We start from the raw sequence: 57,001 nt of genomic DNA on the forward strand, positions 1-57,001 counted from the left end.
CCGAGCGATCTGCCGGCGCTGCCGCGCTTCCGCAAGGCCAACACGGCGGGTGCCCCGGTCTACGTGCTGGCGCTGACCTCGAAAACCCTCACCACCAGTGCGATCTATGACGTCGCCGATACCGTGCTGGCGCAACGCATCTCGCAGGTGCCGGGCGTGGGCAACGTGACGATCAGCGGTGCGGACCAGCCGGCGGTGCGCATCCAGCTCAATCCGGTCGCGCTGTCGAATGCCGGCATCGCAACCGACGACGTGCGGACCGCGATCATCAACGCCAATCCGCTCGGCCCGGTCGGCATCTTCAACGGCGAGCGCCAGAGCGAGACGCTGGCGCTGAACCGGCAGATGCGCACGGCGAAGGAATTTCGCGACGTCATGATCAAGAGCGCGAACGGCAACTACGTCCGGCTCTCCGACGTCGCCGAGATCGAGGATTCCGTGCGGAACGCCCGCTCGATCGCCTGGTTCAACAAGCAACCGGCGGTGATCATTCAGATCACCAAGCAGGGCGATGCCAACGTCATCGACACCGTCGACCGCGTCAAGGCGCTGATCCCTGAGCTGAAACAATGGATTCCGGCAGGGGTCGAGATTTCGACCCTGGTCGATCGCACCGGCACGATCCGCGCCAGCGTCGAGGACATGCAGTGGACGCTGCTGGCGACCGCCGTCCTGGTGATGGTGGTGGTGTTCGTGTTCCTGCGGCGGATCACACCGACGATCGCGGCGGGCATCTCGGTGCCGCTGGCGCTCGCGGGCACCTGCGCCGGGATGTGGCTTGCGGGGTTCTCGATCGACAACCTCTCGCTGATGGCGCTCGCGATCTCCGTCGGCTTCGTGGTCGACGACGCCATCGTGATGATCGAAAACATGTTCCGCAATCTCGAGCATGGCATGCGGCCCTTCCAGGCAGCGCAGGAGGGGGCGAAGCAGATCGGCTTCACCGTGCTGTCGATCAGCCTGTCGCTGATCGCGGCGTTCACGCCGCTGATCTTCATGGACGGCATCGTCGGCCGGCTGCTCCGCGAATTCTCGCTGACACTGACCTTTGCGATCGTGGTCTCGACGCTGGTCTCGCTCACGGTCACGCCGATGATCTGCGCCCATTACATCCGTCAGACCACCTCGGGCACGGCGACGCTGTTCGACCGCGTCATCGAAGGCTCGCTGTCGCGCATCGTCGCCTTCTATGCCCGAACCTTGCGCACGGGGCTCGAATTTCCGCTGCTGACCTTGCTCGTCTTCTTCGCCACTATCGGGCTGACGGTGACGCTCTACATCAAGATCCCCAAGGGTTATTTTCCGACCGACGACTCCGGCTTCGTCATCGGCGCAACGCGGGCGTCTGCCGATATCTCGTTCCAATCGATGCTGGGTCTGCAGCAGCAGCTCGCCGACATTGTGATGGCCGACCCGGCCGTCGCCGGCATCGGCTCGGTGCTGGGCGGCGGCGGGCCCGGCCCGGCCACCTCGAACCGCGGCACCATGTTCATCAGCCTGAAGCCGCCGGCCGAGCGGAACTATGTCTCGACCGAGATCGTCATCGATCGCCTGCGCCGCAATCTCTATCGCGTCGCCGGCATCCGCCTGTTCATGTTCGCGGCACAAGACGTCCGCACCGGCGGACGGCAGAGCGACTCGAACTACCAATATACGCTGTCGAGCACCGATCTCGACCTGTTGCAGCAGTGGGCGCCGATCGTCGCCAAGCGAATGGAGACGGTCGAAGGCATCACCGACGTTTCCGCCGATCGCGATCCGGGCGGATTGCAGCTCACCCTCTCCATCGACCGCCAGAACGCCTCGCGGCTCGGCGTCCGCGTGCAGGACATCGACAATGCGCTGAACAACGCGTTTGCGCAGCGGCAGATCTCGATCATCTACACCCAACGCAACCAGTACATGATCGTGCTCGAGACCGACCCGAAATTCCAGGTCGACCCGACCAATCTCGACCGCATCTATGTTGCGGGCGCCAATGACGTGCAGGTGCCGTTGTCAGCCGTGGTCCGCGCCCAGCGCGGGCTCGCCTCGCTCGCCGTATTTCACTCGCAAGGATTCCCTTCGACGACCGTCTCGTTCAACACCTTGCCGGACGTGCCGTTGCAGGTCGCGACCCAGAACATCCAGCGCGCGGTCGAGGAGCTGCACATGCCCGAAGGCATTCGCGGCAGCTTTGACGGCAACGCCGGCGATTTCGCCCGGACCAGCGGCCGGCAACCGCTGCTGATCCTTGGCGCGCTGGTGGCGATGTATATCGTGCTCGGCGTGCTCTACGAGAGCCTTGCCCATCCACTCACGATCATCTCGACCCTGCCATCAGCCGGGCTCGGGGCGCTGCTCGCGCTCCAGCTCACCAACACGCCGCTGACGGTGATTGCCTTCGTCGGCATCATCCTCCTGATCGGCATCGTCAAGAAGAACGGCATCATGATGGTCGACTTCGCTCTCGATGCCGAGCGGCAGCGCGGCCTGTCCTCGGCGGATGCGATCTTCGAGGCCTGCCAGGCGCGCTTCCGCCCGATCCTGATGACGACCATGGCGGCGCTGTTCGCCGGCATTCCGCTGGTCATTGCGACCGGACCCGGCACGGAACTGCGGCGTCCGCTCGGCATCACCATCATCGGCGGACTGTTCGTATCGCAGATCCTGACGCTCTACACGACGCCGGTGATCTATCTCTTGATCGATCGCCTGCGCCGCCGCTCCGAGCCGGGCGCAGCGCATGTGCCGGCGGAATAACGGTTGTTGAAGGCAATAACGGTTGTTGAAGGCTTGGGCCAAGCGTATAGCGGCTGGATGTCGAACCCGTCTGACGTCGCCACCATAGCGCCCGAACCCGTCGCCGATTGTCCGCACTGCCAGAAGCCGATGCCGCTGTGCATCTGCGACAGCGTCACGCCGCTCGACAGCCGCATCGCGCTGCTGATCCTTCAGCATCCGCAGGAGCAGGACAGGGCACTCGGCACCGCGCGGCTGACGGCGCGGCATTTTGCCGATGCGACGGTGCGGGTCGGGCTGTCATGGCCGAGCCTTGCCAAGGCGCTTGGGCAACCCGTGGCGGATCCCGCGCGCTGGGCGGTGCTCTATCTCGGATCGGCGCGCGCCACTGATCTCGATAGCGACGCCGAGATCATCGCGCTTACGCGCAAGGGAGATATCGCCGACAACCAACGCGCCATCCTGAACAGGATCGAGGGCGTGGTGCTGCTCGACGGCACCTGGAGCCAGGCCAAGGCGCTGTGGTGGCGCAATCCCTGGATGCTGAAGTGCCAGCGCGTGATCCTCAATCCCGCAGCCCCCTCACGCTATGGGCGCTTGCGACGCGAGCCGCGCCGCGACGGGCTTGCCACCATCGAGGCTGCGGCCATGATGCTCGCGAGCCTCCAGCAGCGTCCGGATATTGCCGAGACGCTGCATGCGAGTTTTGAACGGATGTTAACACGCTATCGCAAAGTGCTGGCGGAGATGCCGGAACTTGCGCCAAAACCGGCAGGCCGAGGCCGCCGGCGCGATTTTCGCCGCAGCCGCCGCGGCTGACCGCCTGCGCCAAGGGCTTGCCCGCTGCGGAGCGGGAAGATAGAGACTCGGGGGCAGATATTGCCATCCCGTGATCGGGCCTAGCGTTGGAAAGCCAGGAGCGGGATGGGAAGTCGCATTCAGGCTGCGGCCAGAGAAATCGTCCGGCAAGGCGCGCAATTCGATCGCTGGGGCACGCTTGCCCTGATGGACATCTCCTTGCGGTATCGCCGCACGGTGATCGGCCCGCTCTGGATCACGCTGACGCTCGCTGCAACCATCGCCAGCGTCGGCACGGTCTATGCGACGCTGTTCAAGCAGGACGTCGCGGTCTTCCTGCCGTCCTTCGCCGTCGGCCTGATCGTCTGGATCCTGATCGCCGCAACGCTCCAGGAAGGCTCCAACGTCTTCGTGGCGTCCGGCCATCTGATCAAGGCCGTGCCGGCGCCGCTGATCGTGCACGTGCTGCAGATGACGGCGCGCAACGTCGTCATCTTCCTGCACCATCTGCTGCTGGTCGGTCTGCTCTATGTCGTGATGCCCTGGCCGCTGCACTGGACCTTGGTGCTCGCCGTTCCCGGCTTTGCTATCCTGCTGGTCACGCTGGTCGGCGGCGCGACTGCGCTCGGGCTGCTCTGCGCGCGCTTTCGCGACATCGGATCGGCGATCGTCAGCGGTCTGCAATTCATCTTCTTCCTCACGCCGATCATCTGGACCGAGGACGCAGTGCGCGGCACCGCCTTCCACTGGCTGACGCGGGTCAATCCGTTCGCAACGTTGCTCGATCTCGTGCGCAAGCCGCTCTTGTCGCAGCCGGCCGATCCGGAGCAATGGCTGCTCGGATCGCTCTACGCGATCGGCATGGCGCTGATCGGCCTTGGCTGCTACGCGAGATACCGCCATCGCGTGGCGTACTGGCTCTAGGTGCGCGCCATGAGCTCCGCTGCCTACATCGTGCTGCGCAATGTCTCGGTCGCGTTTCCCGTGCTGTCGTTTCGCGACCGCTCGCTGCGCAGCCGGTTCGTGCGCGCGGTGACGTTGCGCAATGCCGGCAATGCGCCGCGCCCGCACCTTGTCTCCGCGCTGAACGGGGTCGATCTCGATATCCACGCCGGCGACCGGCTCGGCATCATCGGCGCCAATGGCGCCGGCAAGACCACGCTGCTCAGGGTGCTGGCCGGCATCTACCATCCGACCGCAGGCACGGTCGATGTCTGCGGCCGCTGCCTGTCGCTGTTCGATCTCGCCGCCGGTTTCGACGAAGAGGCGACCGGCTACGAGAACATCCTGCGGCGCGGGCTGGTGATCGGAGCGCGGCGTACCGAGATCGAGGCGCGGCGTGCGGAGATCGCTGAGTTCACCGAGCTCGGCGACCGGCTCGACCTGCCGCTGCGTACCTATTCCAGCGGCATGATGCTGCGCCTGATCTTCGCGGTCGCAACTGCGATCGAAGGCGAGATCGTGCTGCTCGATGAGTGGATCGGCGTCGGCGACCAGCAGTTCCGCAGGAAAGCGCGCCAGCGGCTCGACGCGATCGTGGCGCGCGCCGGTATCCTCGTGCTCGCCTCGCACGACATCGATCTCATCAAGAACACTTGCAACCGCGCGATCCTGTTGCGCGAGGGACGTATCGTTGCCGCAGGTTCGACCGAAGAGATCCTCGGCCAATACCTGGCTGGCGCCGGCGAGGGCAGGGGCTGACTCCCGGCTGTTGGCCCTCTGAGTCGGATGCCTCGGCTGGTTCGCGTTTGTGACCTGACCAAGGCGGGCGCGGCAAAAAAAAACGAAATTATGTGCTGGAGCCCATCGCAACGCTGAGCGATCGTAGAAATCGAGCACCACGGGCTAAAGTGGTGCCACAGGGAAAAGCGCTCATGCTCGCCGCGCTCGAGATTAATTTTGCGCTGTGGGGGATGATCATCTGTGCAAGCATCAAGCTCGCTCAGATGTTTGGGTAGCGGCCGCCCCGCCGCAATTTGGACGACCTTCCACAACTGATCGGAAGTCGGACGAAGGCGGTTGCCTAAGTCCTTGATCCCCTATATCAGTCCGGCCTTACGGGGCCACGTGGCGGAGTGGTTACGCAGCGGTCTGCAAAACCGTTTACACCAGTTCAATTCTGGTCGTGGCCTCCATCACAAACTCCTGATTTCCCAGCACAATTACGCCGGCGCGCGGGGGCTTTTTTCCGCCGGATGCTGGGACGCGCCCGGAACTCACCCGGATTTGTCCGGGGTTGGCGGTTGAGCGCGATTCAGGTGCCTTGGCATGAAGATCGCATCACCTAGATCTGGATGATGAATCCTCGAACCGAGAATCCTGGAGCGCACGTGGGCGAGATCGTCCGATTTATTCCGAAGTCCGAGATCGAGCGGGCCCGTCTGATACGGGAAGCCCGCGCGATCTATGAGAGCATCTTTCCGTCCACTGGTCCCGTCAGGGATCCGCGTGAGTCGGACGACCAGTCGGGCGCCCAAAGCTGATTGGTTGACGCGGAGCTAACGGAGAAAGGAGCGCGGGACGTCGCGATCAGCCGGCGGCGTACCAGCCATCCGGAAACGGCAGCAGCGGCCAGGCGCCCTCGTTATCGTTGGCGGCTTTGAGCGGCGCGTCAAAATTCCACGAGCGGGGCACGAATTCCTCCTCCGGCACGGGCTCGATGGCGGCCCGCACGGCATCCAGCAGCAAGTTGAACTCGGCTTCGCTCATCGCATCCTCCGGACTCAGTCCCGACGGCGCAAATTCGCAAAACCGGCTTTTTTCCCAATTGAGCGGATCGATCGAATTTTATCGATCCGGCGATCGGCGCTCGATTGGTTAGCGTTTCCCTAAGAAACCCGCGCGGAAGCTAGGCGGTTCCACCGCCCGGACAGTGTGAAAGAGATCACATTCCCAGAAGTTTCTTTCCCGTAAGTCTTACGTGACGCCGGCCGAGGTGGGCCGGGGGCTAAGCCGACGGGAGACGTCAGTCATGAAGGCGAGGTTCCTGAAGTTCGCAGGCGTGAAGAGCCGGGCCCGCCGGGCCTCGACTCTCGGATTGTTCCTGACGCTGTTTGCTTCCGCCGCTCATGCGCAAGGCACGCCCGAGCAGCGCCGGGCCTGCACCCCCGACGTCTATCGCCTCTGCGCCGGAGAGATCCCCAACGTCCGCGCCATCACCGCGTGCCTGCGGCGCAACAAGACGAGCCTGAGCGAGGCCTGCCGCGCCGTGTTCGAGCAGGCGGGCGGCTGAGCCGGCCACCTGTGGGTTCGTGCGCAGCAAGTTGGCGCATGTACAGTCGAAATCGACGCCGTTGCCCTGTGGATATGCTGCGGACAAGCTGTGCGTGGCCGCTGCCGGCCGTTCCCATTTCGATGAAAATTGCAACCACCGCGTGCAAGAAGTCTTGATCGGCGGTGATCTATCAGTGACCGGCCGCCTTGAACGCCGCCGGTATCAGCGGCGACTAACCAATACAGTGCATAAGGATCAGTGGAACGTGATCGTCGATCCCCCTTGTAAAGCACCAAAATGGTGCTTTAGTGCTTTCCGTGAGCCCATCGCCCCGACAAGCGCCATCCGCGCTGCGTTACAGGCTCGCCCCTGAGCCGGCCGTCAAAGCCGCGCTGGAGGCGACCTTCGAGGCCTATGACCGCATGATGGAGATCCTGGAGGAGGTTGCCCGCACGCATAATGTGGGCTCCAACGTCGTGCTGCTGCATGCCCACGCCTACGACGCGATCCGAAAACAGACCGGGCTGCCGTCACGCCTGGTAACGCTGGGCCTGCGCGACCGCGCCGACTATCGCGCGGCAAGCGGCCGGCGGCTGCCGCTCGACGACAAGCTCGCCAAGCTCAAGGGCCCGACCACGATCTCCATCGCCACCGTGCAGGGGCGCTTCAGCGTGCCGTTCGATTACGTCGGCTACGCCGAGGGCTGGGGACAAAGCGTGCCCGCCCATCTGATCCGGACCGACGACGGTTTCGAAATTCACTACGGCGTCACGCCGAACAATCTGCCAGAGGAGGAGAACGCCATGGATACCATCGCTGCCGCCCCCGAGAACTTCCTGTCCCGGGTCGGGCGCCTGATCGCGGGCATCGCCTATGACGCGATCGAGCAGGCCGAAGGCAAGAACAAGCTGAAGGTCGTGGGCCAGGCCATCCGCGAGATCGAGAACGCGGAGAACGAAGCGCGCGAGGCGCTCGCGGCCGCGCGCGCCGAGGAATATCGGCTGAACGCCCGGCGCAGCGAGATCGAGCGCGCGATGACCGATCTTGCCGAGAAGATCCAGGGCGCGATCGACGACAGCCGTGACGACCTCGCCCGCGCCGGCATCGCGCGGCAGATGGACCTCGAAGCGCAGTTCGAGGTGCTGTCGCGCGCGATCGACGAGAACAACGAGAAGATCGAGCAATGCGTCACCTCGCTGCGCGCGGTGCTCTCGGCACTCCAGGATGCCGAGCAGCGGCGCGCCGACCTCGAAAAAAGCGAGGCGGCCGCCGGCACGCATTCGACCGAAACGTCGAAGAAACAGACCGGCAACTCGGCCGCAGCAAAGGCGCTGCGTGCGGGCAAGGCGGTGGCGCGGGCCACCGGCGTGCCGGCGGGCATTCCGTTTTCGAGCGACATCGACGAGCTCAGCGCGTTGCATCGCGACAAGGAGATCGCGGCGAGGCTTGCGCGGTTGAAGACGCGCTCCTGAGTTCGCTCCGATGAGCACATTGCTCGAACATGTAATGGCGCCGGAGGTCAGGCCGTTCGCAATCGCGGCGGCCATGATCGTCATCGTCGGATCGGTCGAGGTGGTCTCGATGATGGTCGGGGCTTCCCTGAGCGAGATCCTAGGCACCAACATCGATTTCGGCCACCACAGCGACAATGGTGTGATCAACGCCATCTCCTGGATCAATCTCGGTGGCGTGCCACTGTTGATCTTCCTCCTGCTGTTCCTCGGCGCCTTTTCGATCACCGGCTTCCTGATCCAGGACATTGCGCGGATGGTCGCCGGCCCGTTACCGGCGAGCGTCGCCGCGCTCGGCGCGGGGGCTGCGTCAATTCCGCTGGTGCGCATCTCCAGCGGCTTCATCGCCAGGATCATTCCAAAGGACGAAAGCTATGCCGTCGGCCTCGGAGATCTCGTCGGTCGTATCGGCGAGGTCGTCATCGGTCCCCTGGACCAGGGGCCGCCCGGGCGCGTCAGTGTCGCCGACGTCCATGGCAACCGGCATTTCGTCTGGGCGGTCGCGGCGCCTTCGTCCGAGCCGCTGGCGCAGGGAAGCCTCGTCCTGCTGGTCGATCGCGTCGGCACCCGCTTTTTGGCGGTGAAAGCCGACGATGAACTCAAACCATCCAAATCCACTCTAAGCAATCAGCAAAGTAATTAGCGGAGAAATCTATGTTTGACATCGCAGTCCCGGCCATGATCGGCGTTGCGCTGATCCTCGTCCTGGGCATCGTCTTCACCACCCTCTACAAGCGCGCCACGCGCGACGAAGCGTTCGTCCGCACCGGCCTCGGTGGCAAGAAGGTCGTGCTCGACGGTGGCGCCATGATCCTGCCGATCTTCCACTCCTATGCTAGCGTCAACCTGAAGACGCTGCGGCTCACGGTCGAGCGCAAGGAGCGGGAATCCCTGATCACCAAGGATCGCCTGCGCGTCGACATCGTCGCCGAGTTCTATGTCCGCGTCCGCCCCGACGATGAGAGCATTGCGCTGGCGAGCCAGACGCTGGGCGCGCTGACCAATGACGCCGAAGCGCTGCGCAACCAGGTCGAAGCCAAATTCGTCGACGGCCTGCGTTCGGTGGCAGCCACCATGACCATCCTGGAACTGCAGGAGAAGCGCAGCGATTTCGTCAAGCACGTGCAGGCGACCGTGGAATCCGACGTCAAGTCCAACGGTCTTGAGCTGGAGTCGGTGTCGTTGACAAAGCTCGACCAGACCGACGTCAAGTTCTTCAACCCAGAAAACTTCTTCGACGCGGAGGGTCTCACCCAGCTCAAGACCATCACCGAGACCCGCCGGCGCGACCGCAACGCCATCGTCCGCGACAACGAGGTGGCGATCGCACAAAAGGACCTCGAGGCGCGGCAGCAGACCCTTGGGATCGAGCGCACCAAGAAGGAGGCCGAGCTCTCACAGGAGCGCGACATCGCCAACAAGACCGCGAGCACCCGCGCGGAAGTCGCCACCGCGACACAGACCGCGCGCCTCACGGAAGAGAACGCCCGCATCGACACCGACCGCGCGGTCGCCGAGAAGGAGGCCGGCGCCAAGCAGATCAAGGAAACGGCGGTGATCGAATCCGATCTCGCGATCAACAAGCGCAAGACCGACGCGCAGCGCGAAATCCAGATCGCGACGCAGGAGAACGAGATCCAGATCGCCGCCAAGAGCAAGCAGACCTCCGAAGCCGTCGCCGAAGCCAAGACTGCGGAAGCCGTGGCCGTGTCCGCGGAGGAAAAGGTCGTGACCGCACGCGCGGTCGAGGTTGCCGACCGCGCCCGCCTGACCCAGGTGCTCGCCGCACGCACCGAGGCCGAACGCAAATCGACCGAGCTGATCGTTGCGGCCGAAGCCGAGAAGAAGGCGGCGCTCGACCGCGCCGAGGCCACCAAGACGCTCGCGAGCGCGGAAGCCGAGGCCAACAAGATCAAGGCAGTCGGCGTCAAGAACATCGGTGAAGCCGAGGCGGCCGTCATCACCATGAAGAACGAGGCGCAGAACAAGCTCGGCAGCAACGTGATCGATTTCGAGATTGCCAAGAAGCGGATCGAGATGATGCCCTCGGCGCTCGCCGAGATGGTGAAGCCGATCGCCAACATCAAGGACGTTCGCATCCTGCACACTGGTGGCGCGTTCGGCGGCAGTGGTGCGAACGGCAGCAATGCCGGCTTCGGCGAAGGTCTCGCCGGCGAGCTGTTGAAGGTGCATGCGCTGCGGCCGATGATCGACGAGATCCTGCGCCAGAGCGGATTTGCGCCGGGTGAGGATCCCGTGAAGGCGCTGGTCGGCGCGGTCACCGGCAAGAGCAATGGTGCTGCGGTCGAGGTTGCGGCAAGCGTGCCCGCGCCTCAGACAACCGACGCAGCAGAGTAGGCTGTGATGCGTCGGCTATGAATGCCCATTCATTGCTGGCGTGAGCCCTAGTCGATAAGAACAGGCCGTGCGCTTCTCGCGTGGCGTACCGTTCCGGAGTGCAGGTCGATCGTGTGTTGAACCTTTCGATCGCTCTCCGGACGAGTTTTGCAAGGCAACGCCATTTGTTGCCCCGGCGCCTGCGCCCAGGATGGGCAGGCGGCGGATGTTCTTTTTCATTGGGGCTCTCATGAAATATTTTCTGTCTGCACTCATTGCACTCGGTCTCTCGGTCGCAGCCGCGCCGTCGCAGGCCGCGGATTCCCGCAACGTCTCCGTCGTCAACGAGACCGGCTACGCCATCAAGTTTCTCGGCTTCAATTCGCCGGACGATGGTCTGGACGAATGGGACAACGAGCTCGACAAGACCTTGCAGAACCAGGCGAGCACTTATGTCGAGTTCGACGACGACGATGAAGGATGCGTCTGGAACATCCGCGTCGACTGGCAGAACTACAACGAATCCGTGCTGTGGAAGAACGTCAACCTCTGCAAGTTCAACGTCCTGAGGCTGCGCTACGACCCCGGTACCAAGACGACCTCCTTCATTGCGGAGTGAGCGTCGGATCACGGCGCGTTCGCGCCCACAGCAGGACCGGCGGGGAGGGGACGCGCGCCCTCCCTCGTGATGGCGAGGATATGACGAATTCGTCCTTTGCAAGCGCCGGAGGCTTTGTTATACGCAGCCGCGCGCGAACGTCGGTTCGCCCTTTTCCTCGGTAGCTCAGCGGTAGAGCATCCGACTGTTAATCGGATGGTCGCTGGTTCGAATCCAGCCCGGGGAGCCAAATTTCTCATCAACTTCAATATCTTGCCGCGCACTGATGTGCCGGAGCGCGAGGCTGTTCACGCGGACGTGCACGTCGTCTGCCGCGCCTACATCGCTACGACGCCAATTCGACTCAATTCAAATCGAGGTTCCCTGACGCTGGGCTTACGCGGAGCTGATTCCGATGCCGAACGTTCAGGTCGACCATTCCCACTTGTCCCCCTCGATTCTGCCCACCGACATCCCCGATCTCAGCGACGACGAATGCCTCGCGCTGCTCGCTCGCGCGGTCGAGACGCGCGATTCGGCCCGGCTGGATGAAGTCGCGGCCTTGATTGGCCGGCTCGCCGTCGCGATCGAATAGGGCCCAAGGCCCCAAGTCCATGCTGACGAGCCCGAGGCTTCCGCCTCGAGGCAATCGCCGTGTTGCGTTTTGGCGGGGCATGTTCCAAAGATGCCGCCACGTTTTTCCGCGGCGCCGTCCGCATTCCAGGGTTCCCTAAATGTCCGGTTTTGCGACCGCGCGCCAAAAGATGGTCGATGGCCAGGTGCGCACCAGTGACGTCACCGATCGCCGCATCCTCGATGCCATGCTCACCATCCCCCGCGAGGCTTTCGTGCCCGCAAGCCGGCAGGCGCTGGCCTACCTCGACCTCGATCTCGACGTCGCCGAGGCCGGATCGGCCAAGCGGTACCTGATCAAGCCGGCGCTCACCGCCAAGCTGCTGCAGGCGGCCGAGATCGGCGAGGCTGATCGTGTCCTGGTGGTCGGCTGCGCCAGCGGTTACGTCGCGGCACTTGCCGCCAGGCTCGCTGCGCAAGTCACGGCTACGGAAAGCGATTCGGCGCTTGCCGCAAAAGCGAATAGCAATCTGGCTGCCCTCGGATTTGCGAATGTGACGTGCGCAGCCGCGCCCAGCGCGGATGGGGACCCGGCGGCTGCCCCCTACGATGTGATCATCCTGAACGGAGCGACCGAAGTGACACCCCACGTGCTCTTCGAGCAGCTCAAGGAAGGCGGGCGGCTGGTCGGCGTGTCGGCCGAGACGACGCCCCCGCGGGCCATGATCGTGACCCGCGCCCATGGCGAATTCGGCCACCGCGCGCTGTTCGACGCAGCAGCCCCGGTTCTTCCCGGCCTGGTGCGGGCGCCCGCCTTCGTCTTCTGACGGGGTGGAACTCGTTAAAAATACCGTTCTGAATCAGAAGTGTGGCAGGGATGCTGCACGTGAAGACTTTCCGCTGCGAACAACCGCCGGGTAGTTCCGTCCGGCTTGACCACGTCCTATGGTGCGCCAGGGGCAACGACTCTCTGTCACCCGGCTCGCGGGCACGAGCCGGCGATAAGAATGAAACGGAACTTCTGGGATGCATGGGGTGAAGCTCTTCACCGGAGCTGCGGCTTCGGTCCTCCTGATGGCGCTCGCGGGGCATTCGTCGGCCTTGGCGGAGACGATCGAAGGCGCGCTGGTGCGCGCCTATCAGGATAATCCGCAGCTCAACGCGCAGCGCGCATTCGTCCGTTCGACGGACGAAAACGTGCCGCAGGCATTGTCCGGATATCGCCCCAAAGTCTCGCTGAACGCGAGCGTCGGCGCTCAAGTTCTGCACAGCGACTCGACGGCAGCCAGTACCGGTGGCCTCGTGATACACACGGTCAACAGTGGCAATAATGCACCGCGTGCAGCCGGTCTCACCGTGTCCCAGACGCTGTTCAACGGCAACCAGACCGGTAACCGGACCCGGGCCGCGGAGAATCAGGTTTCCGGCGCTCGCGAGGGATTGCGCAATCTCGAGCAGCAGGTGCTGTTCTCGGCGGCGCAGGCCTACATGGACTATCTGCGCGATTCGGCGACGGTCGAGGTCAACAAGAGCAACGTCCGCGTGCTCGAGCAGACGTTGAAGCAGACGCGAGACCGCTTCAACGTCGGCGAAGTCACCCGCACCGACGTGGCCCAGTCCGAAGCACAACTGGCTGCGGGGCGAACCCTCGAGCAGCAGTCCGAAGCAACGCTGACGGCGACGCGTGCGAACTATCGTCGCATCATCGGCATCGAGCCCGTCAATCTCGCGCCCGGCTCGCCGGTGGATCGCCTGCTGCCGCAGTCGCTGCCAAAGGCGGTCGAGCTAACGCTCATCCAAAACCCGACCGTAACGGCGGCGATGTTCGGGATCGATGTCGCCTTCATGAACCTGAAGGTGAACGAAGGCGCGTTGCTGCCGACGCTCACGTTCCAGGCCACGGTCAATCAAGCCTATGAGCAAACTCTGATCACTCCAAGCACGTTCAGCGCTGCCGCCATCGCACAGGCCTCGATGCCACTGTATCAGGGCGGCGGCGAATATTCGCTGATCCGGCAGTCCAAGGAGTCGCTGGCGCAGCAGCGGCTCGCGCTCGACCAAACGCGCGACCAGGCTCGGTCCGACACCGTATCTGCCTGGGGCCAGCTCGACGCGTCCAAGGCGCAGGTGCAATCGACGCAGGCCCAGGTGACGGCGTCCGAGATCGCACTGAACGGCGTGCGCGAGGAGGCAAAGGCCGGCCAGCGCACCACGCTCGACGTCCTCAACGCGCAGCAGGCGCTGGTCAACGCCCGCATCAACCTTGTGCAAGCGCAGCACGACCGCGTCGTGAATTCCTATCGCGTTCTCAGCTCGGTCGGCCGCCTGTCTCCGCAGGTGCTCGGCCTGAAGACCAACGTCTACGATCCCAGCGTGCACTACCACCAGGTGCGCGATAGCTGGGCCGGCGTGCGCACGCCCGACGGACGCTGATCTCCGCGACCAGAAGCATGATCCGGAAAAGTGTGAAGCGGTTTTCCGAAAGATCATGCTCAGACAACAACCTAAAGCGCGATGACGATTCTTCGAATCTCGTCGCGCTTTAGGTCGGCGTCGCATCATGGCGATGCCGACTTGCGGTTTGCTTGCAATCATCAAACGCCCTGACATAGCCTTTCACTGAGATGAGGGCGCGATTCGCGCCGCACCTCATTGTTGTTTGCGTAAGGCTTCGGTGACGTGGGCAGGGGGCGCACCGCCGCGCAATGAGTCGCAATCGCCTTGATCTGGGGACAAGTCAGGCGGTCGCGGCGAAAATGCCGAGCCACCCGTTTCGGAACCGGCCAATCCTGTCGTGCTTGGTGTAAAACAACGCATGCGAGGGCGTTGATGATGTGGAGTCGGAGATGACGCAGCCTGCAAAGGTGCAAGAACCCTCGATGGAGGAGATTCTGGCCTCGATCCGGCGCATCATTGCCGACGATGAGGCCAAGCCTCCGCTGGCCGAGAAGGCCGCCGAACCTGCCAAGCCCGCTGCCGCGCCGGCGCCCAAGCCGGCCGCGATGAATGACATTCCGCCGTCCAAGATCGCGCCGGCCAAGCCTGCCGCCGAAAAACCGGCTGCGCCACCACCGGCTGCAAAGCCTGCGGCTCCGGCGCCGGCCGCAAGCAACAACCAGGACGATATCGACGCACTGCTGGCGGGGCTGGACGAGGCGACCCCCGCGCCCGAGATGCGGGCGCCGGAACCCGAGCCCGAGCCCGACGTGCTCGAGCTGACCGACGAGATGGCGGTGGAGACGCCAGCGCCTCCACCACCGAGCTTTCGCAAGGTTGAGCCGGGCGACGATGTCGAATTCGCCGAAGCCGCGGCGACGCCGTTCCGGCCGGCTCCTCCGCCACCGTCCTACCAACCGGTGAATTTCGACGCGCCGCCGCTGCCGCCGCAGCAGCCATTCCTGGCACAGACCACGGTCTCCGCCGTCGAATCCGCCTTCAATTCCCTGGCCCATACCGTCCTGAGCTCGAATGCGCGCACGCTGGAGGATCTGGTCAAGGAGATGCTGCGGCCGATGCTGAAATCCTGGCTCGACGACAACCTGCCGGGCCTCGTTGAACGCATCGTGAAGGCGGAAATCGAGCGGGTCTCGCGCGGCGGCCGGTAAGGCCGGGCCGCGTGGTCCCGATAAAGCCCTGCTTTTATGACCCATTGGGCCTGGCGACCGGGCCGGAAAGCCGTTTCGCCGCCGGGCTTTCCGTTGACACTTTCCGTTGACTTGGCCGCCGCGCACGGCTTTTTAGCAGCCCCATGATCGAGAAAAACTACCAGCCCGCCGATATCGAAGCCCGCATGTCCGTCGTCTGGGAGGACAGCCTTGCCTTCAAGGCAGGCCGTCCCGACCGGCGCAACGCCACCCCCTTCACCATCGTGATCCCGCCGCCGAACGTGACGGGCTCGCTGCACATGGGCCACGCGCTCAACAATACGCTTCAGGACGTGCTGTGCCGCTTCGAGCGCATGCGCGGCCGCGACGTGCTGTGGCAGCCTGGTACCGACCATGCCGGCATCGCGACCCAGATGGTGGTCGAGCGGCAGCTGATGGAGCGTCAGCAGCCCGGCCGCCGCGAGATGGGCCGCGAGAAATTCCTGGAGCGGGTCTGGGAGTGGAAGGCCGAGAGCGGCGACACCATCATCAACCAGCTCAAGCGGCTCGGCGCCTCCTGCGACTGGTCGCGTGAGCGCTTCACCATGGACGAGGGCCTGTCGAAGGCCGTCATCAAGGTGTTCGTCGAGCTCCACCGCGATGGCCTGATCTACAAGGACAAGCGGCTGGTCAACTGGGACCCGAAGCTGCTCACCGCGATCTCCGATCTCGAGGTGCAGCAGGTCGAGGTCAAGGGCAGCCTCTGGTATCTGCGCTATCCGGTCGAGGGCAAGAGCTTCAGCCCCGACGATCCCGCGAGCTTCATCGTCGTCGCCACCACGCGCCCGGAGACCATGCTCGGCGATACCGGCGTTGCCGTGCATCCCGAGGACGAGCGCTATCAGAAGCTCGTCGGCAAGCACGTCATCCTGCCGCTCGTCGGCCGCAAGGTCAAAATCGTCGCCGACGATTACTCCGACCCCGAGAAGGGCTCGGGTGCGGTGAAGGTGACGCCGGCGCACGACTTCAACGATTTCGAGGTCGGCAAACGCCATGCCCTGCGCCAGATCAGCGTGCTCGACAAGGAGGGCTGCCTCGATCTCGTCGACAACGAGGATTACCTGCGCGACCTGCCGGAGGGCGCCTCGCAATTCGCCGCGGAATTCCACAATGTCGAGCGCTTCGCCGCGCGCAAGCGCATCGTCGAGCGGCTGGAGGCGTTCGGTTTCATCGAGCGCATCGAGCCGCACACCCACATGGTGCCGCATGGCGACCGCTCCGGCGTCGTGATCGAGCCCTTCCTCACCGACCAGTGGTACGTCGACGCCAAGACGCTCGCAAAGCCCGCCATCGCGGCGGTGCGGAACGGCGAGACGACCTTCGTGCCGAAGAACTGGGAGAAGACCTATTACGAGTGGATGGAGAACATCCAACCCTGGTGTATCTCGCGTCAGCTCTGGTGGGGCCATCAGATTCCGGCCTGGTACGGGCCGGACGGCAAGGTGTTCGTCGCCGAGACCGAGGAGGAGGCAGTCAGCCACGCGCTCGGCTACTACGCCGAGCAGGAGGTCATCACGCCGGAGCAGGGGCGCGAGATGGCGCTCGACCGCAACAAGCGCGAGGGCTTCATCACCCGCGACGAGGACGTGCTCGACACCTGGTTCTCCTCCGCGCTGTGGCCGTTCTCCACTCTCGGCTGGCCCGACGATACGCCGGAAGTGAAGCGCTACTACCCGACCGACGTGCTGGTCACCGGCTTCGACATCATCTTCTTCTGGGTCGCCCGGATGATGATGATGGGCCTGCACTTCATGAAGGAGGTGCCGTTCTCGACCGTCTACATCCACGCCCTCGTCCGTGACGAGAAGGGCGCCAAGATGTCGAAGTCGAAGGGCAACGTCATCGATCCCCTGCACCTGATCGACGAGTACGGCGCCGACGCGCTGCGCTTTACGCTCGCCGCGATGGCAGCCCAGGGGCGCGACATCAAGCTCGCGACCAGCCGCGTCGAAGGCTATCGCAATTTCGCGACCAAACTCTGGAATGCCTGCCGCTTCGCGGAGATGAACCAGTGCCTGGTGCCCGAGGGTTTTGAGCCCGCGAAAGCGACGCAGACCCTGAGCCGCTGGATCGCGCACGAGACCGCGCACACCACGCGCGAGGTGACGGAAGCGATCGAGGCCTATCGCTTCAACGATGCGGCGGGCGCGATCTACCGCTTCGTCTGGAACGTCTATTGCGACTGGTATGTCGAGCTCGCAAAGCCCGTGTTGCTCGGCCCGGATGGTCCGGCGAAGGCCGAGACCCGCGCGATGGTCGCCTGGGCGCGCGACGAGATTCTGAAGCTGCTGCACCCCTTCATGCCCTTCATCACCGAAGAGCTGTGGGAAGTGAGCGCCAAGCGCGAGGAATTGCTCACTCTGGCGCCGTGGCCGCTGAAGTCCGCCGGGCCGACGGCGGAAGAGCTCGCGATGGTCGCGGCATCGATGCCGAATGACGGGGCTTTCATGTCCCCGATGGTACTGCCGATCTTCGACCACGCCGACTTCACCGATCCTGCGGCGGAAGCCGAGATCGGCTGGGTGATCGACCTGGTGACGCAGATCCGTTCGGTGCGCGCCGAGATGAACATCCCGCCGGCGACGCTGACGGCGCTGGTGCTGGCCGGCGCCTCCGCGGAGACGAAGGAGCGCGCGCCGCGCTGGACCGATGTCATCAAGCGCATGGCGCGGCTCTCGGACATCTCCTTCGCCGATCGCGCGCCTGACGGTGCCGTGCAGATCCTGGTGCGCGGCGAGGTCGCAGCGCTGCCGCTGAAGGGGGTGGTGGATCTCGCCGCCGAGCGCGTGCGTCTCGACAAGGAGATCGCCAAGGCCGATGCCGACATCAAGCGCGCCGAGTCCAAGCTGGCGAACGAGAAATTCGTCGCCAATGCGGCCGAAGAGGTCGTCGAGGAGGAGCGCGAAAAGCGCGAGGCCGCGCTGGCGCGCAAGGCGAAGCTGTTCGAGGCGCAGGAGCGGCTGAAGCAGGTGTCGTGATCTTTCGGTCATTCCGGGGCGATGCGCAGCATCGAACCCGGAATCTCGAGATTCCCCGAAGCGCAATTGCGCTCGGAGGTCTGGTCCTTCGGACCATCCCGGAATGACAGCTACCTCGGAAACGGCTTGCTCAAAAACTTCGAGCCCTTGACGCCGTAGCGCCAGGGCAGCTCGACCGCCTTGGTGAGGCCGATCCGGATGCCGATCGCGATCTCCTTGTCGCCGGTGCGCGCGTGCAATGCGATCGGCGGGCGGTCGAGGGGCAGGGCGTTGTGCGCAATCGTGATGCCAAGCGCTTCCGTCAGCTTGCCCGGTCCCGAGCATAATGCATGCACATCGACGAGATGGCGCCGGCGGCGCATCGCGGCAATCCCATGCGTCGGCTCCAGCGCGCGGATCAGGACGGCGCTGGCCGAGCCTTCCTCCTCGCAGACGAAGTTCACGCACCAATGGATGCCGTAGGAACGGTAGACATAGGCAAAGCCGGGCGGGCCGAACATCACCTGGTTCCGTGGCGTCGGCCCGCGGTAGGAGTGCGCCGCCGGGTCGGTATGATGATAGGCCTCGACCTCGACGACAATCCCGCCGACGCCGTTCACCAGCAGCGTCGCGCCGATCAGGTCGGGCGCGACCTCGTGGACGCTGCGCGCGAAGAAGCCACGCTTCAACGGCTTGCCCAGGGTGGGTGTGGAGGGCTTCGATTTTGGAGCCATTCGAGGTGAGAATCGCTAGACGACAGAGCAGGATATTGCCCATATCTGCCATGTTCCCTGAAGCGGCGCGAGCGGGTTGCGATGCCCTGCGATACCGACTAGGTAGGACCTGAACAGACCGGATACCCCATGGTCGTTATTGTCGACACCATCACCAACCCGCCGCGCCCGCGTCACCCGGAGAAAGTGAACCGGCCCGATGCCGCTTCGCCGCCGAAGCCGGACTGGATCCGCGTGCGCGCGCCGAACACCCGCGGCTATGCCGACACCCGCAACATCGTGCGGGCCAACGGCCTGCATACCGTGTGCGAGGAGGCGGGCTGCCCGAACATCGGCGAGTGCTGGGACAAGAAGCACGCCACCTTCATGATCATGGGCGACACCTGCACCCGCGCGTGCGCCTTCTGTAACGTCAAGACGGGCCTGCCCAACGCGCTCGACGCCGCCGAGCCGGAGCATGTAGCCGAGGCCACCGCCAAGCTGGGGCTCGCCCATGTCGTGATCACCTCGGTCGACCGCGACGATCTCGCCGATGGCGGTGCCGAGCATTTTGCCAAGACGATCCGCGCGATCCGCGCCGCCTGTCCCTCGACCACGATCGAGATCCTGACGCCCGACTTCCTGCGCAAGGAGGGGGCGCTCGAGGTGGTGGCAGCGGCCAAGCCCGACGTCTTCAACCACAATCTCGAAACCGTGCCGTCGCGTTACCTGACGGTGAGGCCCGGCGCGCGTTATTTCCATTCGATCCGGCTGTTGCAGCGGGTGAAGGAGATCGACCCCACCATCTTCACCAAGTCCGGCATCATGGTCGGCCTGGGCGAGGAGCGCCACGAGGTGCTCCAGGTGATGGACGATCTGCGCTCCGCCGAGGTCGACTTCCTGACCATCGGCCAGTATCTCCAGCCGACCCGCAAGCACCACGCCGTGATGCGCTACGTGCCGCCGGATGAGTTCGGCTCATATGAAAAGGTCGCCTACACCAAGGGGTTCCTGATGGTGTCGGCGAGCCCGTTGACCCGTTCGTCGCATCACGCAGGTGACGATTTCGCGAGACTGAAGGCAGCGCGGGCGGCTCACGCCCGCTGACGTCATATGCACCGAGTTTCGAGCAAGCACCGCGTCAACCATAGCGCGCCAGAGATGTTCGATCTGGTCGCCGATGTCGAGCGCTACCCGGAATTCGTGCCGCTGTGCAGCGCGCTGAAGGTGCGCCAGCGGGTTGCAAAACCCGATGGCACCGAGGTGCTGGTTGCCGACATGACGGTGTCGTTCAAGCTGGTCAAGGAATCCTTCACCAGCCGTGTGACGCTTGATCGCGCCAATCTGAAGATCATGGTCGAGTACCTGCAGGGGCCCTTCAGCAAGCTCGAAAACCGCTGGACCTTCGAGCCGAAGGGCGAGGGGGTCTGCGACGTCGGCTTCTTTCTGTCCTACGAGTTCAGGAGCCGCATGCTCGCGATGCTGATGGGCTCGATGTTCGACGCCGCCTTTGCACGCTTCTCCGCCGCGTTCGAGAAGCGGGCAGACGCGATCTACGGCCGGCGGAAGATCGCGTCGTCCTGATCAATCTACCGCCTTGACGATGTCAGGCGGTTGCGACGCGTAGTAGGCGGCAGCCTCGTCGATCTCCTGCGGCGTCATCGCGCGCGCGATGTTGCGCATCTGCTGGCTGATGTCGTTGCGCCGATCGCCACCGGCGAACGCCCGTAGCTGGGCCTTCATATAGGCCTCCGATTGGCCTTCGAGCCAAGGGCTGCCGACCTTGTTGTCGAGGCTGCCATGGCAGGAGCCGCAGGGTGCGATCCCCCGCATGGGCGCGCCGTAGATCACGATGTTGGGCTTCGGCAGTTGCGGTGTCGGATGATAGGCCGGCAGCCGCGGCAGAAAGGCGTAGTAAAGGGCGAGGTCGCCCATTTCCTGATCGGTCAGGCCGGTCGCAAACGGCGACATCACCGCGTTGGTGCGCGCGCCGGAACGGAAGTCGTGCAGCTCCTTGTAGATGACGGCGGCATATTGGCCGGCAAGATTGGGCGAATCCGCTCGGCTGATGCCGGTCGGACCGTGGCAGATCGCGCAGCGCTGTGCGAGCGTGGCGCCGCGTCCGATCGCTTCCTGGTTCGGACGTGACAGCGTGTGCGAGGTCAGCACGACCTCCGACAGGCGTTTGTCCTGCGCCTGCGCAGCAGCCGCCGCGGAGCGTTGCGGCACGCCGGCTGCGCTGCAGATCGCATCCCAGACATTGGCGAACTGAACCCAGGGCTGCGCGAACGGCAGCACGATGAAGCCGACAATCGCCGTTACAACGAAGATTGCAGCGGTGATACCGACGCTCGTCTTGAAATGGCGGTTGGTGAGGGTGAAAAGGTCGCGCGCACTCATCACTGCGCTCCCACATACACGGCCGGCACCGACGTGCCTTCGGTCAGTGCCAGCGTCAGGATCGGGTAGCCATAGTTGGTGATGGTGAGCCCGATCATCAGCGCCACCCACAGCGCGTGCGTGTTGAGCGCTAGCGGAACGGTCGCTGGCTGATGCACCGCGAGGCTGAAGCGATACGCGCCGGCCTCGACCGCAGGCGAGCGCATGCCGCGCGCCAGAATGACCAGGAAGAGAATGCCTGATGTCAGCAGGGTGAAGCCGCCGATGGCAGAGAACGTAACCGAGAGCGCCTGGGGCGCGATCGCGGGATCGGCGAAATCGAAATAGGCCATGCGGCGCGGCATGCCCAGGATGCCGACCCAGTGCCACGGGAAGGTGGTGATGATCATGCCGATGAACCACAGCCAGAGCTGGGTACGGATGAGGCGGAGATCGACGAACTCACGGCCCGTGAGATGCGGCCACAAATCATAGGCGATCGCGAAATACATGATCACGATGGCGCCGCCGAAGATCAGGTGGAAGTGGCCGGTGATCCATTGCGTGTTGTGGATCGAGCTGTCGAGCTGATAGCTCATGTTGATCAGGCCACCGGCGCCGCCGAAACCGAGCATCACGAAGGAGAAGGCGAGCGCCAGCATCATCGGATTGTCCCACGGCAGCGCCCGCATCCAGCCGAACAGGCCGTGACCACCGCGCAGGCGCGCTGCAATCTCGACGGAGGCGCAGATCGTGAAGACGGTCAGAAGCGTCGGCAGCGCGACCAGCGCGGTGAACGCGGAATGGACGAACTTGAAGCCGGCGCCGACCTGCGGATCGCCGAATGTATGGTGCATGCCGATCGGCATTGCCACCACCAGGAACAGAATGAAGGCGATCCGCGCCATGGTGTCGGAGTAGACGCGGCCGCCGATCGCGCGGGGCACGATGGCGTAATAGGCGATGTAGGTCGGCACCAGCCAGAAATAGACGATGGCGTGCAGCGTCCAGGAGAAGAACACGCGGGCAAGACCGGCGTCGATCGTGGCCTTCAGGCCGACCGCGACGGGGATGATCTGGAGCAATAGCTCGAGCGCGGCGCCAACCGCGGTCCAGGCCCAGAGATAGGAGCCCGCGACATTGGCGAACATCGCCAGCGGCACCGGCTTGCCGGGATTGGCCCCTTTCCAGACACGCAGATTGATCGACATCAGCGCGACCCAGATCCAGGACCCGACGACGACCAGCACGACGCCGACGTAGTAGAAGGGGCTGCCGATCAGCGGCGGATAGAAGGTGTAGAGCACGGAGGCGCGGCCGAGCGCGACCGGGATCATCGCCATGATGCTGCCGCCGACGATCAGCCAGAATCCGGCCCAGGCCCAGCGTACGCCGACCAGGCGCTGCTCCAGCGCGGACTCGCTGATCGCATAGCCAAATCCCATCGCGACCAGGGTCGGGAAGACGTAGCCCATGACTGTGCCGTGCGCAGTCAGCGAGCGGTAGTAGAGCTCGGGATTGGAAAGCCAGGTCCCGAGCGGGCTGCGGATGAACATCTGCCAGGCGCCGAGCGTGAGCGCCACGCCGAACACGGCGAAAGCCAGCCAGAAATGGGCGAGGACCAGCTTCCTATTGGCCAACACAGCTCAGCCTCCCGCTGCTCTTTGCAAGCTCCGCGAACTTCGCCTTGTCGATCACCCTGACCTTGCCCCACATGCCTTCATGACCGAAGCTGCAAAACTCCTGGCAGGGCATCAGATAGTCGCCGGTCCGCTCAAAGCGCATGAGTTGCTCGGAGACGTAGCCCGGCACCAGCATGGTGTTGATGTTGGTACCCTGGATCAGGATACCGTGGACCACGTCGGCGCTGGTGGCGCGCAACGTGATCGGCGTCTCGGCCGGCACCAGCAGGCAGGCGGGCGTGAAGGAATATTGCTGGCCGATCGCGCGCACCGTCACCGCGCCATTGGACTCCAGCACGCTGCCGAGATTGCTTTCGACGAATTCTCCTGAAAGATGCAGCCGCGACGGATCAGTGGTCTCGACGCGCGCCTGCGGCATGGTGGCGCGATGGATGCCGGCAATCGCCGCGATCACCGCCATCGCGACGATAATGATGACAGAGAGGGTCGCCCATCGCCGCTCGGTGCGCCGCGCAATCTCGGCGCCCTGATGTCCCGTGTCCTGTGCGCTCATTGCAGCGCCCCGCGCGGCAGGAAGACGAAGAGATAGAAAGCGAACCACATCATGACCACGCAGGCGGTTGCAATGCCGGCGAGCGCGATTGCGCCGGACGGCCCTCGCGCGACGACCTCGTCGACAGCCTGGTCGGCGGCGGCAGAGCTGGTCGGTGGATCAGAGTTGATCATGGCGCGTCTCAATTGAGGGGAGCGGAGCGCAGCTCGTTGGCCTCGCGCGCCGACACCGGCGTGCCGCGATTGCCCCAGGCCGTGCGGATATAAGAGACGACGGCGGCGATCTCGTTGTCCGAGAGCAAGCCGGCAAAGGGCGGCATGCCATAGGGCATTGGATTGCCCTCAGTGCCGGGCGGATAGCCGCCGTTGAGCACCATGCGGATCGGATTGACTGCCGATTGCATTTCGATCGACTGATTGTTGGCGAGCGGCGGCCAGTGTGGCGGCTTGCCTTCGCCCTGCGCGCCGTGACAGCTCGCACAGTTCTTGTCATAGACGGTCTTGCCGAGGCTGATGAGCAAGCTGCTTTCGGTCGTCGGCAGCGCCGAGCTCGCCGGCGGCGGAGGTGAGGGCTCCGAGATGCCCTTCAGGTAGACCGCCATCGCCCTGGTGTCCTCGTCGCTGAGATATTGCAGGCTGTTGTGCACGACCTCGGCCATGGGACCATAGACCACGCCGCGGGCCGAGACGCCGGTCTGGAGCAGGTCGGTGATGTCCTTGATGCTCCAGTCGCCGAGCCCGGCCTCGCGGTTGGACGTGAGCGAGGGCGCGTACCAGTTCTGCATCGGAATCAGCCCGCCCTTGAAGGCGTCCGACTGCGAGGTGCCGCCGAGCGCGTTGATCGGCGAATGGCACATGCCGCAATGGCCGAGACCCTCGACCAGATAGGCACCGCGATTCCACTCGGCGGACTTGGTCGGATCGGGCTTGAATTCGCCCTCGTTGAAGAACAGCGTGCGCCAGCCGAGAATGAGCTGGCGATTGGAATAGGGGAAGCGAAGGTCGTGTTCCCGGTTCCTCTGGTTCACGGGCGGGATCGACTTCAAATACGCGAAGATCGCCTCGCTATCGGCCCGCGTGACTTTTGTGTACGAGGCGAACGGCATCGCCGGATACATCAACCCGCCATCCGGAAAGCGGCCGGTGTGCATTGCTTTGTAAAAGTCCTCCGCGGTCCATTTGCCGATACCGGTCTCCCGATCCGGCGTGATGTTCGACGAGTACAACGTGCCGAAAGGCGTCGGCATGGCGCGCCCGCCGGCGAAAGTGCGGCCCTCGGGTGCCGTGTGGCAGGCGATGCAGTCGCCGGCGCGCGCCAGATACTCGCCGCGTGCCACGATGTTGTCGCTGGGCGGGCTGGCCTTCTGCTGCGCCTGGGCAGATCCGACGAAGACCGACAACAGCAGAGCGGCCAGGATTCGTGAACGCGATGGCATCCTCGTCTCCTCAATCCGGTTCGCTACCGCAGGCGAAGGGCAGCACGTAGGTGCCCTTCGGCGCCGGAGCGGCATTCACTGGCGCCGGGTGGTTCGCCAGCCATGCCGCGACGGCCGTGACGTCCTCCTCTGTGAGGCGGGCGGCCACCTGCTGCATGCAGTCCGGCGCCTTCGCAGTGCGGGTGCCATACCGCCATGCTCCGAGTTGAGCGCTGATGTAGTTCGGACGCAACCCGAGCAGGCCCGGAATTCCCGGCTCCATGCCGGTCAAGGCTGGGCCATGGCAGCTGCCGCACGCCGGTATCTGGCGCTGGGGATCGCCGCGCGTCACCAGTGACTGACCGCGCTGGAGAACCTCCTGGCTGGCATCGGTGGCTGCGACGGGCGGCAGCGCTGGATGCTGATCGGCGAAGTAGTCCGCCATCTGCTGGAGGTAGGGATCGGTGAGGAATTCCAGCAGATAGTTCATCGGCGGGTACTTCCGCCGGCCACTCTTGAACGCAAGAAGCTGGTTGTAGAGATAGCCGGCCGGCTTGCCCGCAAGCCGCGGGAAATAGACGTCGCTGGTGCCTTCGCCCTTGTTACCGTGGCAGGGCGTACAGGCCTCGACGCGCGCCGCCATCGTGTCGGGCGGCTGATTAGCCGCTTGAGCGGTCGCAAAATCGCAAGCGGCCAAGTACAGGACGATTGAGACCGCGCAGCGAGAGAACACGTTGCCGCCCTCCCGAATGTGGCGTCGGGTTGATTCCCGACGCGCAACTTTAGAGCGCCATTATTATTGCGGTTATGTGGGCAGGCGCAAGCTGGACCGTGACAGCGATGTTGCGGCGCGCGTCTAGCGTACGAGGCGCGAGCGCTTTTGACAAAAGTCGATCGAGATTTGATCGGAAGATCGCCATCAACCCCGTGGCGGCCTGCGCCGCTTGACCGCGCCACGGCGCGGCGAGCGCGCCACCCGCGGACGCAGGCGGCTGGCGGCTTCGCGGCGCGGCTTTGCGGCGGCTTGCGGGCCGCGGGCGAGGTCCATCAGCATGCGCAGAGCCTCGACGACCGAGCGTAGCCGTACGGCGGTGCGGCCGATCGCGCCAAATCGGTGCTCGCGATGGATGATGCGGCCATCGCGCGCGGCGGCGGCGAAGTGGACGAGCCCGACCGGCTTGCCAGGCGTCGCGCCGCCCGGGCCGGCGATGCCGGTGATGGCGACCGCAAGATCGACGCCCGCGCGCTCCAGCGCACCGACCGCCATCGCGGTCGCGGTCTCCTTGCTGACGGCGCCGAAATTCAACAGCGTGCTCGCCTCGACGCCGAGCATCGCGCGCTTGGCGTCATTGGAATAGGTGACGAAGCCGCGGTCGATGACGTCGGAGGAGCCTGGAATGTCCGTCAGCGCGCCGGCGACGAGGCCGCCGGTGCAGGACTCGGCGGTCGCGATCGTCAGCTTGCGCATCCGGCACAGATCGAGCAGCGAGCGGGAGAGGGCGCGTGCGTCGCTGCCGCCCATGGCCTAGACGCTCCAGGGAAGGCGGATGGTGGCGCTCGCGGTCGCCGCGATGCCTTCCTCGCGGCCGGTGAAACCGAGCCGCTCGCTGGTCGTGGCCTTCACCGCGACGCGCGAGATGTCGACGCCGGAGATTTCTGCGATCCGCGCGCGCATGGTGTCGCGCAAGGGACCGATCTTCGGCCGCTCGCAGATCAGCGTCACCTCGAGATTGGCGACGCGGCCCCCGCGCTGCGTAACGCGCTCGATGGCGTATTTCAGGAACTGGTCGGAGGAGGCGCCCTTCCACTTGGGATCGCTCGGCGGGAAGTGCGAACCGATGTCGCCGTCGGCGAGCGCGCCGAGGATGGCATCGACCAGCGCATGCAGGCCGACATCGCCGTCGGAGTGGGCCAGGAAGCCCTTGCTGTGCGGCACGCGGACGCCGCAGATCATGACGTGGTCGCCTTCACCGAAGGCATGCACGTCGTAGCCGGTCCCGGTCCTGATGTCGCCGAGCTGGCTGGCGAGGCGCGCTTCCTCGCGGACGAAGTCTTCGGGGGTAGTGAGCTTCATGTTTGCAACATCGCCTTCAAAGGTTGCGACCGTCAATCCCGCCCATTCGGCGATCGCCGCGTCATCTGTGAAATCAGTGCGTCCGTCCTTCGCCGCGCGACGATGCGCGTCGAGGATGACATCGAAACGAAAGGATTGCGGCGTCTGCGCGATCCGCAAGCGCGCGCGGTCCGGCGTTGCCTCGATCTGCCCGGCCGCGCCGACCAGCTTGACGGTGTCGTTGACAGCGATCGCGGGGATCGCGGCACTGTGGCGGCTGGCGGCTTCGATCGCGCGGGAGATCAGGGCCTGCGAGACGAAGGGGCGCGCTGCATCGTGGATCAGGACGAGATCCGGCTTGTGCGGGGCGAGCGCCTCAAGGCCGGCGAGCACGGAGGCCTGGCGCGTCGCGCCACCGCTGGTCGGGGGCTCGTGGCGCAGGCCTTGGACCGCAGCCGTGAACATGGCGCTGTCATCTGGGTTCAAGACCGGCTGCACCAGCGCGACGTCGGGGTGATTGCTAAAGGACTCCATGGCGCGAAAGATCACCGGCACGCCGCCGATCGCGCGGTATTGCTTCGGTCCGCCAGCACCTGCGCGAAGCCCGCGCCCGGCCGCCACGAGAACAACTGCGGTCCGCTCTGATTTCGCCATAGCGCTTAAATACTCAATTGGTAGTGATGATCGGGAAGAGGGCTGATTTTGGCATGCCTCTAGCACGGTCACCGCGGAAGAACACCGGTGATTGCCGGATTGTCGGTAACAGCTTTTTGCTGCACTGCACTTGAAAGATTGCAAGAACTGTCTAAACTGTAGGCATGACGCTTGACTGCACAAGAATTGTGCGCAAGATAGGTCATGGCAGGCGCGATGAGGCGCCGCCTTTGAGACGAGACGTCCGTGACCGGCCCGGTAGGATTAGGCGCTAAGCCATTGAAAATAGGCGATATTGATGTCGCCAACCCGGTCTTCCTGGCGCCCATGTCGGGGGTGACCGATTCCCCCTTCCGGCGTCTGGCTGCGGAGCTTGGGGCAGGTCTCGTTGTGTCCGAAATGACCGCCAGCGACGAGCTCGCCAATGGCCACAGAATGTCCCGGTTGCGTTGCGAGGCGACTGGCCTCGGCCCGCATGTGGTGCAGCTTGCCGGCTGCGAGGCCCACTGGATGGCGGAGGGCGCCCGGATCGCGGAAGCGGAAGGCGCCGACATCATCGACATCAACATGGGCTGTCCGGCCCGCCACGTCACCGGCGGACAGTCCGGCTCAGCGCTGATGCGCGACCTCGACCATGCCTTGCGCCTGATCGAGGCGACGATCGCGGCTGTGAAGGTTCCGGTCACGCTGAAGATGCGCCTCGGCTGGGACGACCGCACCCGCAATGCGCCGGAACTGGCGCGGCGGGCGGAGGCCGCCGGCGTCAGGCTGATCACCGTGCACGGCCGCACCCGCTGCCAGTTCTACAAGGGCGAGGCCGATTGGGATGCCGTGCGCGATGTCCGCGCGGCGATTTTCGTTCCGCTGGTGGTCAACGGCGACGTCACCTCATTCGAAAAGGCCGTGGCTGCGCTGGGGGCTTCCGGCGCCGACGCCGTCATGATCGGCCGCGGCGCGCAAGGCCAGCCCTGGCTGCCCGGCCAGATCGGCCGGCGCCTCCAGGGCGGGGCGGAGGAGGCCGCGCCCTCGCTGACCGAGCAACTCCATTATGCCCGCACGCTCTATGAGGGCGTCTGCGATCTCTATGGCTTGCGCATCGGCCTCAGGCATGCGCGCAAGCATCTCGGCTGGGCGCTCGACGTCGCCGCGCATCTCAGCCGCGCGCCGGCCGAGAAGCTGAAGGCGTGGCGCCAGAACATCCTCACATCCGAGGATCCGCGGGCCGTTCATCTCTCGCTGCAAGATGCCTTCGACGACTTCGCATGGAGCGCTGCTGCATGAGCTCAGCCGCTGAACATCGTCGGCCAATGCCGTCAAACGGCGATGCAATCCTCGACGCACTGCCCAATCCAGTGCTGCTGATCGGGCCGGACGGCAAGATCATCGACGCCAATATCGCGACGGAAGCGTTCTTCGAGATTTCGACCCAGTTCCTGAAGCGCCAGTCGCTCAAGGAGCTGGTACCGTTCGGCAGCCCGCTCCTCGCATTGATCGACCAGGTGCGCTCGTCGAACTCACCGATCAACGAATACAAGGTCGATCTGGGCACGCCGCGGATGGGAGGCGACCGCCAGGTCGATCTGCATGTCGCCCCGCTCACCGAGCGGCCCGGCTACATCGTGGTGATGCTCCAGGAGCGCACCATCGCCGACAAGATGGACCGCCAGCTCACTCATCGCAGCGCCGCACGCTCGGTGATCGCGCTCGCCGCGATGCTCGCGCATGAGATCAAGAACCCGCTCTCCGGCATCCGCGGTGCCGCCCAGCTCCTCGAGCAGCAGGCCTCCTCGGAAGACCGCATGCTGACGCGGCTGATCTGCGACGAGGCCGACCGCATCGTCACGCTGGTCGACCGCATGGAAGTGTTCGGCGACGAACGGCCCGTCGTACGCGGCCCGGTCAACATCCATTCCGTGCTCGACCACGTGAAGCGCCTCGCGCAATCCGGCTTTGCCCGCAACATCCGCTTCATCGAGGACTACGATCCCTCGCTGCCGCCGGTGCTCGCGAACCAGGACCAGCTCATCCAGGTGTTCCTCAATCTGGTGAAGAACGCCGCGGAGGCCCTGATCGACGTGCCCGACGCCGAGATCCAGCTCACCACCGCCTTCCGCCCCGGCGTGCGCCTGTCAGTGCCCGGTCAAAAATCCCGGGTATCCCTGCCGCTCGAATTCTGCGTCAAGGACAACGGACCGGGCGTGCCCGAAGATCTTCTGCCCAACCTGTTCGATCCCTTCGTGACCACCAAGCAGACCGGCAGCGGTCTCGGCTTGGCGCTGGTCGCAAAAATCGTCGGAGATCACGGTGGCATCATCGAATGCGAGTCTCAGCCGCGCAAGACCACCTTCCGCGTGCTGATGCCGATGTACTCGACCTCCATCAAACACGCCGATCAAAGCAGTCGCGCCGACTCTGCCGGGAAGCCGTCGCCTGCGTCACAGGGGGCAAAATGAGGATTGAATATGCCCGCAGGTAGCATTCTCGTTGCTGATGACGATACCGCCATCCGCACGGTTCTTAACCAGGCTCTGTCCCGGGCAGGGTACGAAGTCAGGCTGACCGGCAACGCCGCCACGCTGTGGCGCTGGGTCAGCCAGGGCGAGGGCGATCTCGTCATCACCGACGTGGTGATGCCCGATGAAAACGCCTTCGACCTGCTGCCGCGCATCAAGAAGATGCGGCCGAACCTGCCGGTCATCGTGATGAGCGCGCAGAACACGTTCATGACGGCGATCCGGGCCTCCGAGCGCGGGGCTTACGAATATCTGCCGAAACCCTTCGACCTGAAGGAGCTGATCGCGATCGTCGGCCGGGCGCTGGCCGAGCCGAAGGAGCGGACATCGAGCCCGGACGAAGATGCGGAGATGGAAGCGATCCCGCTGGTCGGCCGCTCGCCGGCAATGCAGGAAATCTACCGCGTGCTCGCGCGTCTCATGCAGACCGACCTCACCGTGATGATCACGGGCGAGTCCGGCACCGGCAAGGAGCTGGTGGCGCGCGCGCTGCACGACTACGGCAAGCGCCGCAACGGTCCGTTCGTCGCCGTCAACATGGCGGCGATCCCGCGCGACCTCATTGAATCCGAGCTGTTCGGACATGAGCGCGGCGCGTTCACCGGCGCCAACACCCGTGCCTCCGGTCGCTTCGAGCAGGCCGAGGGCGGCACGCTGTTCCTGGACGAGATCGGCGACATGCCGATGGAAGCACAGACGCGCCTGTTGCGCGTGCTCCAGCAGGGCGAATACACCACCGTCGGCGGCCGCACCCCGATCAAGACCGACGTGCGCATCGTCGCGGCCTCCAACAAGGACCTGCGCGTCCTGATCCAGCAGGGACTGTTCCGCGAGGACCTGTTCTTCCGCCTCAACGTCGTGCCGCTGCGTCTGCCGCCGCTGCGCGAGCGCATCGAGGACCTGCCGGATCTCGTGCGTCACTTCTTTGCACTCGCCGAAAAGGACGGCCTGCCGCCGAAGAAGTTAGATGCGCTGGCACTGGAGCGGATGAAGCAGCACCGTTGGCCCGGCAACGTGCGCGAGCTCGAAAACCTCGCGCGGCGCCTCGCCGCACTCTATCCGCAGGACGTCATCACGGCCTCCGTCATCGATGGCGAGCTCGCGCCGCCCTCGGTCAGCCCGGGTGCCGCCGTCCAGCAGGGCGTCGACAATCTCGGCGGTGCCGTGGAGGCGTATCTGTCCACGCACTTCCAGGGTTTTCCCAACGGCATGCCGCCGCCCGGCCTCTATCACCGCATTCTCAAGGAGATCGAGATCCCGCTGCTCACCGCAGCCCTTGCCGCCACCCGCGGCAACCAGATTCGGGCCGCGGACCTGCTCGGTCTGAATCGCAACACGCTGCGCAAGAAGATCCGGGATCTCGACATCCAGGTCTATCGGAGCGGAGGCTAGTCCTCATCCACGGTCATTCCGGGGCGGTCCGACAGGACCGAGCCCGGAATCTCGAGATTCCCCAATGCGCAATTGCGCATTGGGGTTCGCTGCTTCGCATCGCTCCGGAATGGCTGCCCAGGCGGCCCCCTGTGGATGCGTCGGTCAGCCACGGTAGACACGCCGTGGAATTGTCGCAATTCGGCAACAATGTGATATGAATGCATCAGTATCCGTGATCCGCGGATCCCGTTTTCAGCATCACCATTGCCGGAATGACCAGCCCAGATACCTCGGCCGCGTCCTTTGATACGCCTCCACCTGACGAGCCCAAGCGCGGCCTATTGCGGCGCTGGCTGGCGCCGTTTGCGGTCGGTCTGGCGCTGCTGTCGGCCTTCCTGACATTCGTCGTCCTGACCGGGCTGACCAGCATCGAGCCGACGCCCGAGGTGGTTCGCTCCTTCCTGATGATCAACGCTGGCACGATTCTGCTGCTGGTCGGCATCATCGTCCGGGAAGTCTGGCAGATGGTGCAGGCGAGGCGGCGGGGCCGGGCGGCGGCGCGGCTGCATGTGCAGATCGTCGGCCTGTTCTCGGTGATCGCGGTATTGCCCGCCGTTCTGGTGTCGATCGTTGCCAACGTCACCATCGAACGCGGCCTCGACCGGCTGTTCTCGGGTTCCACCAAGCAGGTGATCCAGAACTCGCTGACGATTGCCGGCGCCTACATGCAGGAACATGCGCAGCTCATCAATGGCGACACGCTGGCGATGGCCAATGATCTCGCCCATGCGCGACCGCTGTATGACCAGGATCGCATGACTTTCATGAAGCTCATGACCGCCGGTGCCGCGGCGCGCAATCTGCCGGTTGCGGTGCTGATGGACAAGGACGGCAAAATCGTCGCAAGCGCTGATACTGGTATTCGCCTCAACTACGAACCGCCGCCGCCGGGCATCCTCAAGAACGTCAATGAAACCGAGCCGCAAATCTCGGTGTTCCCCGAAAACTACGTCGCATCCGTGGTCCGTCTGCGGGCCTACGACGACATGTTCCTGTACGTGGCGCGTCTGCTTGATCCAGCCGTCGTTGCCCAGCTCAAGCAGACGCAGACCAGCGCAGCCGAATATGCGCAGCTCGAAACGCGCAGGCTCGGCATCCAGGTGGCATTCGCATTGATGTTCGCGGTGATCGCGCTGACCATCCTGATGGCCTCCGTGCTGATCGGTCTCAACTTCGCCAACGGGCTGGTGGCGCCGATCCGCCAGCTGATGGGCGCTGCGAGCGAAGTCTCGACCGGCAATCTCAATATCCAGGTCCCCGTCCACAAATCCGAAGGCGATCTCGCCCAGCTCGGCGAGACCTTCAACAAAATGACCCAGGAGCTGCGCAGCCAGCGCGACGAGCTGGTCAGCGCCAGCGACCTGATCGACAGCCGCCGCCGCTTCATCGAGGCCGTGCTGTCCTCGGCCTCCGCCGGTATCATCGGCGTCGATGCCTCCGGCAGCGTCGGCATCCTCAACCGCTCGGCGGAGAAGCTGATCGGCCACGCCGAATCCGAGACGCTCGGCCATCCCTTGTCGGAAGTGCTGCCCGAGCTCGACGACATGATGAAGACCGCGCGGGAAGGTACCCAGCGGCTGGTACAGGGCCAGATCACCATCCTGCGCGACGGACAGGAGCGCAACCTGTCGGTTCGCGTCAGCGCGGAAAAGACCAGCCAGCCGCGCGACAGCTACATCATCACGCTCGACGACATCACCGAGCTCGTCTCGGCGCAGCGCACTTCGGCCTGGGGCGACGTGGCGCGCCGCATCGCCCACGAGATCAAGAACCCGCTGACGCCGATCCAGCTCTCTGCCGAGCGCATCCGCCGCAAATTCGGCAAGACCATCACCGAGGAGAAGGACAAGTCGATCTTCGACCAGTGCACCGATACCATCGTGCGCCAGGTCGACGACATCAGACGCATGGTCGACGAGTTCTCGCGCTTTGCGCGCATGCCAAAACCCGTGATGGAAGGCGAGGATGTCGTCGATACCGTGCGGCAGGCGGTGTTTTTGATGAAGGTCGCTCATCCCGAGCTCGACATCGAGACCACTTTCAAGGACGACCCGCTGCGCGCGCAATTCGACCGCCGGCTGATTTCCCAGGCCGTCACCAACATCGTCAAGAACGCGACGGAAGCGATCGAGCAGGTGCCGCCGGAAGAGCTCGGCAAGGATGGTGGAAAGGGCCGCATCGATGTCGTGGTCTCGCGCGAGGCCCAGGACGTGCTGATCGACGTCGTCGACAACGGTATCGGCCTGCCCAAGGTCGCGCGCTCGCGGCTCCTTGAGCCGTATGTGACAACTCGGGCCAAGGGCACCGGCCTCGGGCTTGCGATAGTCGGCCGCGTCCTGGAGGACCATGGCGGGCGCATCGAATTGAAGGATGCCTCCGACTTCCGGGAAGGCCAGCGCGGTGCCTGGATGCGGATGCGTTTTGCGGTCTCGGGCCATGCCAACACCATCGAGGTGAAGGACGCGGCTCAAAAAGCCCGGGAAACACCCAAAGAACCGGACACAAAGGCGACGGCCGCCGAAACCAAAGAGCCGGCAGAAACGACTAATGATGCAACAAGAATCAAAGCCTCAACGGGCAACTGACAGAGCGGGCGCGACTCATGGCAAATGAAATTCTGATTGTCGATGATGAGGCCGATATTCGTGATCTCGTCGCGGGCATTTTGGAAGACGAGGGGTTCGTCACCAGGACCGCGCGTGACAGCGACTCTGCACTCGCAGAGATCGCCAATCGCAGGCCGCATCTGGTGTTCCTCGACATCTGGCTGCAAGGCTCCAAGCTCGACGGCTTGCAACTGCTCGAGCAGGTCAAGAAGGACAATGTCGAGCTTCCGGTCGTGATGATTTCCGGCCACGGCAACATCGAGACCGCGGTCGCCGCGATCAAGCGCGGCGCCTACGACTTCATCGAGAAGCCGTTCAAGGCCGATCGCCTGATCCTGGTGGCGACGCGCGCGCTGGAGAACTCGCGCCTGAAGCGCGAGGTGAGGGAGCTCAAGCAGCTCGCTCCGACTGCGAGCCAACTCGTCGGCCGCTCGCCCAGCATGAACCAGCTCCGCCAGACGATCGAGCGCGCGGCCAAGGCCAACAGCCGCATCCTGATCGTCGGCCCCGCGGGAGCTGGCAAGGAATTGACCGCGAGGACGCTGCATGCGGCCTCGGGTCGCGCCGACGGGCCTTTCGTCGTGATCAATGCCGCGGCGATCACGCCGGAGCGGATGGAGCACGAGATGTTCGGCGTCGAGCAGTCCAATGGCGAGCAGCCGCGCAAGCCGGGCGCGCTCGAAGAAGCTCATGGCGGCACGCTATTCATCGACGAGATCGCCGACATGCCGCGCGAGACCCAGAACAAGATTTTGCGTGTGCTGGTCGAGCAGTCGTTCCAGCGCGTCGGCGGCACCGGCAAGGTGCAGGTCGACGTCCGCATCATCTCCTCGACCGCCCGCAACCTCGAGGAGGAGATTGCAGCCGGCACTTTCCGCGAGGATCTTTATCACCGCCTCTCGGTGGTCCCGATCCGCGTGCCCGCACTCTCCGAGCGGCGCGAGGACATTCCGGAGCTGATCGACTATTTCATGGACCAGATCTCGGCGGCCACGGGGCTGCCCAAGCGCCAGATCGGCCAGGACGCAATGGCGGTGCTCCAGTCCCACGTCTGGCCCGGCAACGTCCGTCAACTGCGCAACAACGTTGAGAGAGTCATGATTCTCGCCGCCGGCGGGCCGGAGGTGATCATCACCGCCGACATGCTGCCGCAGGACGTCGGTTCGATGGTCCCGGCAATGCCGACCAGCAACAATGGCGAGCACATCATGGGCCTGCCGCTGCGCGAGGCGCGGGAGGTGTTCGAACGCGACTATCTGATCGCCCAGATCAGCCGCTTTTCCGGCAATATTTCGCGCACTGCCGAATTCGTCGGCATGGAGCGATCGGCACTACACCGGAAGTTGAAGGCACTCGGCGTCGGTTGAGCCGCGTCCGATCGGATACCCGTTCACAATATGAGAGGAAAATCATCGATTTCCGTAGTTTTTCGGAGGATTTGGATACGGACTGCCGCGTGAAGCGGCTTGCCTAATAAGCGTACCTGTCTTCTAATCGTTCCGCCGACCCTCCGAGGGGGATCTCATGAGGGAAGGCAACCGGGAGTGGCCCACATCACAGAAGAAGGCCGCAACCGGTCGGACTATCCAAACAACAAGAAACTCAAAGCGAGATAACAACAATGGCGGCAGACCGCGCACAAAACCTACAAGACACCTTCCTTAATCACGTTCGCAAAACCAAAACGCCACTAACGATCTTTCTGGTCAACGGAGTAAAGCTGCAGGGAATTGTGACCTGGTTCGACAATTTCTGTCTGCTGCTCCGGCGCGACGGTCACTCGCAGCTCGTTTACAAGCATGCGATCTCGACCATCATGCCCGGCGCTCCGATCCAGCTGTTCGAAGGCGGCGAGGATCAGCCGGCTTGAGAGTGATCTGATTGGAACCCCGGAATTTTGACGGGGGGGCTGACCGTCCGCGGTCGGCAGAGGCTGGGCAGACAGGGCGGGTGATCGTCATCGGCCCCTATATGCGGGCGCGCGCCGGCGGAGCCGACGCGCAATCGGAGAGCCATGTCCTGCGCGATGCCGAGGCGCGGCTCGAAGAGGCCGCAGGGCTTGCCCGCGCCATCGACCTCGTGATCGCCGACGCGCTGGTCGCGCCGATCAGCCAGATCCGCCCCGCGACCTATCTGGGCAAAGGGAAGGTCGAGGAGATTACCGGGCTGATCAAGAGCCTCGAGGTCGACCTCGTGGTGATGGACTGTGCGCTCTCGCCGATCCAGCAGCGCAATCTCGAGAAGGCCTGGAACGCCAAGGTGCTCGACCGCACCGGCCTGATCCTGGAGATCTTCGGCCGTCGCGCCAAGACCAAGGAAGGTTCGCTCCAGGTCGAGCTCGCGCATCTCAACTATCAGCGCTCGCGCCTGGTGCGCTCCTGGACCCATCTCGAGCGCCAGCGCGGCGGCTTCGGCTTCATGGGTGGTCCCGGCGAGACGCAGATCGAGGCCGACCGCCGCCTGATCTCCGAGCGCATCTCGCGGCTCGAGAACGAATTGAAGAAGGTGCAGGCGACGCGGCGCTTGCACCGCGCCGGCCGCCAGCGCGTGCCGTACCGCGTCGTCGCGCTGGTCGGCTACACCAATGCCGGCAAGTCGACGCTGTTCAACCGCCTGACCCGCGCCGACGTTCAGGCCGCAGATATGCTTTTTGCGACGCTCGATCCGACCTTGCGCGCCCTCAATCTGCCGCATGGTGGCAAGGCGATGCTGTCGGACACCGTCGGCTTCATCTCCAATCTGCCAACCCAGCTCGTCGCGGCGTTCCGCGCCACGCTGGAAGAGGTGTTGGAGGCCGACGTCATCCTGCATGTTCGCGACATCTCGCATGAGGACGCCGAGGCGCAGCAGAGCGACGTCGACGCCGTGCTGCGCCAGCTCGGCATCAACCCTGACGACTCCGGCCGCATCATCGAGGTCTGGAACAAGGTCGACCGGTTCGATTCCGAGCAGCGCGACGAGCTCGTGAACATCGCTGCGCGCAGGCCATCGGATCATCCCGCGATGCTTGTCTCGGCCGTGTCAGGCGAGGGGATCGATGCGCTCCTCACCGCGATCGAGGAGCGGCTGGCGGCAAAACGCACCACGCTCGATCTCTCCATCGATGCCGCCGACGGCGCCGGCATCTCCTGGCTGCATCGCAATTCCGAAGTGCTGGCGAAAGAGCTGCACGAGGGCCGCTTCGACATGACCGTGCGGGTGGACGAAACCAAGCGGGATATCGTGGTAAACCGCTTCGACGCCGTGCCGCATCACGCCGCGTAACGCCAAACGGCAGGGGCGAGTTTAGCGGCCCGCTCGTTGGCTTCTCTCCGCCGCCGGCAACTTCTTCTCCTCCGCCTTTGCCGCGTTCCACAGCGCGTCCATCTCCTCCAGCGAGGCCTGCTCCAGTGTGCGGCCCTGCGTCTCCAGCGCGCGCTCGATGTAAGAAAAACGGCGCTCGAACTTCGCATTGGTCGCGCGCAGCGCGGTCTCCGGATCGGCGTCGACATGGCGGGCGAGGTTGACGAGCGCGAACAGGAGGTCGCCGGTTTCCTCGGCCAGCTCCTGGCTGTCATTGCGGTCGAGCGCAGCTTCGATCTCGTCGGCTTCCTCGCGGATCTTCTTCAGCACCGCGCGCGGATCGTTCCAGTCGAAGCCGACGGTAGAGGCCTTGCGCTGCAACGCCATTGCGCGCGTCAGCGCAGGCAGGCCAGCCTTGACGCTTGCCAGCAGCGATTTGTGCAACGTCTCCTCCGGCGGCCGCCGCGCAGCGCGCTCGGCTTTTTCCTCGGCCTTGATGCGCTCCCACGCGCTCTTGACGCCGGCGGGCTGGATGTTGCCGTCCTTGTCGGCAAAGACGTGCGGGTGGCGGCGGATCATCTTCTTCGTGATCGCCTCGACCACGTCGCCGAACGCAAACGCGTTCTCTTCCTCCGCCATGCGCGCGTGATAGACGACCTGAAGCAAGAGATCGCCGAGCTCCTCGCGGAGGTCGTCGAAATCGCCGCGCGCGATCGCGTCGGCGACCTCATAGGCCTCCTCGATCGTATAGGGCGCAATCGTCGCAAAATTCTGCTCGAGGTCCCAGGGACAGCCGGTGACCGGCGTACGCAGCGTCGCCATGATCTCGATCAGGCGTGAAATGTCGCGGGAAGGGGTCATTGCGGGCCAATTCTCCTCAATGTCAGCTTTATGCCGCAAGCGGCCCGGCGTTCCCAGCACAACGCCGTGAAATGAGCCGATTTCCACCGATTGGCGGCGCAGGCACGCGGTGCTAAATCGCGCCCATGAGCGAACAATTTTCATCCGAAACCGCCCTGGTGCTGTTTTCCGGCGGCCAGGATTCCACAACCTGCCTCGCCTGGGCGCTGAACCGCTTTGCGCGCGTGGAGACGCTCGGCTTCGAATACGGCCAGCGCCATGCCATCGAGCTTGTCTGCCGCGAGCACCTTGTCGGCGGCCTGAAGCGCTTACGCCCAGATTGGGCGGCCAAGTTGGGGGAGAGCCATACGCTCTCGATTCCGACGCTGGCAGCGGTGTCCGAGACGGCGCTGACCCGTGACGTCGAAATCGCGATGGGCGCCGACGGCCTGCCCAACACCTTCGTGCCCGGCCGCAATTTGGTGTTTCTGACCTTTGCCGCCGCGCTCGCCTACCGGCGCGGCATCACGCATATCGTCGGCGGTATGTGCGAGACGGATTACTCCGGTTATCCCGACTGCCGCGACGACACCATCCGTGCGATGCAGAGCGCGCTCTCGCTCGGCATGGCGCGCAAGTTCGAGCTGCATACGCCACTGATGTGGATCGACAAGGCCGCGACCTGGCAGCTCGCGCATGAGCTCGGCGGCGACCCTCTCGTCGATCTCATCCGCGCGCAGTCCCACACCTGCTATCTCGGCGAGCGCGGCGCGCAGCATGACTGGGGTTATGGCTGCGGCGAGTGTCCCGCGTGCAGCCTGCGAGCGAAGGGGTGGGCGGAGTACGTGGCGCGACGGTAGCGCTACATACTCGGTATCATCATCCGCGAAAGCGGATGATCCAGTATTCCAGAGGCGGTTGCGGGATACGGAGAAGCCGCGGCGTACTGGATTCCCCGCTTACGCGGGGAATGACAGTGTGGGTTGGGGCGATTAGCCAAAATCCTCCGCCTGTAACACGATCGACTGGCCGTGCGGAGTGCGATCGGCAGCGTGATCCCAGGCGTCGCGGTAGCGGTGCAGGGTTTCCGTGGAGGTGACCCCCTTGATGGCGACGAGCCTTTCCAGCGTGGCGAGCCAGTGCAGATAGTAGGTCTCGCCGGTGTCGGGATCGCCCGCTCCTTGCGCGCGGCTGATTTCCTCGGCGAGCGCGGCTGCCCATTCGTTCCAGCTGAACAGGCCGCGTTCGTAGAGTGTCAGCGCCATCGCGAAGGCATGGGCTTCCCAGGGCGCGCGGAAGACAGGGCCGTCGTCATCGCGGGGAATGCCGGGCACCGCGCGGATGGCTTCCCGCGCGGCCTGCGAACGCGTCGCCATCACGCGCGCTCCAGATAGGGCTCCCAGGCATCGACCGAGACGGTCAATGCCGGATCCGGCACGTCGGGCCACAGATCAGTGCCTGCGAACGTCACCGTGTAAAGCCATTGCGGATCTTCGCCAGCGCCGCGCGAGTTGCTGTCAGGGAACACGTGGCAGCCGAGAACCCGCTCGATGTGGCCGACATGGCCGCGCACATATTGCGGCAACCGGGTATGTGTTGCCGGGTGGATATTCTTGGCGCGTACGCGATCGCCGGCGGCAAACAGGGCAGGGCGTGTGGTCTCGCGCTCGGTCGGGCCGCCGCGACGGAGAACGGCCGCGACGTCGTCGCGCTTCAGGATCTTGTCGACGTTCTTTACGGGATGCAGCACCCTGCCGGCCGCGATCTCGTCGGCCGCAACGAGCCCGCGTTCTCCCATCAACCGCTCGATTCCAGCGAGCCATATCTCGTAATAGCTCTTGCTGAGATAATCCTCCGGCGGGCGGTTCTCGCGGGCAAAGCGCGACATGTCGATGTTCCACCTGCCCACCGTCGCCATTGCGAGCGTCAGCGCAAACGCGCGCCGCTCCCATTCGGCGTGAAACACCGGCTCATTCGGCTCGGGTCTGACGGGCCCTGACCAAGGCACGCCGCCCATGTCATGCGCACCGTCCATCACGCTACCTCGTGCGGCCGCTTTGGCAGGCCAGTCCCGATCATGCTGTCGCGGGTGACGAGATCGGCAAGGCGCTCCTCGCTCCAGCCCTCGGTGCCCGCGGGCCGCATCGGCAGCACGAGGTAACGGATCTCGGCGGTTGAATCCCAGACGCGGATTTTCGTGCCCGGCGGCAGCTCGAAGCCAAAATCCTTCAAGACGCCGCGCGGATCCTTCACCGCCTTCGAGCGATAGGGGGCCGACTTGTACCAGACCGGCGGCAAGCCCAGCACCGGCCACGGGTAGCAGGAGCACAGCGTGCACACCACCATGTTGTGCAGGTCCGGCGTATTCTCGACCACGACAAGATGCTCGCCCTGGCGTCCGACATAGTCGAGCTCGGCGACCGCGCTTGTGCCATCCTTCAACAGTCGTTCGCGATAGTCCGGGTCGGTCCAGGCCCGCGCGACCACGCGCGCGCCGTTGCGTGGGCCCACCTTGGTTTCATAGGTCTCGATCAGGACATCCAGCGCGGCCGGATCGACGTAGCCCTTCTCCGTCAGGATGCTCTCGAGCGCGCGCACGCGCAGCTCGGTCTCGGAGAGTTCCGAATGGTCGTGATCGTGATGATGGTGGTGGTCATGATCGCTGCTCATTCGGGCAAGATAGGCGCTTCGGTCCGCGCCTGTCGAGGCCCTGGCAAACCGCATGACGCCACGTGTTTGTGACCTCGCCGGTGGGTTGGCCTCGCGCGGCCGTTGATCGCGTCTTAGACTATCCGTATACGGCCCCTCGGGGCGCTGAACCTCGGTCAACGAGCCGGGATAACGCCACAGGAATTGAGGGGGAGAGCCCGTGATGGTTGACGCAAAGGCGCCCGAGGCGAAGGGATTTCGCTGGAAGCTGTTCGCCCCGCTCGTGGTGTGGCTTGCAATCTATCTGTGGCCGGTGCCTGCGGGTCTCAACGCCAATCAGTGGCACTATTTTGCGGTGTTTGCGGCGGTTATCACCGGTCTCATTCTTGAATCGATGCCGGTCGGCGCGGTCGGCCTGATCGGGCTGACGGTCGCCGGTATCAGCGGCTATATCGACCCCGATCCAACCAAATCGCTGCGCTGGATGCTGGCGGGCTTTGCCGAGAGCACGGTGTGGCTGATCGTCGGCGCGTTCGTGTTCTCGATCGGCTATCGCAAGAGCCAGCTCGGCCGGCGCATCGCGCTCGTTCTGGTGCGCAGCCTCGGGGGCAACACGCTCGGCCTCGGCTATGCGGTCGCCATGTCGGATTTCCTGCTGGCGCCGGCAACACCCTCGAACACGGCGCGCAGCGGCGGAATCGTCTATCCCATCATCAGCAACATCCCGCGCATCTACGGCTCCGAGCCCGGCCCGACCGCGGGCAAGATCGGCACCTATGTGATGTGGACTGCATTCGCCGCGACCGCAGTGACGAGCTCGCTGTTCTTCACCGCGCTCGCGCCCAATGCGGCGGCGCTCGCCATCGCCAAGAGGACCGCGGGCATCGACATAAGCTGGGCGCAGTGGTTCATCGGCTTCGCGCCGCTCGGCATCCTCCTGATGCTGCTGGTTCCGCTTCTGGGCTATGCCATATGCCGTCCCGAGGTGAAGCGCAGCCCCGAGATCTCCGAATGGGCGAGCCGCGAGCTCGCAACGATGGGGCCGATGTCGCGCCCCGAATGGATCATGCTGGCCCTGATCGTGCTCGCGATGTTCCTGTGGATCACGGGCTCGACCCCCGACATCAGCCTGCCGATCCTCGGCTCGAACTTCATCAACGCCACCACGGTCGTGTTCATCGTGATTTCACTGATGCTGATCACCGGCGTCGTCGAGTTCAACGACATCGTCAGCGAGAAAAGCGCCTGGGAGGTGTTCTTCTATTTCACCTCGCTGCTGACGCTGGCCTCCGGCCTGAACGAGATCGGCTTCATCAAATGGTTTGCGAACGAATACGCCAAACCGCTCGCCGGGCTGTCGCCGTCGACGGCGATGATCATGCTGGTCGCGCTGTTCTTCTGGATCCACTATTTCTTCTCGAGCATCACCTCGCACGCGGCGGCCGTGCTGCCGGTGGTGCTCGCGGTCGGCTCGGGCATCGCGGGCCTTCCGGTCACGACGCTTGCGATGCTCTGCATGTATTCGCTGGGCCTGATGGGCGTGATCTCGCCTTACGCCACGGGGCCGGCGCCGATGTATTTCGGCAGCGGCTATATCGGCAAGGGCCAGTTCTGGGGCTTTGGCCTGATTTTCGGGCTGATCTATTTTGCCGGATTGCTCGTGATCGTGCTGCCGTGGTTGCAGATCCGCGGAGGCTAGGACGGGGCGCGAACGAATTTTCTCCGGCGGAGAGAATTCTGGAAAGCTTTGCCTAGTACGGCCCGGATATCTGCGATTGCAAGACAGGCCGGATCGGGCGATTGTGCGTGCTGCAATGCAGCGCGCAGTCCGGCAATCCCGCTCGCCTGACGCTTCCCAGCGCTGCCACCTCGCTTGGCCGCTCGAGCCGGCGATGCCTTGCGAATGAGAGTTTTTCGAATGAATGCACACCAAGCGCTCGCGGTCGGGGAACCGATCGGGGCACACGCAGCAATTTCGCCCGGCGATGCGCCCGACGCCATGGTCCGGTTTGAAGGCATCTCCAAGGTCTATCCGGCCTATCGCCACAAGCCCGGCGTTCATGCGTTGCGAGACATCGACTTTGCGCTTGCGCGCGGATCGATCACCGGCGTGATCGGCCGCTCCGGCGCGGGCAAGTCGAGCCTGGTGCGCCTGATCAACGGGCTGGAGAAACCGACCACCGGCCGCGTCGTGGTCGACGGTCGCGACATCTCCGCGCTCGCCGGCCGGAACCTGCGGCTCGCGCAGCGCTCGATCGGAATGATCTTCCAGCACTTCAACCTGCTGTCCTCGCGCACCGCCGCCGACAACATCGCGCTGCCGCTGGAAATCGCCGGCTGGCCGAAGACCGAGATCAGCGCGCGTGTCGCCGAGCTGCTCGCGCTCGTCGGCATCGCTGACAAGGCCGACCGTTATCCCTCGGAACTCTCCGGCGGCCAGAAGCAGCGCGTCGGCATCGCACGGGCGCTGGCGACGCGCCCCAACGTGCTGCTGTCAGACGAGGCGACCTCGGCACTCGATCCGCAGACCACGCGCGCAATCCTCGATTTGCTCGCGAACATCAATCGCGAGCTTGGCGTGACGATCGTGCTGATCACGCATGAGATGTCCGTGGTGCGGCAGCTCGCGAAGGAGGTGGTCGTGATCGATGCCGGCCACGTCGTCGAGCGCGGCCACGTCGCAGACATCTTCACCAATCCGCAGCATCCCATCACGCAATCCTTCATCGCCGAGGTTGTCGGCGATAGCCTGCCGGTGTCGCTGGCCTCGCGCCTTACGAGCGCACCGGTTGCGGGCGGGCAGGCCGTGATCCGCGTCCAGGTGCGCGGCACGGGTGCGGGCAACACGCTCGTGGCGCGGCTCGCGCGCGAGGTCGGCATCGACGTGGCGCTGCTGGCCGCGCGCATCGACGAGATCGGCGGCCAGCATGTCGGCTCGTTGACGATCGGGATTCCCGCCGGGGAGGGGGCGGCACAGCAGGTGCTGGCCTGGCTCGCGCAACACCAATTCGCTTCGGAGCGTCTCGGCCATGTCGCCTGAAATGATCAATCTCATCGTCCAGGCCACAGGCGAGAGCCTGTTCATGGTCTCGATCGCCGCGCTGCTCGGCACCGTCTTCGGCCTGCCGATCGGTGTATTCCTGGCGACCAGCCGCAAGGGCGAGCTGTTCGCCGCGCCCGCGGTCAATGCCGTGCTCGGCATGGTCGTGAACGCGACGCGCTCGACACCGTTCATCATTCTAGTGGTCGCAATCATCCCGTTCACGCGCCTCGTCGCGGGCACGTCGATCGGATCGACGGCGGCGATCGTGCCGCTGACGATTGCGTCGACGCCGTTCATCGCGCGGCTCGTCGAAGCCGCGATCCGCGAGGTCGATGCCGGGCTGATCGAGACGGCGTCCTCGTTCGGAGCATCGCCGCTGCAGATCGTGTTCAAGGTGCTGATCCCCGAGGCGCTGCCCGGCCTCGTCCTCGCGCTCACGCTCGCAATCGTCAGCCTGCTCGGCTACTCCGCGATGGTCGGTGCGGTCGGCGGAGGCGGGCTTGGCGATCTCGGCATCCGCTACGGCTACCAGCGCTTCATGCCGGAGATGATGCTCGCCGTCGTGGTCGTGCTGATCGCGCTGGTGCAGGCGGTCCAATCCGCCGGCGACTATCTGGCCCGCCGGGTCAATCGCCGACTGCGCCATCGCTGACGCCTGAGCATGATCCGGAAAAGTGTGAAGCGTTTTCCGAAAAGGTCATGCTCAAACAATAGCCTAAGAGCGCGATGATGGTTCAATCCCATCGCGCTCTAGAGGAACAAGCTATCGTCTTGATCGTATGCTTCCATGTCGCGGCGGAGGCGAGGGCGCTCCGCCGCTACGATCAGATGGAGAGCTTGCATGCGCATCGAACCGGTCTTCCTGTTTGACCTCGACGGCACGCTGGTCGACAGCGTCTATCAGCACGTTCTCGCCTGGAAGCACGCGCTCGATGCCGAGGGCATCGAGCTCTCGGTCTGGCGCATCCACCGCAAGATCGGCATGAGCGGTGGTCTCTTCACCAACCAGCTCCTGCGCGAGATCGGGGTGGAGATCAGCGAGGAGCGCATCGACCGGCTGCGCCGCGCGCATGCGGCATCCTACCAGCAACAGGCGGGCCAGATCCGCCCGCTGCCGGGCGCACGTGAATTGCTGCAATGGCTGTCGGAGGCGAAGATCCCGTGGGCGATCGCCACCAGCGGCCGGATGGAGACCGCGGCCGTGAATCTCACCTCGCTCGGCGTCGATCCGCAACGCACGCCCGTGGTGACGCGCGACCAGGTCAAATATGCAAAGCCCGATCCCGATTTGTTTCTCGCTGCAGCCGCGCGGCTGAACGCGCCGATCGAGACGGCGGTCGTGGTCGGCGACAGCGTCTGGGACATGATGGCCGCCGTCCGTTGCCGCGCGCTTGGCGTCGGCCTCTTGAGCGGCGGCTACGGGCCGGACGAGCTGCGCCAATCCGGCGCCTTCCGCGTCTATGAAGATCCTGCCGACATGCTGCGCCGGATCGACGAGGTCGGCGGCCGGCGCTAGTGCCGGCGCAAGGCGAGGGCGCCCTCCTCGGAATGAACCTTCCCGCGGAACCCGGGCACAAAGACTGAAGACAGCTCCTCACCCGGCGGGATCGTTATGAAGTGGCTTAGCCTGCTCTGCTTGCTCATGTGCGTCACGAGCGCAAATGCTGCCGGTTCCGAGCAACGTTACCTCGAGCAGCACTACATCGACTTGCGCGATCGCTACATCGAAAAATTCTCCAAAGCGCCGGAGAACGACGAGACCTCCAAGCAGCACGAGGCGGCGCTCAAGGAGCTCGCGGGGGTGTTGCGCGGCCGGATCGGGCCGGTCGTGATCAAAGGACTTCCTGCTGTCCCACAGTCAAATGTCGACACCCTCTTCAAGGGCGACTCGGGCTTTGGCCATCTTGACGGACTCGCCTTCTACTCCAAAGCCGACAAGACGGAGGCCGTGGTGACGACCATGGCTCTGCTCAAGCACTGGCTCGGCGAGCACCGCGAGGACGGCATGCCGCAGGAGATGGGCGCCGCGTTCAAGTCAGACCGCTTCTATTACTCTGCGATCCAGGACGCCGCCTTCGCCAAATATGCGGAGCTGCCGATCGCCAGGCCTGCAGCGGCGAGCGTCGCGGTCGCCGTGCTGGGCTTGCGCGGCAACGGCGACATCAAGGGGCCGCCGAGCGAAATCGACGTGGTCGTGATCCAGGGCGAGAATGTCTATTTCGTCGCCGTCCGCGACGCCGTGAAGACAGCCGAGATCCCGGCCTGCGAGCAGGTCTGGAAACAGATGATGGCAAAGCCCATCAACAAGAAGGACCCGCGGGGCGATATGACCCGTGAGGATCAGGCGATGGCCGCGTTCACGGCATGCTTTGCCAAAGCGGCGCCGAACCAGAGTTGGTTCGCCAGCGCCGTCAAGAAGGCGCAGAGCCAGATCGAGCTATTGCCGCTGCGCTAGTCTTGGTGCGCGTCTCGCCGAAAAAAGCCCGGGCGATGCTCCTGAAAGCAGGACCGATGGCAGCTCTATTTGCCTTTGCGCGGTGTGATCATCTCCAGTTCGATCGCATTGCCCATCGCGGCATATCCGGCGCGGTTGGGGTGGAGCTTGTCACCCGGTCCACCCGTCGATGAATTAGGCTGCATCGCCGACTTGATCTCGCCGGTCGCGGCATCGAACGTCGCCGCGTCGAAATCGACGACGCCATCGAAAATCTTGCTCGTGCGCAGGAACTCGTTGAGTGCCTTGCGCTTGGCGTCGACCTCAACGCGGCCATGCGTCGCGATGATGCTGTGCAGCGCCGATGTCAGGGTCGCGGCAACGATCGTCACGCCGGGGATGCGCTCGCGCAGCCGCGCGACGCCGTTGGAATAGCCGTTCTCCACCGTTTCCACGGCAGCGTCGGCGGCCCCGAAGTCGTTGATGCCTTCCATCCAGATCACCGCGGCGACGCCCGGCAGGCTGATGACGTCACGGTCGAGCCGCGAGATTGCCGAGGGGCCACCCGCAAACGGCTTGTCCGGGGAATAATCCGACGGGCCAGCGACCTGGTTGCCGCCGATGCCCTGATTGACGATGACGTAGTCGTCACCGAAACGCGCATGCAACCGGCGCGACAGGACATCCGGCCAGCGGTCATCGCCGTTGATCGTGGTCCCAGTACCGTCCGTGATCGAATCGCCGAAGGCGACGATTAGTTGGGTGCGATCGGCGACGCTCATGTCGACCTCATCCAGGAAGTACCAAGAGGTGGTCGAGAACGGGAAGCCGGTCTCGGCGATCTCGCTGCTCCTGGAACCATCGCCGGGCGCGGTCAGATCGGAGACGACGCTTTCGCCCGCAGGGATCGTGATGCTGGACTTGCCACCGAACTGAGCCGCGACATTGGTGCCCTCGACAATCGCGGCGCCGCTGTGTTGCAAGCCGACGAATACGTTGTCGAACGTCACCGGCCGGGTTCCAAACACGTTCGATAGCCGAATGCGGGTTTGGCCTCCCCACACATCAGGCCGAACGACGAGGCGAAAGCTCTGATCCCGAGCGCCCAGCTCCGGAGAGGGGAAGGCAAATCGGAGTTCGGGCTGCGCCGTCGCATTTCCTGCCGGATAGGGCCCTTGGGCCGAGCCTGTCCAACTCGCGATCCAGCGGTCCGCACGCGCCGGCACCGACAACGCAAGCAGGGCAACAACGGCCACCACGGCGCGCACAAAACCTTGCATCAGCGTCTCCTCCCGGTGCCATTTTTGGTTGCGGGCAGAAGGTTGCCGCCAGGCAAGATGCGCTGCGCTCACGCCTCATGGCCCGCGGAGATCTGCGGCTGAAAGATCTTCAGCGAGGACATGGGCCCGCTAGTCGTGAATCCCCTCGGCGGCCGCCAAGGGATCGTAGGACGGGCTCCTGATCAACTCGTGCAACTGGCGCCGCCGCACGCCCATGTTTCCGCCGTCGTAGAGCGGGAAGCAGAGGGCATCCTGCATCAGGCTCGCGAGCGGATGCATGTCCGTGTAGCTGTCGACGCCGACCAGCCTCATGGCATCGTAGACGACCTGCACGGCGAGCTCTGAGCAATACACCTTGGCCATGTGGGGAAGCTCGTGATCGCTTCCTCCGGACAGATCGAATTGCTCGCAGGCTTTCCAGCTCAGGTAACGGGCTGCCTCGATGCGCATCTTGATGTCGGCCAGCATGTACCCGACGTTCTGGTGCTCGATCACAGGAACCGGTCCAGATCGCCTGTCCGTGCGCGCGAAATTCAGCGCGCAATCAAACGCAGCGCGCATGACGCCGACCGTCGCGGCCCCGATCAGCGCAGCCGTCCATGCGAAGGCGGTGCCGATGATCTTCCCGCCCTGGCCGGGGGCCCCGATGATGTTGCGCGCGGGGACGCGAACATTCTCGAAGCGCATGCGGGGTGAAATCGTGGCGCGATGGCCCAGAGTATCCAATATCCCGGTCACCTTGATCCCGGGCGTGTTGCCGGGGACCATGATGACCGCCAGCGACTCGGCTGGTCCCTTGCCAGGATCGGTGCGGCAGACGACGGAGTAGAGGTGGGCGCCTTTGCCGTCCCACCCGGTGCCGTTGGTCGTGTAGTGCTTCTCGCCATTGATGACCCAGTCATCGCCCTCGCGAATGGCGAAGGTGCGGACCCCGAACCTTGGATCGGGCGTGTCGAAATTGGCGCCTCCCGTGACCTCCGTGAATGCCAGTGCAGCGAGTCTCATGCCGTCTTCGATGAACGGCTTGAGGAATTCCGACTTTTGCAGCTCGGTTCCGAACCGCAGGACCGGCTGCAATCCCAGCCCCGTCGCCAGCACGGCCGATGGGACGTTGATATCGACGCGCGCAAGCTCTTCGGCACCGAGAGCGAAGTTGAGCGTCGACATTGCTGCGCCGCCATACTCTGCTGGAATAAGCGCCTTGACGAAACCAGCTTCGACCATTTTCGCGTAGAAAGGACGCGTCGCGTAGAAGCGCTCGTCCGGCTTGGCGTACTCGTCGATTTCCGGCTTGACCGCCGTCAGCACGGATTCCGCGAAAGCCCGCGCACCCGACCTGATCGCGAGTTGATCGGTGCTCAGCTTGAAGGTTACAGTCATTTGGCAGCTCCGGTTCGCGTGTGAACTGGCTGCCAGTTTCGGCCGTGGCGCAGCATCGCTTCTTGGCAATGAGAGAATGAAAACTTGGCCGTGAGCGAACGGCGATGGCCTCGATCTTGCTTGATGGACACAAGCCAAAGCCGCCATGCCGGGCGGAGAGGTGGGTCTGATGCAGATTTGGAACACCGAAGAGCTGCCCGACCGCGAACAGTTTGCCTATTGGCGCGAAGTGCTGTGCGAGGCCTTCGTGACGCTCAGGCCCGAGCTTGCCGAGCGACGAGACCTGCGGCGGTTTCCCAGCCGCGTAACGGCTCAGCCGCTTTCGACCATCAACGTGACGACCGTCCAGTCAAAGGCTCACCACGTCATCCGCGGGGATGCGGAGATCAGAAAGTCGCCCCGGGAGGTGTATTTCGTGAACCTTCAACTGGCGGGGCGCTGTCGCTACGAGACGGAAGGCAGAGAGACCATCGTTGGACCGAACCAGTTCGCCATTGTCGATTCGACGCGGCCGTATTTTCTCGATTTCATGGACGATTGGGACGTATTTTCGTTTCGCATCCCGCGGCACATGCTGCGACCATTGCTGCAGGCGCCCGACCGGTCGACGGGCATCTGCGTCTCGAACACCGGCGCTCTGGGCGAGATCACGATAAGCTTTCTCAAATCGCTCGCCGGCCGCGTCAGTGATCTGCCTGCGGACGCAGCGGAGTCCCTTGCCCTCGATCTGGTGAACCTGGTGGCGCTTTCAGTCGGCGGGACGGAGGAGGCGCGAATGGGTCAGCGCCAGTCCCTGCACCGCGGGCTTCACGCCGCCATCCTGAAGTTCATCGACGCCAACCTCGCCGATCCCTCGCTCTCTGCCGCCTCCGTCGCGGCGCATTTCCGGATTTCCACCCGCTATCTGCACAAGGTGTTCGAGGAGTGGGAGCACTCGTTCGCGCAAACCGTGCTGGAGCACAGGCTGCTCCGCTGCGCGGCCGAACTTGAGGGACCAATGGATATGCGGGTCTCCGACATCGCCTTCCGCTGGGGCTTTGGCGACCTCTCGAATTTCAATCGCAATTTTCGCCAGCGCTTTGGACTGTCCCCACGGGATTATCGGCATCGGCGGCGGACCTGACGGATATCGGAGCCACGCCGCTAAAGCGCGCTACCGCCGAGATTCCAACCGCGGCCGGCTTCGCCAAAGATCTCGTAGCCCGTCGGCGTCACCACGACGGTGTCCTCGAGCTTGATGAAGCCGCGCTTGGGATGCTTCATGGTGGTCTCGATCGACACCACCATGCCTGACTCCAGCGGCAGCCGTGCGTCGGGATCATCGTAGGGAACCGGACCTTCGGCGGTCAGGCGAGGGGCCTCGTGGCTGACGAGGCCCATGCCATGGGCCAGGAAATCGGTGCAGTCGCGCTGGCTGATTTTCGCGAGCTCTTGCTCGGCCGCAGCATAGATCGCGCCGCCAAGCGCGCCCGGCCGCACGGCGGCAAAGGCGGCGCGCTGGACGGCCTCGATCTCGGCCAGCAGGTCCTTCAATTCACCATCCGGCTCGCCCAGCACGGCCATGCGGGCGAGGTCGCCGATATAGCCGTGATAATTGCCGCCGGAGTCGAGCGAGAGCACATCGCCTTGCTCCCAGCGCTGCGGCGACGGCGCCCGGTTGTGGCTGTTGCCGCAGGCAAGCAGGCAATATTCGAAGGTCAGCCCGCGCTGGGCCTCCGCGATGCGCAAGGCGTCGGACAGCTGCTGCTTGGTCGTACCCGGGCCATGCTTCGAAATCACCTCCAGCATGGACGCGATCACGAGCTCTGAGGCGGTCTTGAGCTTGGCAAGCTCGGTGTCCGACTTGACTGCACGCAGGCGATCCAGCAGCAGGAGCGCGTCCCAGAGCTCGCCATCGGCTAGGGTGTCGGCCAGCGCATGCCCGGCGTCCATCGGCAGAAACGCCATCTCGACCCCAACCCGCTTCATCGGCACGCCAGCGTCCTTCAAGGCGTCGACGGCGCGCGTGACGGCATCGACCGAGCCGTTGGACTCGGTCTTGACCTGCGGCACCCATGGTGCCGCCACCGCGCGCTGATGGGTCTCCAGGCGGTGCCCGACATAGATGGCCTTCCCGGGCTCGCCTTTGGGATAGGCCAGGACCGGCAGGTACCGGCTGACGCCCAGCGCATCCATGTAGTCGAAGAAGATCGCGCGCTCGGCGCCCAAGAGGTACTGCACATTGTGCTTGGAGGTCGCGATCAGCACATCGAGGCCGGCGGCCTCCATGAGACGGTCGAGCTTGGCGGCATCGAATGGAATGGCCCGAGACTCAGGCCCGCGCGCGGCATGCTTCGGCATGATGAGACTCCCAGGAACAGCGGTCTTTGCCGCCTGTGAAGAGATTGGCCTTGGGCTTCGCTTGGAGAGTTAATTGTGAGCCGGGAGCGGGGTTCTGGGTAGCTGCGGAAATATCCGGCCTGATCTGCAAGCCCATATCCGTAATTCGCATAAGGTATATTATGGAATATTTTTATATCGAATTAGATCAGATATTTACACGGAATTCCTGACAGCACGCATTCGGTTGAGCTCCCAAATCGTCACAGCCGTTGAGCCTGGTGGCCGCTAACGGGCGCTACTTTGCATGGGGTTGTTTTGCCAGGTTTTGTGGTGAGCCCGCACCTCCGAAAGCCGATATTGCCGCGGCCCGGCTCCGCTGCAATAAGCGACACCTCGCGAGATCGCAGATGACCTCATGGCCTTCCGTCCGTATAGGTTTGCATCTCAGAACAACAACAAACCTTTTGGGAGCAAACCCCCGATGAGCTTTTCCCGACGCACGCTTCTCAAGGCCTCCGCCGCCACCGCCGTTGTTAGCGGTATCGGCGCACCCCATGTGGCGCGCGCCCAGACGGCCGAGTTTTCGTACAAATACGCCAATAACCTGCCGGACACCCATCCGCTGAACATCCGAGCCAAGGAGATGGCTGCGGCGATCAAGAGCGAGACCGGCGGCAAGTTCGACCTCCAGATCTTCCCGAACAACCAGCTCGGCTCCGACACCGACATGCTGAGCCAGATCCGCTCTGGTGGCGTCGAGTTCTTCACGCTGTCCGGCCTGATCCTTGCGACGCTGGTGCCAGCGGCCTCGATCAACGGCATCGGCTTCGCGTTTCCGGACTACGACACGGTCTGGAAGGCCATGGACGGCGATCTCGGTGCCCATGTCCGCGGCGAGATCAAGAAGGCCGGCCTCGAGGTCATGGACAAGATCTGGGATAACGGCTTCCGGCAGACCACGTCCTCGACCAGGCCGATCAACGGCCCGGACGATCTGAAGGGTTTCAAGATCCGCGTGCCCGTTTCGCCGCTCTGGACCTCGATGTTCAAGGCGTTCGACGCGGCGCCCGCCTCGATCAATTTCAGCGAGGTCTATTCGGCGCTCCAGACCAAGGTCGTCGAGGGCCAGGAGAACCCGCTGGCGATCATCTCGACCGCAAAACTCTACGAGGTGCAGAAGTACTGCTCGCTGACCAACCACATGTGGGACGGCTTCTGGTTCCTGGCGAACCGCCGCGCCTGGGAAAAGCTCCCTCATGACGTGCGCGACATCGTTGCCAAGAACATCAATGCCGCCGCCATCAAGGAACGCGCCGACACCGCCAAGCTCAATGCCAACCTTCAGCAGGAGCTGGCCGGCAAGGGCCTGACCTTCAACCAGCCGGCAACCGCGCCGTTCCGCGACAAGCTGCGCAGCGCCGGCTTCTATGCCGAATGGAAGGGCAAGTACGGCGATCAGGCCTGGGACCTCCTGGAAAAGGCCGTCGGCAAGCTGTCGTAACGCATCAAGATCAAGGCCGTCATGGCTCATATCGAGGTTCAGGTGACCGAGGTGGTGGGCGAGGTGACCGTGCAGTCCCCTCGCCGACCTTCGTTTCTGGCCTCGCTGGAGCGCCTGCTCGGCTTCATCGTCGAGACCCCGGCGGCGATCCTGGTCGTCGCCGAGATCGTCATCCTGTTCGCCGGCGTCGTCGCGCGTTACGGATTTCACCGGCCGCTGATCTGGTCGGACGAGCTCGCCTCCATCCTGTTCCTGTGGCTGGCGATGCTGGGCGCCGCGGTGGCGTTCCGCCGCTCCGAGCACATGCGCATGACGGCGATCGTCGCGAGCGCGCGCCCGGCGATGCGGGCCTATCTCGATCTCGTAGCGGTCTGCGCCGCGCTGGCGTTCCTCGTGATGATCGTCTGGCCGTCCTACGATTACGCCTATGAGGAAAGCTTCATCACCACGCCGGCGCTGCAGATCTCGAACATGTGGCGCGCCGCGGCGCTGCCGGTCGGCATCTGCCTGATGGCGGCGTTCGCAGTGCTGCGCCTGCTGCGCGCCGCCGACTATCGGACCGTGCTGACGGCCGCGCTGACCGTTGCCGTCGTCGTCGGTTCGTTCTGGCTCGCCGAGCCGTATTTGCGGCCGCTCGGCAATCTCAACCTGGTGATCTTCTTCGTCGGCGTCGCCGGCTTCTGCGTCTTTGCTGGCGTTCCCATTGCGTTCGGCTTTGGCCTTGCGATCTTTGGCTATCTCGCGTTGACCACGCGCACACCCGTGATGGTGCTGGTCGGGCGGATGGACGAGGGCATGAGCCATCTGATCCTGCTCTCGGTGCCGCTGTTCGTGTTCCTTGGGTTGTTGATCGAAATGACCGGCATGGCCCGGGCCATGGTGGCCTTCCTGGCGAGCCTGCTCGGCCATGTCCGCGGTGGGCTGCATTACGTGCTGGTCGGCGCCATGTATCTGGTCTCCGGCATCTCCGGCGCCAAGGCAGCCGACATGGCCGCGGTCGCGCCGGTCCTGTTCCCCGAGATGAAGCAGCGCGGCGCCAGGCCCGGCGATCTCGTCGCCCTCCTCGCGGCCACCGGCGCGCAGACCGAAACCATTCCGCCGAGCCTCGTGCTCATTACCATTGGCTCGGTCACGGGCGTCTCGATCGCGGCCCTGTTCACCGGCGGCCTGCTGCCCGGCGTGGTGCTGGCGCTGACGCTCTGCATGCTGGTCTGGTGGCGCTACCGCCACGAGGACATGGGCCATGTCCGCCGCGCCACGGCTGGCGAGATCGGCAAGACCTTCGTCATTGCCCTGCCCGCGCTGGCCCTGCCGTTCGTGATCCGCTACGCGGTGGTCGAAGGCATTGCGACCGCCACCGAGGTCTCCACGATCGGCATCGTTTACGGCGTCCTGGTCGGCCTTTTGATCTACCGCCGCTTCGACTGGCGGCGGCTGTTTCCGATGCTGGTCGAGACTGCGGCGCTGTCCGGGGCGATCCTGCTGATCATCGGCACCGCCACCGGCATGGCGTGGGGCCTGACGCAATCCGGCTTCTCGCGCTCGCTCGCATCAGCCATGACCGGGCTGCCCGGCGGCTCGGCTTCCTTCATCGCGGTTTCGATCCTGGCCTTCACCATCCTCGGCAGCGTGCTGGAGGGCATTCCGGCCATCGTGCTGTTCGGGCCGCTTCTGTTTCCGATCGCGCGCGCCGTCGGTGTGCATGAGGTGCACTATGCCATGGTCATCATCCTCGCCATGGGCATCGGACTGTTCGCCCCGCCCTTCGGCGTCGGCTATTATGCCGCCTGCGCGATTGGACGCGTTGACCCCGCCGAAGGCATCAGGCCAATCTGGGGCTACCTGCTGGCGTTGCTGGTGGGATTGATTATCGTTGCGATCTTCCCGTGGATTTCGATCGGATTCCTTTGAAGAGTTGAGGGAGTGTGCCGATGAATAAGAGGCAGAACCACTACAATATCGGCCTGGACAAGACGCCCGCCAACTACGTGCCATTGAGCCCGTTGAGCTTCCTCGCGCGCAGCGCCGCCGTCTATCCCGACCATGTCAGCACCGTCTATGAAAGCCGCAGCTTCACCTGGGCCGAGACCTATGAGCGGTGCCGGCGCTTTGCATCGTACCTGGCAGGCAAGGGCATCGGCGTCAGCGACACCGTGGCAGCCATGCTGCCGAACGTACCTGCGATGAACGAGGTGCATTTCGCGGTCCCGATGACCGGCGCGGTGCTCAATGCTTTGAACATCCGCCTCGACGCGCCCTCGATCGCGTTCCAGCTTGATCACGGCGGGGCCAAGATCATCCTGGTCGATCCCGAGTTTGCCGGTGTCATCACCGATGCGCTGGCGCAGATGAAGGGTCCAAAGCCGTTTGTGATCGACGTCGACGACACTTCATTCAAGGGCGGACAGCGTATCGGCGAGATCGAGTATGAAGCAGCGGTCGCGCAGGGCGCCCCCGGCTTCAACGCGATCCCGCCGCAGGACGAATGGGACGCGATCGCGCTGAGCTACACCTCGGGCACCACGGGCAATCCCAAGGGCGTCGTCACCCATCATCGCGGCGCGTATCTCAACGCCGTCAGCAACATCCTCGCCGGCAATCTCGGCCAGCATCCGGTCTATCTCTGGACGCTGCCGATGTTCCATTGCAACGGCTGGTGCTTCCCCTGGACCATTGCCGCATCGGCCGGCATCAACGTCTGCCTGCGCAAGGTCGAGCCGACCAAGATCTTCGAGCTGATCAAGACGCACGGCGTCACGCACATGTGCGGCGCGCCGATCGTCTACAACACGCTGATCAACGCGCCCGATGCGCCCAAGGGAAATGCCGCTCGGCGCATCGTTGGCCTGATTGCGGGCGCGGCGCCGCCCGTCGCCGTGCTCGAAGGCGCCGAGAGCATCGGCATCAGGCTCACCCACGTCTACGGGCTCACCGAGGTCTATGGCCCCGCCTCCGTCTGCGCCGAGCAGCCGGGCTGGGATGAACTGTCCGCGCCTGAGCGCGCGCGTATGAAGCGCCGGCAGGGCGTGCCCTACCCGCTGGAGGAAGGCGTCACCGTCATCAATCCGCAGACCATGCAGGAGGTGCCGCGCGACGGCGAGACCATCGGCGAGGTCATGTTCCGCGGCAACATCGTGATGAAGGGCTATCTGAAGAACGAGAATGCCACCAAAGAGGCCTTCGAAGGCGGCTGGTTTCACACCGGCGATCTCGGGGTGCTCGACGAGCACGGCTACGTCATCATCAAGGACCGCTCCAAGGACATCATCATCTCCGGCGGCGAGAACATCTCCTCCGTCGAGGTCGAGGACATCCTTTACAAGCACCCGGCCGTGCTGTTCGCAGCCGTGGTGGCAAAACCCGACCCGAAATGGGGCGAGGTGCCCTGCGCCTTCGTCGAACTGAAGGACGGCGCGAGCGCCAGCGAAGCCGACATCATCGCGTTCTGCCGCTCGCATATGTCGGGCTTCAAGACCCCGAAGGCCGTGGTGTTCGGGCCGATCCCGAAGACGTCCACGGGCAAGATCCAGAAATTCCTGCTGCGCAACCAGGTGGACTCGGCGAAGGCGATATCAGCCTGATTCGCCTGTTGCGTGCGATCGGGGCTCGGGTTCCCGTGAAAGTCCGGAAACGGCCGGAAAAGATTTGAAAAAAATCCCGGCCTGCCTACGGTTTCAAAAGGTCGGATTCGCTGATTCCCGAACGAGGCGCTGCGCGATAGACGCGGCGGGCGACCGGCCCGGTGGGGCGCTTCATGCGATTTGTCTTGCGCACAGACGCATCTTTGCGTCGGGCGCTGCTATTGATGATCGGATTGCTTCCGGGCATCGCGCACGCGCAAGGCCTGCCGGAGGCGCCTGTTAGCGCGCCTGCGACGGAGCAGGCTGCCGCTCCTGCATCGTCCCCGCAAACACCTCAGATGCCCGCAGGTCCCGCATCGCCGGCAACGCCAAAC

Annotated in this window: 51 protein-coding genes and 2 tRNA genes (2 of these 53 only partly in view); 36 read left to right on the plus strand and 17 right to left on the minus strand. The window is 64.4% G+C overall.

Features of this window, described 5'->3' with window-relative positions; all coding sequences use genetic code 11:
- The 5 genes from NLN62_RS40575 to NLN62_RS40595 form a co-directional block, all read left to right on the plus strand.
- A protein-coding gene (locus NLN62_RS40575) for an efflux RND transporter permease subunit (protein WP_254112385.1) crosses the window boundary here: on the plus strand, positions 1-2,742 show its 3' portion. 360 nt of this gene lie to the left of the window's left edge; 2,742 of the gene's 3,102 nt are visible here — the last part of the coding sequence; its start codon lies beyond the left edge, outside the window; it ends in the stop codon at positions 2,740-2,742.
- Positions 2,743-2,799: 57 nt separating this feature from the next.
- Positions 2,800-3,540, plus strand: a complete 741-nt coding sequence (locus tag NLN62_RS40580; protein WP_254112386.1) for a tRNA-uridine aminocarboxypropyltransferase — start codon at positions 2,800-2,802, stop codon at positions 3,538-3,540.
- A gap of 186 nt (positions 3,541-3,726) precedes the next feature.
- Complete coding sequence (locus tag NLN62_RS40585; protein ID WP_027527055.1) at positions 3,727-4,443, plus strand: ABC transporter permease; 717 nt, start codon at positions 3,727-3,729, stop codon at positions 4,441-4,443.
- 9 nt (positions 4,444-4,452) lie between these two features.
- Positions 4,453-5,220, plus strand: coding sequence for an ABC transporter ATP-binding protein (locus tag NLN62_RS40590; RefSeq protein ID WP_027527054.1), 768 nt, complete (start codon positions 4,453-4,455; stop codon positions 5,218-5,220).
- A 360-nt stretch (positions 5,221-5,580) separates the two neighbouring features.
- Positions 5,581-5,654: transfer RNA gene (locus NLN62_RS40595), tRNA-Cys, on the plus strand.
- 394 nt (positions 5,655-6,048) lie between these two features.
- Here the strand turns inward: NLN62_RS40595 and NLN62_RS40600 are convergent.
- On the minus strand, positions 6,049-6,228 hold the full coding sequence (locus NLN62_RS40600) for a hypothetical protein (protein WP_027527053.1): 180 nt from the start codon (positions 6,226-6,228) through the stop codon (positions 6,049-6,051).
- Between the two features lie 262 nt (positions 6,229-6,490).
- Between NLN62_RS40600 and NLN62_RS40605 the strand changes: the two genes are divergently transcribed.
- From NLN62_RS40605 to NLN62_RS40655, 11 genes are all read left to right on the plus strand, one after another.
- On the plus strand, positions 6,491-6,751 hold the full coding sequence (locus NLN62_RS40605; RefSeq protein ID WP_027527052.1) for a hypothetical protein: 261 nt from the start codon (positions 6,491-6,493) through the stop codon (positions 6,749-6,751).
- Between the two features lie 290 nt (positions 6,752-7,041).
- Positions 7,042-8,205 carry a PspA/IM30 family protein gene (locus NLN62_RS40610; RefSeq protein WP_254112387.1) on the plus strand — a complete coding sequence of 388 codons (1,164 nt, stop codon included), beginning with the start codon at positions 7,042-7,044 and terminating at the stop codon, positions 8,203-8,205.
- A gap of 10 nt (positions 8,206-8,215) precedes the next feature.
- Positions 8,216-8,887, plus strand: a complete 672-nt coding sequence (locus NLN62_RS40615) for an OB-fold-containig protein (RefSeq protein WP_254112388.1) — start codon at positions 8,216-8,218, stop codon at positions 8,885-8,887.
- A gap of 11 nt (positions 8,888-8,898) precedes the next feature.
- Positions 8,899-10,602 (plus strand): flotillin family protein, encoded by a 1,704-nt coding sequence (locus NLN62_RS40620; protein ID WP_254112389.1) that lies wholly within the window; start codon positions 8,899-8,901, stop codon positions 10,600-10,602.
- Between the two features lie 229 nt (positions 10,603-10,831).
- Positions 10,832-11,200, plus strand: coding sequence for a hypothetical protein (locus NLN62_RS40625; RefSeq protein WP_027527048.1), 369 nt, complete (start codon positions 10,832-10,834; stop codon positions 11,198-11,200).
- Between the two features lie 154 nt (positions 11,201-11,354).
- Positions 11,355-11,429, plus strand: a tRNA-Asn gene (locus NLN62_RS40630).
- 165 nt (positions 11,430-11,594) lie between these two features.
- The gene (locus NLN62_RS40635; protein WP_254095211.1) at positions 11,595-11,774 is read left to right on the plus strand and encodes a hypothetical protein; all 180 of its coding nucleotides are present in this window, start codon (positions 11,595-11,597) and stop codon (positions 11,772-11,774) included.
- A gap of 139 nt (positions 11,775-11,913) precedes the next feature.
- Positions 11,914-12,579: a protein-L-isoaspartate O-methyltransferase gene (locus NLN62_RS40640; RefSeq protein WP_254112390.1), complete on the plus strand. Its 666-nt coding sequence runs from the start codon at positions 11,914-11,916 to the stop codon at positions 12,577-12,579.
- A gap of 199 nt (positions 12,580-12,778) precedes the next feature.
- Entirely contained in the window at positions 12,779-14,185 is a 1,407-nt protein-coding gene (locus NLN62_RS40645) for a TolC family outer membrane protein (RefSeq protein ID WP_027523246.1), read from the plus strand.
- 413 nt (positions 14,186-14,598) lie between these two features.
- Positions 14,599-15,357, plus strand: a complete 759-nt coding sequence (locus tag NLN62_RS40650; RefSeq protein ID WP_254112391.1) for a PopZ family protein — start codon at positions 14,599-14,601, stop codon at positions 15,355-15,357.
- A 143-nt stretch (positions 15,358-15,500) separates the two neighbouring features.
- Positions 15,501-18,374 (plus strand): valine--tRNA ligase, encoded by a 2,874-nt coding sequence (locus tag NLN62_RS40655; protein ID WP_254112392.1) that lies wholly within the window; start codon positions 15,501-15,503, stop codon positions 18,372-18,374.
- Positions 18,375-18,484: 110 nt separating this feature from the next.
- On the opposite strand, the gene NLN62_RS40660 is transcribed toward NLN62_RS40655, so the two are convergent.
- The gene (locus tag NLN62_RS40660; protein WP_027523249.1) at positions 18,485-19,087 is read right to left on the minus strand and encodes a DNA-3-methyladenine glycosylase; all 603 of its coding nucleotides are present in this window, start codon (positions 19,085-19,087) and stop codon (positions 18,485-18,487) included.
- A gap of 129 nt (positions 19,088-19,216) precedes the next feature.
- On the opposite strand from NLN62_RS40660, the gene lipA reads away from it, so the two are divergent.
- A complete protein-coding gene (gene lipA / locus NLN62_RS40665) occupies positions 19,217-20,173 on the plus strand; it encodes a lipoyl synthase (RefSeq protein WP_027523250.1) in 957 nt (318 codons plus the stop codon).
- A 6-nt stretch (positions 20,174-20,179) separates the two neighbouring features.
- Positions 20,180-20,650, plus strand: a complete 471-nt coding sequence (locus NLN62_RS40670; protein ID WP_027523251.1) for a type II toxin-antitoxin system RatA family toxin — start codon at positions 20,180-20,182, stop codon at positions 20,648-20,650.
- On the opposite strand, the gene NLN62_RS40675 is transcribed toward NLN62_RS40670, so the two are convergent.
- The 8 genes from NLN62_RS40675 to NLN62_RS40710 form a co-directional block, all read right to left on the minus strand.
- Positions 20,651-21,466, minus strand: a complete 816-nt coding sequence (locus NLN62_RS40675) for a cytochrome c (RefSeq protein WP_027523252.1) — start codon at positions 21,464-21,466, stop codon at positions 20,651-20,653. It lies immediately after the preceding gene.
- Positions 21,466-23,088 (minus strand): b(o/a)3-type cytochrome-c oxidase subunit 1, encoded by a 1,623-nt coding sequence (locus NLN62_RS40680; RefSeq protein WP_027523253.1) that lies wholly within the window; start codon positions 23,086-23,088, stop codon positions 21,466-21,468. Before NLN62_RS40680 ends, NLN62_RS40675 begins: the two co-directional genes overlap by 1 nt.
- Entirely contained in the window at positions 23,075-23,641 is a 567-nt protein-coding gene (locus tag NLN62_RS40685; RefSeq protein WP_027523254.1) for a cytochrome c oxidase subunit II, read from the minus strand. The genes NLN62_RS40680 and NLN62_RS40685 overlap by 14 nt, the downstream gene beginning before the upstream one ends.
- Complete coding sequence (locus tag NLN62_RS40690) at positions 23,638-23,814, minus strand: hypothetical protein (protein ID WP_027523255.1); 177 nt, start codon at positions 23,812-23,814, stop codon at positions 23,638-23,640. Before NLN62_RS40690 ends, NLN62_RS40685 begins: the two co-directional genes overlap by 4 nt.
- An 8-nt stretch (positions 23,815-23,822) precedes the next feature.
- The gene (locus tag NLN62_RS40695) at positions 23,823-25,076 is read right to left on the minus strand and encodes a cytochrome c (RefSeq protein ID WP_027523256.1); all 1,254 of its coding nucleotides are present in this window, start codon (positions 25,074-25,076) and stop codon (positions 23,823-23,825) included.
- Between the two features lie 10 nt (positions 25,077-25,086).
- The gene (locus NLN62_RS40700) at positions 25,087-25,788 is read right to left on the minus strand and encodes a c-type cytochrome (RefSeq protein WP_027523257.1); all 702 of its coding nucleotides are present in this window, start codon (positions 25,786-25,788) and stop codon (positions 25,087-25,089) included.
- Positions 25,789-25,974: 186 nt separating this feature from the next.
- A complete protein-coding gene (locus NLN62_RS40705) occupies positions 25,975-26,577 on the minus strand; it encodes a CinA family protein (protein WP_254112393.1) in 603 nt (200 codons plus the stop codon).
- A gap of 3 nt (positions 26,578-26,580) precedes the next feature.
- A complete protein-coding gene (locus tag NLN62_RS40710; protein WP_027523259.1) occupies positions 26,581-27,762 on the minus strand; it encodes a bifunctional 2-C-methyl-D-erythritol 4-phosphate cytidylyltransferase/2-C-methyl-D-erythritol 2,4-cyclodiphosphate synthase in 1,182 nt (393 codons plus the stop codon).
- A gap of 279 nt (positions 27,763-28,041) precedes the next feature.
- Between NLN62_RS40710 and dusB the strand changes: the two genes are divergently transcribed.
- The 7 genes from dusB (at position 28,042) to hflX (ending at position 37,579) form a co-directional block, all read left to right on the plus strand.
- Positions 28,042-29,043: a tRNA dihydrouridine synthase DusB gene (dusB, locus tag NLN62_RS40715; RefSeq protein WP_371933145.1), complete on the plus strand. Its 1,002-nt coding sequence runs from the start codon at positions 28,042-28,044 to the stop codon at positions 29,041-29,043.
- Positions 29,040-30,215, plus strand: coding sequence for a nitrogen regulation protein NR(II) (locus tag NLN62_RS40720; RefSeq protein WP_027523261.1), 1,176 nt, complete (start codon positions 29,040-29,042; stop codon positions 30,213-30,215). The genes dusB and NLN62_RS40720 overlap by 4 nt, the downstream gene beginning before the upstream one ends.
- Before the next feature lie 9 nt (positions 30,216-30,224).
- Complete coding sequence (gene ntrC / locus NLN62_RS40725; protein WP_027523262.1) at positions 30,225-31,667, plus strand: nitrogen regulation protein NR(I); 1,443 nt, start codon at positions 30,225-30,227, stop codon at positions 31,665-31,667.
- 254 nt (positions 31,668-31,921) lie between these two features.
- Complete coding sequence (locus NLN62_RS40730; RefSeq protein ID WP_027523263.1) at positions 31,922-34,294, plus strand: PAS domain-containing sensor histidine kinase; 2,373 nt, start codon at positions 31,922-31,924, stop codon at positions 34,292-34,294.
- 17 nt (positions 34,295-34,311) lie between these two features.
- On the plus strand, positions 34,312-35,682 hold the full coding sequence (locus NLN62_RS40735) for a sigma-54 dependent transcriptional regulator (protein WP_254112395.1): 1,371 nt from the start codon (positions 34,312-34,314) through the stop codon (positions 35,680-35,682).
- 254 nt (positions 35,683-35,936) lie between these two features.
- Entirely contained in the window at positions 35,937-36,185 is a 249-nt protein-coding gene (hfq, locus tag NLN62_RS40740; RefSeq protein WP_007591126.1) for an RNA chaperone Hfq, read from the plus strand.
- A gap of 11 nt (positions 36,186-36,196) precedes the next feature.
- A complete protein-coding gene (gene hflX / locus NLN62_RS40745; protein WP_027523265.1) occupies positions 36,197-37,579 on the plus strand; it encodes a GTPase HflX in 1,383 nt (460 codons plus the stop codon).
- A gap of 21 nt (positions 37,580-37,600) precedes the next feature.
- Here the strand turns inward: hflX and mazG are convergent, their stop codons facing one another.
- On the minus strand, positions 37,601-38,458 hold the full coding sequence (gene mazG / locus NLN62_RS40750) for a nucleoside triphosphate pyrophosphohydrolase (protein WP_027523266.1): 858 nt from the start codon (positions 38,456-38,458) through the stop codon (positions 37,601-37,603).
- Positions 38,459-38,583: 125 nt separating this feature from the next.
- On the opposite strand from mazG, the gene queC reads away from it, so the two are divergent.
- Positions 38,584-39,297 carry a 7-cyano-7-deazaguanine synthase QueC gene (gene queC / locus NLN62_RS40755; protein ID WP_027523267.1) on the plus strand — a complete coding sequence of 238 codons (714 nt, stop codon included), beginning with the start codon at positions 38,584-38,586 and terminating at the stop codon, positions 39,295-39,297.
- 132 nt (positions 39,298-39,429) lie between these two features.
- Here the strand turns inward: queC and NLN62_RS40760 are convergent, their stop codons facing one another.
- The 3 genes from NLN62_RS40760 to nthA are packed head-to-tail and all read right to left on the minus strand — an operon-like array spanning position 39,430 to position 41,107.
- Positions 39,430-39,813: a nitrile hydratase accessory protein gene (locus NLN62_RS40760; protein WP_254112396.1), complete on the minus strand. Its 384-nt coding sequence runs from the start codon at positions 39,811-39,813 to the stop codon at positions 39,430-39,432.
- Positions 39,813-40,472 carry a nitrile hydratase subunit beta gene (nthB, locus tag NLN62_RS40765; protein WP_254112397.1) on the minus strand — a complete coding sequence of 220 codons (660 nt, stop codon included), beginning with the start codon at positions 40,470-40,472 and terminating at the stop codon, positions 39,813-39,815. The genes NLN62_RS40760 and nthB overlap by 1 nt, the downstream gene beginning before the upstream one ends.
- Positions 40,472-41,107 carry a nitrile hydratase subunit alpha gene (gene nthA, locus NLN62_RS40770; RefSeq protein ID WP_027523270.1) on the minus strand — a complete coding sequence of 212 codons (636 nt, stop codon included), beginning with the start codon at positions 41,105-41,107 and terminating at the stop codon, positions 40,472-40,474. Before nthA ends, nthB begins: the two co-directional genes overlap by 1 nt.
- Positions 41,108-41,309: 202 nt before the next feature.
- On the opposite strand from nthA, the gene NLN62_RS40775 reads away from it, so the two are divergent.
- The 5 genes from NLN62_RS40775 (at position 41,310) to NLN62_RS40795 (ending at position 46,584) form a co-directional block, all read left to right on the plus strand.
- On the plus strand, positions 41,310-42,785 hold the full coding sequence (locus NLN62_RS40775; protein ID WP_371933080.1) for a DASS family sodium-coupled anion symporter: 1,476 nt from the start codon (positions 41,310-41,312) through the stop codon (positions 42,783-42,785).
- Between the two features lie 219 nt (positions 42,786-43,004).
- A complete protein-coding gene (locus NLN62_RS40780; protein ID WP_254112399.1) occupies positions 43,005-44,126 on the plus strand; it encodes a methionine ABC transporter ATP-binding protein in 1,122 nt (373 codons plus the stop codon).
- A complete protein-coding gene (locus NLN62_RS40785; protein WP_027523273.1) occupies positions 44,116-44,781 on the plus strand; it encodes a methionine ABC transporter permease in 666 nt (221 codons plus the stop codon). Before NLN62_RS40780 ends, NLN62_RS40785 begins: the two co-directional genes overlap by 11 nt.
- A gap of 189 nt (positions 44,782-44,970) precedes the next feature.
- Entirely contained in the window at positions 44,971-45,645 is a 675-nt protein-coding gene (locus NLN62_RS40790; RefSeq protein ID WP_254112400.1) for an HAD family hydrolase, read from the plus strand.
- Positions 45,646-45,741: 96 nt separating this feature from the next.
- Complete coding sequence (locus NLN62_RS40795) at positions 45,742-46,584, plus strand: hypothetical protein (protein WP_254112401.1); 843 nt, start codon at positions 45,742-45,744, stop codon at positions 46,582-46,584.
- 65 nt (positions 46,585-46,649) lie between these two features.
- Here the strand turns inward: NLN62_RS40795 and NLN62_RS40800 are convergent, their stop codons facing one another.
- Positions 46,650-47,843 carry a GDSL-type esterase/lipase family protein gene (locus NLN62_RS40800; RefSeq protein ID WP_254112402.1) on the minus strand — a complete coding sequence of 398 codons (1,194 nt, stop codon included), beginning with the start codon at positions 47,841-47,843 and terminating at the stop codon, positions 46,650-46,652.
- 129 nt (positions 47,844-47,972) lie between these two features.
- Positions 47,973-49,223 carry an acyl-CoA dehydrogenase family protein gene (locus tag NLN62_RS40805; RefSeq protein WP_254112403.1) on the minus strand — a complete coding sequence of 417 codons (1,251 nt, stop codon included), beginning with the start codon at positions 49,221-49,223 and terminating at the stop codon, positions 47,973-47,975.
- Between the two features lie 169 nt (positions 49,224-49,392).
- Here NLN62_RS40805 and NLN62_RS40810 point away from each other — a divergent pair, with 169 nt between their 5' ends.
- Positions 49,393-50,346, plus strand: coding sequence for a helix-turn-helix domain-containing protein (locus tag NLN62_RS40810; protein WP_254112404.1), 954 nt, complete (start codon positions 49,393-49,395; stop codon positions 50,344-50,346).
- A 20-nt stretch (positions 50,347-50,366) separates the two neighbouring features.
- Here the strand turns inward: NLN62_RS40810 and NLN62_RS40815 are convergent, their stop codons facing one another.
- Positions 50,367-51,563, minus strand: a complete 1,197-nt coding sequence (locus NLN62_RS40815) for a Xaa-Pro peptidase family protein (RefSeq protein WP_254112405.1) — start codon at positions 51,561-51,563, stop codon at positions 50,367-50,369.
- Between the two features lie 463 nt (positions 51,564-52,026).
- On the opposite strand from NLN62_RS40815, the gene NLN62_RS40820 reads away from it, so the two are divergent.
- The 4 genes from NLN62_RS40820 to NLN62_RS40835 all read left to right on the plus strand — a co-directional run.
- A complete protein-coding gene (locus tag NLN62_RS40820) occupies positions 52,027-53,046 on the plus strand; it encodes a TRAP transporter substrate-binding protein (RefSeq protein ID WP_027523280.1) in 1,020 nt (339 codons plus the stop codon).
- A 21-nt stretch (positions 53,047-53,067) separates the two neighbouring features.
- The gene (locus NLN62_RS40825) at positions 53,068-54,957 is read left to right on the plus strand and encodes a TRAP transporter large permease subunit (protein ID WP_254112406.1); all 1,890 of its coding nucleotides are present in this window, start codon (positions 53,068-53,070) and stop codon (positions 54,955-54,957) included.
- A 20-nt stretch (positions 54,958-54,977) separates the two neighbouring features.
- Positions 54,978-56,627 (plus strand): acyl-CoA synthetase, encoded by a 1,650-nt coding sequence (locus NLN62_RS40830; RefSeq protein WP_254112407.1) that lies wholly within the window; start codon positions 54,978-54,980, stop codon positions 56,625-56,627.
- Between the two features lie 224 nt (positions 56,628-56,851).
- Positions 56,852-57,001, plus strand: the beginning of a protein-coding gene (locus tag NLN62_RS40835; RefSeq protein WP_254112408.1) for an autotransporter outer membrane beta-barrel domain-containing protein. Its footprint extends 1,236 nt past the window's final position; 150 of the gene's 1,386 nt are visible here — the first part of the coding sequence; the start codon lies at positions 56,852-56,854; its stop codon lies beyond the right edge, outside the window.

The sequence above is a fragment of the Bradyrhizobium sp. CCGUVB23 genome (assembly GCF_024199885.1).
Taxonomy (GTDB): domain Bacteria; phylum Pseudomonadota; class Alphaproteobacteria; order Rhizobiales; family Xanthobacteraceae; genus Bradyrhizobium.

Excerpts from the sequence above, each read along its gene's own strand:
- nthA (WP_027523270.1), bottom strand. The coding sequence starts at position 41,107 with ATGAGCAGCGATCATGACCACCACCATCATCACGATCACGACCATTCG.
- NLN62_RS40625 (WP_027527048.1), top strand. The coding sequence starts at position 10,832 with ATGAAATATTTTCTGTCTGCACTCATTGCACTCGGTCTCTCGGTCGCA.
- NLN62_RS40785 (WP_027523273.1), top strand. The coding sequence starts at position 44,116 with ATGTCGCCTGAAATGATCAATCTCATCGTCCAGGCCACAGGCGAGAGC.
- NLN62_RS40775 (WP_371933080.1), top strand. The coding sequence starts at position 41,310 with ATGGTTGACGCAAAGGCGCCCGAGGCGAAGGGATTTCGCTGGAAGCTG.
- NLN62_RS40645 (WP_027523246.1), top strand. The coding sequence starts at position 12,779 with ATGCATGGGGTGAAGCTCTTCACCGGAGCTGCGGCTTCGGTCCTCCTG.
- NLN62_RS40710 (WP_027523259.1), bottom strand. The coding sequence starts at position 27,762 with ATGGCGAAATCAGAGCGGACCGCAGTTGTTCTCGTGGCGGCCGGGCGC.
- NLN62_RS40660 (WP_027523249.1), bottom strand. The coding sequence starts at position 19,087 with ATGGCTCCAAAATCGAAGCCCTCCACACCCACCCTGGGCAAGCCGTTG.
- NLN62_RS40590 (WP_027527054.1), top strand. The coding sequence starts at position 4,453 with ATGAGCTCCGCTGCCTACATCGTGCTGCGCAATGTCTCGGTCGCGTTT.
- NLN62_RS40810 (WP_254112404.1), top strand. The coding sequence starts at position 49,393 with ATGCAGATTTGGAACACCGAAGAGCTGCCCGACCGCGAACAGTTTGCC.
- lipA (WP_027523250.1), top strand. The coding sequence starts at position 19,217 with ATGGTCGTTATTGTCGACACCATCACCAACCCGCCGCGCCCGCGTCAC.
- NLN62_RS40760 (WP_254112396.1), bottom strand. The coding sequence starts at position 39,813 with ATGGCGACGCGTTCGCAGGCCGCGCGGGAAGCCATCCGCGCGGTGCCC.
- queC (WP_027523267.1), top strand. The coding sequence starts at position 38,584 with ATGAGCGAACAATTTTCATCCGAAACCGCCCTGGTGCTGTTTTCCGGC.
- NLN62_RS40650 (WP_254112391.1), top strand. The coding sequence starts at position 14,599 with ATGACGCAGCCTGCAAAGGTGCAAGAACCCTCGATGGAGGAGATTCTG.
- NLN62_RS40600 (WP_027527053.1), bottom strand. The coding sequence starts at position 6,228 with ATGAGCGAAGCCGAGTTCAACTTGCTGCTGGATGCCGTGCGGGCCGCC.
- NLN62_RS40735 (WP_254112395.1), top strand. The coding sequence starts at position 34,312 with ATGGCAAATGAAATTCTGATTGTCGATGATGAGGCCGATATTCGTGAT.
- NLN62_RS40825 (WP_254112406.1), top strand. The coding sequence starts at position 53,068 with ATGGCTCATATCGAGGTTCAGGTGACCGAGGTGGTGGGCGAGGTGACC.
- NLN62_RS40800 (WP_254112402.1), bottom strand. The coding sequence starts at position 47,843 with ATGCAAGGTTTTGTGCGCGCCGTGGTGGCCGTTGTTGCCCTGCTTGCG.
- NLN62_RS40585 (WP_027527055.1), top strand. The coding sequence starts at position 3,727 with ATGGACATCTCCTTGCGGTATCGCCGCACGGTGATCGGCCCGCTCTGG.
- NLN62_RS40685 (WP_027523254.1), bottom strand. The coding sequence starts at position 23,641 with ATGAGCGCACAGGACACGGGACATCAGGGCGCCGAGATTGCGCGGCGC.
- NLN62_RS40675 (WP_027523252.1), bottom strand. The coding sequence starts at position 21,466 with ATGAGTGCGCGCGACCTTTTCACCCTCACCAACCGCCATTTCAAGACG.
- ntrC (WP_027523262.1), top strand. The coding sequence starts at position 30,225 with ATGCCCGCAGGTAGCATTCTCGTTGCTGATGACGATACCGCCATCCGC.
- NLN62_RS40705 (WP_254112393.1), bottom strand. The coding sequence starts at position 26,577 with ATGGGCGGCAGCGACGCACGCGCCCTCTCCCGCTCGCTGCTCGATCTG.
- NLN62_RS40670 (WP_027523251.1), top strand. The coding sequence starts at position 20,180 with ATGCACCGAGTTTCGAGCAAGCACCGCGTCAACCATAGCGCGCCAGAG.
- NLN62_RS40815 (WP_254112405.1), bottom strand. The coding sequence starts at position 51,563 with ATGCCGAAGCATGCCGCGCGCGGGCCTGAGTCTCGGGCCATTCCATTC.
- NLN62_RS40580 (WP_254112386.1), top strand. The coding sequence starts at position 2,800 with ATGTCGAACCCGTCTGACGTCGCCACCATAGCGCCCGAACCCGTCGCC.
- NLN62_RS40780 (WP_254112399.1), top strand. The coding sequence starts at position 43,005 with ATGAATGCACACCAAGCGCTCGCGGTCGGGGAACCGATCGGGGCACAC.
- NLN62_RS40790 (WP_254112400.1), top strand. The coding sequence starts at position 44,971 with ATGCGCATCGAACCGGTCTTCCTGTTTGACCTCGACGGCACGCTGGTC.
- NLN62_RS40795 (WP_254112401.1), top strand. The coding sequence starts at position 45,742 with ATGAAGTGGCTTAGCCTGCTCTGCTTGCTCATGTGCGTCACGAGCGCA.
- NLN62_RS40805 (WP_254112403.1), bottom strand. The coding sequence starts at position 49,223 with ATGACTGTAACCTTCAAGCTGAGCACCGATCAACTCGCGATCAGGTCG.
- NLN62_RS40730 (WP_027523263.1), top strand. The coding sequence starts at position 31,922 with ATGACCAGCCCAGATACCTCGGCCGCGTCCTTTGATACGCCTCCACCT.
- NLN62_RS40620 (WP_254112389.1), top strand. The coding sequence starts at position 8,899 with ATGTTTGACATCGCAGTCCCGGCCATGATCGGCGTTGCGCTGATCCTC.
- NLN62_RS40640 (WP_254112390.1), top strand. The coding sequence starts at position 11,914 with ATGTCCGGTTTTGCGACCGCGCGCCAAAAGATGGTCGATGGCCAGGTG.
- NLN62_RS40655 (WP_254112392.1), top strand. The coding sequence starts at position 15,501 with ATGATCGAGAAAAACTACCAGCCCGCCGATATCGAAGCCCGCATGTCC.
- NLN62_RS40830 (WP_254112407.1), top strand. The coding sequence starts at position 54,978 with ATGAATAAGAGGCAGAACCACTACAATATCGGCCTGGACAAGACGCCC.
- NLN62_RS40635 (WP_254095211.1), top strand. The coding sequence starts at position 11,595 with ATGCCGAACGTTCAGGTCGACCATTCCCACTTGTCCCCCTCGATTCTG.
- NLN62_RS40615 (WP_254112388.1), top strand. The coding sequence starts at position 8,216 with ATGAGCACATTGCTCGAACATGTAATGGCGCCGGAGGTCAGGCCGTTC.
- nthB (WP_254112397.1), bottom strand. The coding sequence starts at position 40,472 with ATGGACGGTGCGCATGACATGGGCGGCGTGCCTTGGTCAGGGCCCGTC.
- NLN62_RS40605 (WP_027527052.1), top strand. The coding sequence starts at position 6,491 with ATGAAGGCGAGGTTCCTGAAGTTCGCAGGCGTGAAGAGCCGGGCCCGC.
- NLN62_RS40720 (WP_027523261.1), top strand. The coding sequence starts at position 29,040 with ATGAGCTCAGCCGCTGAACATCGTCGGCCAATGCCGTCAAACGGCGAT.
- mazG (WP_027523266.1), bottom strand. The coding sequence starts at position 38,458 with ATGACCCCTTCCCGCGACATTTCACGCCTGATCGAGATCATGGCGACG.
- NLN62_RS40820 (WP_027523280.1), top strand. The coding sequence starts at position 52,027 with ATGAGCTTTTCCCGACGCACGCTTCTCAAGGCCTCCGCCGCCACCGCC.
- NLN62_RS40690 (WP_027523255.1), bottom strand. The coding sequence starts at position 23,814 with ATGATCAACTCTGATCCACCGACCAGCTCTGCCGCCGCCGACCAGGCT.
- NLN62_RS40695 (WP_027523256.1), bottom strand. The coding sequence starts at position 25,076 with ATGCCATCGCGTTCACGAATCCTGGCCGCTCTGCTGTTGTCGGTCTTC.
- hfq (WP_007591126.1), top strand. The coding sequence starts at position 35,937 with ATGGCGGCAGACCGCGCACAAAACCTACAAGACACCTTCCTTAATCAC.